The 57,671-nt window shown below is 29.7% G+C and carries 54 protein-coding genes, 1 tRNA gene and 1 riboswitch (2 of these 56 cut by a window edge); of the genes, 43 read left to right on the top strand and 12 right to left on the bottom strand.

The annotated features are described in order from the left end of the window. Nucleotides 1-24, top strand: the 3' end of a protein-coding gene (locus tag OC526_RS04195) for an ATP-dependent RecD-like DNA helicase (protein ID WP_262122335.1). The gene continues 2,133 nt to the left of window position 1, outside the view; the window shows 24 of its 2,157 coding nt (coding positions 2,134-2,157); the start codon falls outside the window, past its left edge; its stop codon occupies nucleotides 22-24. Beyond that, nucleotides 17-643, top strand: a complete 627-nt coding sequence (locus OC526_RS04190) for a ComF family protein (protein ID WP_262122334.1) — start codon at nucleotides 17-19, stop codon at nucleotides 641-643. The genes OC526_RS04195 and OC526_RS04190 overlap by 8 nt, the downstream gene beginning before the upstream one ends. Here the strand turns inward: OC526_RS04190 and OC526_RS04185 are convergent. The 4 genes from OC526_RS04185 to OC526_RS04170 all read right to left on the bottom strand — a co-directional run bounded on the left by OC526_RS04185 (nucleotide 640) and on the right by OC526_RS04170 (nucleotide 4,278). Beyond that, on the bottom strand, nucleotides 640-1,173 hold the full coding sequence (locus OC526_RS04185; protein WP_262122333.1) for a hypothetical protein: 534 nt from the start codon (nucleotides 1,171-1,173) through the stop codon (nucleotides 640-642). The genes OC526_RS04190 and OC526_RS04185 overlap by 4 nt on opposite strands. A 100-nt stretch (nucleotides 1,174-1,273) precedes the next feature. After that, nucleotides 1,274-2,659, bottom strand: coding sequence for a thioether cross-link-forming SCIFF peptide maturase (gene scfB / locus OC526_RS04180; protein ID WP_262122332.1), 1,386 nt, complete (start codon nucleotides 2,657-2,659; stop codon nucleotides 1,274-1,276). Between the two features lie 79 nt (nucleotides 2,660-2,738). Then, nucleotides 2,739-2,888, bottom strand: a complete 150-nt coding sequence (gene scfA, locus OC526_RS04175; protein ID WP_203126650.1) for a six-cysteine ranthipeptide SCIFF — start codon at nucleotides 2,886-2,888, stop codon at nucleotides 2,739-2,741. A 61-nt stretch (nucleotides 2,889-2,949) separates the two neighbouring features. Beyond that, nucleotides 2,950-4,278 (bottom strand): aminotransferase class I/II-fold pyridoxal phosphate-dependent enzyme, encoded by a 1,329-nt coding sequence (locus OC526_RS04170; RefSeq protein WP_262122331.1) that lies wholly within the window; start codon nucleotides 4,276-4,278, stop codon nucleotides 2,950-2,952. Between the two features lie 77 nt (nucleotides 4,279-4,355). Here OC526_RS04170 and OC526_RS04165 point away from each other — a divergent pair, with 77 nt between their 5' ends. The 8 genes from OC526_RS04165 to OC526_RS04130 all read left to right on the top strand — a co-directional run bounded on the left by OC526_RS04165 (nucleotide 4,356) and on the right by OC526_RS04130 (nucleotide 13,330). Next, a complete protein-coding gene (locus OC526_RS04165) occupies nucleotides 4,356-4,874 on the top strand; it encodes an adenine phosphoribosyltransferase (protein WP_262122330.1) in 519 nt (172 codons plus the stop codon). Nucleotides 4,875-5,033: 159 nt separating this feature from the next. Next, nucleotides 5,034-5,951 (top strand): DnaJ domain-containing protein, encoded by a 918-nt coding sequence (locus OC526_RS04160; protein ID WP_262122329.1) that lies wholly within the window; start codon nucleotides 5,034-5,036, stop codon nucleotides 5,949-5,951. A gap of 3 nt (nucleotides 5,952-5,954) precedes the next feature. Continuing rightward, entirely contained in the window at nucleotides 5,955-8,540 is a 2,586-nt protein-coding gene (clpB, locus tag OC526_RS04155; RefSeq protein ID WP_262122328.1) for an ATP-dependent chaperone ClpB, read from the top strand. A 147-nt stretch (nucleotides 8,541-8,687) separates the two neighbouring features. Next, on the top strand, nucleotides 8,688-10,808 hold the full coding sequence (gene nrdD / locus OC526_RS04150; protein ID WP_262122327.1) for an anaerobic ribonucleoside-triphosphate reductase: 2,121 nt from the start codon (nucleotides 8,688-8,690) through the stop codon (nucleotides 10,806-10,808). Then, nucleotides 10,805-11,302, top strand: coding sequence for an anaerobic ribonucleoside-triphosphate reductase activating protein (gene nrdG, locus OC526_RS04145; protein ID WP_262122326.1), 498 nt, complete (start codon nucleotides 10,805-10,807; stop codon nucleotides 11,300-11,302). The genes nrdD and nrdG overlap by 4 nt, the downstream gene beginning before the upstream one ends. A gap of 28 nt (nucleotides 11,303-11,330) precedes the next feature. Further along, complete coding sequence (locus tag OC526_RS04140; protein ID WP_262122325.1) at nucleotides 11,331-11,927, top strand: LemA family protein; 597 nt, start codon at nucleotides 11,331-11,333, stop codon at nucleotides 11,925-11,927. Between the two features lie 8 nt (nucleotides 11,928-11,935). After that, on the top strand, nucleotides 11,936-12,814 hold the full coding sequence (locus OC526_RS04135; RefSeq protein WP_262122324.1) for a TPM domain-containing protein: 879 nt from the start codon (nucleotides 11,936-11,938) through the stop codon (nucleotides 12,812-12,814). Between the two features lie 9 nt (nucleotides 12,815-12,823). Continuing rightward, nucleotides 12,824-13,330 carry a nucleoside 2-deoxyribosyltransferase gene (locus OC526_RS04130; RefSeq protein WP_262122323.1) on the top strand — a complete coding sequence of 169 codons (507 nt, stop codon included), beginning with the start codon at nucleotides 12,824-12,826 and terminating at the stop codon, nucleotides 13,328-13,330. Between the two features lie 14 nt (nucleotides 13,331-13,344). On the opposite strand, the gene OC526_RS04125 is transcribed toward OC526_RS04130, so the two are convergent. After that, nucleotides 13,345-13,875 carry a folate family ECF transporter S component gene (locus OC526_RS04125; RefSeq protein ID WP_262122322.1) on the bottom strand — a complete coding sequence of 177 codons (531 nt, stop codon included), beginning with the start codon at nucleotides 13,873-13,875 and terminating at the stop codon, nucleotides 13,345-13,347. Nucleotides 13,876-13,895: 20 nt separating this feature from the next. After that, a riboswitch (THF riboswitch) is annotated at nucleotides 13,896-13,987 on the bottom strand. Between the two features lie 46 nt (nucleotides 13,988-14,033). Between OC526_RS04125 and OC526_RS04120 the strand changes: the two genes are divergently transcribed. Continuing rightward, complete coding sequence (locus OC526_RS04120) at nucleotides 14,034-14,642, top strand: DNA-3-methyladenine glycosylase (protein ID WP_262122321.1); 609 nt, start codon at nucleotides 14,034-14,036, stop codon at nucleotides 14,640-14,642. A gap of 18 nt (nucleotides 14,643-14,660) precedes the next feature. Here the strand turns inward: OC526_RS04120 and OC526_RS04115 are convergent, their stop codons facing one another. After that, nucleotides 14,661-15,413 carry a nitroreductase family protein gene (locus OC526_RS04115; protein ID WP_262122320.1) on the bottom strand — a complete coding sequence of 251 codons (753 nt, stop codon included), beginning with the start codon at nucleotides 15,411-15,413 and terminating at the stop codon, nucleotides 14,661-14,663. Between the two features lie 65 nt (nucleotides 15,414-15,478). Between OC526_RS04115 and OC526_RS04110 the strand changes: the two genes are divergently transcribed. From OC526_RS04110 to OC526_RS04095, 4 genes are read left to right on the top strand one after another with little or no spacing between them, the layout of a single operon-like run. Next, a complete protein-coding gene (locus OC526_RS04110; protein ID WP_262122319.1) occupies nucleotides 15,479-17,839 on the top strand; it encodes an ATP-dependent DNA helicase in 2,361 nt (786 codons plus the stop codon). Further along, the gene (rlmD, locus tag OC526_RS04105; protein ID WP_262122318.1) at nucleotides 17,811-19,178 is read left to right on the top strand and encodes a 23S rRNA (uracil(1939)-C(5))-methyltransferase RlmD; all 1,368 of its coding nucleotides are present in this window, start codon (nucleotides 17,811-17,813) and stop codon (nucleotides 19,176-19,178) included. The genes OC526_RS04110 and rlmD overlap by 29 nt, the downstream gene beginning before the upstream one ends. Nucleotides 19,179-19,182: 4 nt before the next feature. After that, nucleotides 19,183-20,124 carry a serine hydrolase domain-containing protein gene (locus OC526_RS04100; protein ID WP_262122317.1) on the top strand — a complete coding sequence of 314 codons (942 nt, stop codon included), beginning with the start codon at nucleotides 19,183-19,185 and terminating at the stop codon, nucleotides 20,122-20,124. Beyond that, entirely contained in the window at nucleotides 20,114-20,422 is a 309-nt protein-coding gene (locus OC526_RS04095; RefSeq protein WP_262122316.1) for a DUF4298 domain-containing protein, read from the top strand. Before OC526_RS04100 ends, OC526_RS04095 begins: the two co-directional genes overlap by 11 nt. 68 nt (nucleotides 20,423-20,490) lie before the next feature. Here OC526_RS04095 and OC526_RS04090 read toward each other — a convergent pair. After that, nucleotides 20,491-20,566: transfer RNA gene (locus tag OC526_RS04090), tRNA-Lys, on the bottom strand. 48 nt (nucleotides 20,567-20,614) lie between these two features. After that, nucleotides 20,615-21,526, bottom strand: a complete 912-nt coding sequence (locus tag OC526_RS04085; RefSeq protein WP_262122315.1) for a C39 family peptidase — start codon at nucleotides 21,524-21,526, stop codon at nucleotides 20,615-20,617. Between the two features lie 120 nt (nucleotides 21,527-21,646). On the opposite strand from OC526_RS04085, the gene OC526_RS04080 reads away from it, so the two are divergent. Then, the gene (locus tag OC526_RS04080; protein ID WP_262122314.1) at nucleotides 21,647-22,147 is read left to right on the top strand and encodes a QueT transporter family protein; all 501 of its coding nucleotides are present in this window, start codon (nucleotides 21,647-21,649) and stop codon (nucleotides 22,145-22,147) included. 31 nt (nucleotides 22,148-22,178) lie between these two features. On the opposite strand, the gene OC526_RS04075 is transcribed toward OC526_RS04080, so the two are convergent. Continuing rightward, on the bottom strand, nucleotides 22,179-22,454 hold the full coding sequence (locus OC526_RS04075) for a metal-sensing transcriptional repressor (protein WP_262122313.1): 276 nt from the start codon (nucleotides 22,452-22,454) through the stop codon (nucleotides 22,179-22,181). Then, nucleotides 22,454-25,030 (bottom strand): heavy metal translocating P-type ATPase, encoded by a 2,577-nt coding sequence (locus OC526_RS04070; protein ID WP_262122312.1) that lies wholly within the window; start codon nucleotides 25,028-25,030, stop codon nucleotides 22,454-22,456. Before OC526_RS04070 ends, OC526_RS04075 begins: the two co-directional genes overlap by 1 nt. Nucleotides 25,031-25,127: 97 nt before the next feature. On the opposite strand from OC526_RS04070, the gene OC526_RS04065 reads away from it, so the two are divergent. The 13 genes from OC526_RS04065 (at nucleotide 25,128) to OC526_RS04005 (ending at nucleotide 39,221) form a co-directional block, all read left to right on the top strand. Further along, complete coding sequence (locus OC526_RS04065; RefSeq protein ID WP_262122311.1) at nucleotides 25,128-25,397, top strand: acylphosphatase; 270 nt, start codon at nucleotides 25,128-25,130, stop codon at nucleotides 25,395-25,397. Nucleotides 25,398-25,434: 37 nt separating this feature from the next. After that, nucleotides 25,435-26,763, top strand: a complete 1,329-nt coding sequence (locus OC526_RS04060) for a Mur ligase family protein (RefSeq protein ID WP_262122310.1) — start codon at nucleotides 25,435-25,437, stop codon at nucleotides 26,761-26,763. Continuing rightward, nucleotides 26,760-27,419 (top strand): type 1 glutamine amidotransferase, encoded by a 660-nt coding sequence (locus OC526_RS04055; protein ID WP_262122309.1) that lies wholly within the window; start codon nucleotides 26,760-26,762, stop codon nucleotides 27,417-27,419. The genes OC526_RS04060 and OC526_RS04055 overlap by 4 nt, the downstream gene beginning before the upstream one ends. A 133-nt stretch (nucleotides 27,420-27,552) precedes the next feature. Further along, the gene (locus tag OC526_RS04050) at nucleotides 27,553-27,879 is read left to right on the top strand and encodes a YerC/YecD family TrpR-related protein (RefSeq protein WP_262122308.1); all 327 of its coding nucleotides are present in this window, start codon (nucleotides 27,553-27,555) and stop codon (nucleotides 27,877-27,879) included. An 85-nt stretch (nucleotides 27,880-27,964) separates the two neighbouring features. Next, a complete protein-coding gene (locus OC526_RS04045) occupies nucleotides 27,965-30,160 on the top strand; it encodes an ATP-dependent helicase (protein WP_262122307.1) in 2,196 nt (731 codons plus the stop codon). A gap of 1 nt (nucleotide 30,161) precedes the next feature. Beyond that, a complete protein-coding gene (gene ligA, locus OC526_RS04040; RefSeq protein ID WP_262122306.1) occupies nucleotides 30,162-32,162 on the top strand; it encodes an NAD-dependent DNA ligase LigA in 2,001 nt (666 codons plus the stop codon). A gap of 1 nt (nucleotide 32,163) precedes the next feature. After that, on the top strand, nucleotides 32,164-32,442 hold the full coding sequence (gatC, locus tag OC526_RS04035) for an Asp-tRNA(Asn)/Glu-tRNA(Gln) amidotransferase subunit GatC (protein ID WP_262122305.1): 279 nt from the start codon (nucleotides 32,164-32,166) through the stop codon (nucleotides 32,440-32,442). Between the two features lie 8 nt (nucleotides 32,443-32,450). Then, the gene (locus OC526_RS04030; RefSeq protein ID WP_262122304.1) at nucleotides 32,451-33,860 is read left to right on the top strand and encodes an aspartyl/glutamyl-tRNA amidotransferase subunit A; all 1,410 of its coding nucleotides are present in this window, start codon (nucleotides 32,451-32,453) and stop codon (nucleotides 33,858-33,860) included. Next, the gene (gene gatB, locus OC526_RS04025; protein ID WP_262122303.1) at nucleotides 33,857-35,275 is read left to right on the top strand and encodes an Asp-tRNA(Asn)/Glu-tRNA(Gln) amidotransferase subunit GatB; all 1,419 of its coding nucleotides are present in this window, start codon (nucleotides 33,857-33,859) and stop codon (nucleotides 35,273-35,275) included. The genes OC526_RS04030 and gatB overlap by 4 nt, the downstream gene beginning before the upstream one ends. A gap of 65 nt (nucleotides 35,276-35,340) precedes the next feature. Then, nucleotides 35,341-36,567: an amidohydrolase gene (locus OC526_RS04020; protein WP_316043769.1), complete on the top strand. Its 1,227-nt coding sequence runs from the start codon at nucleotides 35,341-35,343 to the stop codon at nucleotides 36,565-36,567. Further along, a complete protein-coding gene (locus OC526_RS04015; RefSeq protein WP_262122301.1) occupies nucleotides 36,564-37,754 on the top strand; it encodes an NAD(P)H-hydrate dehydratase in 1,191 nt (396 codons plus the stop codon). Before OC526_RS04020 ends, OC526_RS04015 begins: the two co-directional genes overlap by 4 nt. Before the next feature lie 2 nt (nucleotides 37,755-37,756). Next, nucleotides 37,757-38,878 carry an alanine racemase gene (gene alr, locus OC526_RS04010; protein ID WP_262122300.1) on the top strand — a complete coding sequence of 374 codons (1,122 nt, stop codon included), beginning with the start codon at nucleotides 37,757-37,759 and terminating at the stop codon, nucleotides 38,876-38,878. Continuing rightward, the gene (locus tag OC526_RS04005) at nucleotides 38,868-39,221 is read left to right on the top strand and encodes a type II toxin-antitoxin system PemK/MazF family toxin (RefSeq protein ID WP_262122299.1); all 354 of its coding nucleotides are present in this window, start codon (nucleotides 38,868-38,870) and stop codon (nucleotides 39,219-39,221) included. The genes alr and OC526_RS04005 overlap by 11 nt, the downstream gene beginning before the upstream one ends. A gap of 47 nt (nucleotides 39,222-39,268) precedes the next feature. On the opposite strand, the gene murC is transcribed toward OC526_RS04005, so the two are convergent. Then, entirely contained in the window at nucleotides 39,269-40,672 is a 1,404-nt protein-coding gene (gene murC / locus OC526_RS04000; protein WP_262122298.1) for a UDP-N-acetylmuramate--L-alanine ligase, read from the bottom strand. Between the two features lie 119 nt (nucleotides 40,673-40,791). Here murC and rpiB point away from each other — a divergent pair, with 119 nt between their 5' ends. From rpiB to OC526_RS03955, 9 genes are all read left to right on the top strand, one after another. Further along, nucleotides 40,792-41,232: a ribose 5-phosphate isomerase B gene (rpiB, locus tag OC526_RS03995; protein ID WP_262122297.1), complete on the top strand. Its 441-nt coding sequence runs from the start codon at nucleotides 40,792-40,794 to the stop codon at nucleotides 41,230-41,232. Nucleotides 41,233-41,316: 84 nt separating this feature from the next. After that, nucleotides 41,317-42,036, top strand: a complete 720-nt coding sequence (gene deoD, locus OC526_RS03990; protein WP_262122296.1) for a purine-nucleoside phosphorylase — start codon at nucleotides 41,317-41,319, stop codon at nucleotides 42,034-42,036. A 5-nt stretch (nucleotides 42,037-42,041) separates the two neighbouring features. Then, a complete protein-coding gene (gene glmU, locus OC526_RS03985; protein WP_262122295.1) occupies nucleotides 42,042-43,436 on the top strand; it encodes a bifunctional UDP-N-acetylglucosamine diphosphorylase/glucosamine-1-phosphate N-acetyltransferase GlmU in 1,395 nt (464 codons plus the stop codon). Then, nucleotides 43,433-44,419, top strand: a complete 987-nt coding sequence (locus OC526_RS03980; RefSeq protein ID WP_262122294.1) for a ribose-phosphate diphosphokinase — start codon at nucleotides 43,433-43,435, stop codon at nucleotides 44,417-44,419. The genes glmU and OC526_RS03980 overlap by 4 nt, the downstream gene beginning before the upstream one ends. Continuing rightward, entirely contained in the window at nucleotides 44,420-44,998 is a 579-nt protein-coding gene (pth, locus tag OC526_RS03975; RefSeq protein ID WP_262122293.1) for an aminoacyl-tRNA hydrolase, read from the top strand. A gap of 3 nt (nucleotides 44,999-45,001) precedes the next feature. Continuing rightward, entirely contained in the window at nucleotides 45,002-48,496 is a 3,495-nt protein-coding gene (mfd, locus tag OC526_RS03970; RefSeq protein ID WP_262122292.1) for a transcription-repair coupling factor, read from the top strand. After that, nucleotides 48,480-49,565, top strand: coding sequence for a peptidylprolyl isomerase (locus OC526_RS03965; protein WP_262122291.1), 1,086 nt, complete (start codon nucleotides 48,480-48,482; stop codon nucleotides 49,563-49,565). Before mfd ends, OC526_RS03965 begins: the two co-directional genes overlap by 17 nt. After that, nucleotides 49,546-50,445: a SurA N-terminal domain-containing protein gene (locus OC526_RS03960; RefSeq protein WP_262122290.1), complete on the top strand. Its 900-nt coding sequence runs from the start codon at nucleotides 49,546-49,548 to the stop codon at nucleotides 50,443-50,445. The genes OC526_RS03965 and OC526_RS03960 overlap by 20 nt, the downstream gene beginning before the upstream one ends. Before the next feature lie 83 nt (nucleotides 50,446-50,528). Further along, entirely contained in the window at nucleotides 50,529-50,807 is a 279-nt protein-coding gene (locus OC526_RS03955) for an HU family DNA-binding protein (protein ID WP_203126579.1), read from the top strand. A 46-nt stretch (nucleotides 50,808-50,853) separates the two neighbouring features. On the opposite strand, the gene OC526_RS03950 is transcribed toward OC526_RS03955, so the two are convergent. After that, nucleotides 50,854-52,596 (bottom strand): NFACT family protein, encoded by a 1,743-nt coding sequence (locus tag OC526_RS03950; protein WP_262122289.1) that lies wholly within the window; start codon nucleotides 52,594-52,596, stop codon nucleotides 50,854-50,856. Nucleotides 52,597-52,682: 86 nt separating this feature from the next. On the opposite strand from OC526_RS03950, the gene gmk reads away from it, so the two are divergent. The 5 genes in view from gmk to ftsY are tightly spaced (at most 9 nt apart) and all read left to right on the top strand, a layout consistent with a single transcriptional unit that may run on beyond the window. Next, nucleotides 52,683-53,291 (top strand): guanylate kinase, encoded by a 609-nt coding sequence (gene gmk, locus OC526_RS03945; protein WP_262122288.1) that lies wholly within the window; start codon nucleotides 52,683-52,685, stop codon nucleotides 53,289-53,291. After that, on the top strand, nucleotides 53,284-53,469 hold the full coding sequence (gene rpoZ, locus OC526_RS03940; protein WP_262122287.1) for a DNA-directed RNA polymerase subunit omega: 186 nt from the start codon (nucleotides 53,284-53,286) through the stop codon (nucleotides 53,467-53,469). Before gmk ends, rpoZ begins: the two co-directional genes overlap by 8 nt. Further along, nucleotides 53,466-54,638: a bifunctional phosphopantothenoylcysteine decarboxylase/phosphopantothenate--cysteine ligase CoaBC gene (gene coaBC / locus OC526_RS03935; protein WP_262122286.1), complete on the top strand. Its 1,173-nt coding sequence runs from the start codon at nucleotides 53,466-53,468 to the stop codon at nucleotides 54,636-54,638. Before rpoZ ends, coaBC begins: the two co-directional genes overlap by 4 nt. A gap of 1 nt (nucleotide 54,639) precedes the next feature. Beyond that, complete coding sequence (gene priA, locus OC526_RS03930; protein ID WP_316043772.1) at nucleotides 54,640-57,009, top strand: primosomal protein N'; 2,370 nt, start codon at nucleotides 54,640-54,642, stop codon at nucleotides 57,007-57,009. Nucleotides 57,010-57,018: 9 nt separating this feature from the next. Further along, nucleotides 57,019-57,671, top strand: partial view of a signal recognition particle-docking protein FtsY gene (gene ftsY, locus OC526_RS03925; RefSeq protein WP_262122285.1) — the beginning only. The gene runs 688 nt beyond the window's last position; only the first 653 of its 1,341 coding nucleotides appear in the window; the start codon lies at nucleotides 57,019-57,021; its stop codon lies beyond the right edge, outside the window.

The following is a 57,671-nucleotide window of genomic DNA, read 5'->3' as shown; positions in this document are numbered from 1 at the left end:
ATGGAGAATGTAGAAAGTGATTGATCTTCTATTTTTAGATAAAAATCTATGTTATTCCTGCAAGGAAAATGAAATTATAGCTCATTTCTTATGTAAAGACTGTCTAAAAAAATTAGATTATGTTGCAAATAATTTTTTAATCGATGAATACAATGCTCATGCTGTTTATTTTTATAATGAATCTATGAAAAATTTAATTGCAGATTATAAATTCAACCGCAATACTTCCTTATCAAAAGTTTTTGCTAGTATAATTTTTGATTATGCTAGGATAAATAATCTTTTTGATTGCAATTATATATTGCCTTCTCCAAGTTCAATAGCAACATTAAATAATAGGGGATTTGATCATATAAAGATGATTACTGATCATTTTATAAATAAAGTTCCTTGTGAATACCTTTATGACTTTAAAAAAATAAAAAATACCCAAGCACAACATAATCTAGGAAAAGAAGATAGAGCATATAATCTGATTGATGCATTTTCTTTTAACCAGGATTTAACAGGTAAAAGTGTACTTCTAATTGATGATTTAATTACTACGGGCAATACTGCAATGGAAATAATTAAAGTTCTAGAAAAAAGCAATATAAAAGAGGTGACAGTCTTATCTATCACCTCTGAACGCAGGATCAATTAAATTGTAGCTGGTGTTCTAAAGAAAAAGTACCAAATTGCCCAAAGAATTATTAATAATAGTACCCAGAACCACCAATTCGCATAGAATGGTTTTTCTTCTTCAACCTTTCTATTTGTTCTTTTTGGATTTCTATTTCTTTCAGTATGTGTGGTAGTTTTTCTTTCTGCTTCTTCACGAGTAGTTGTACCTTCGGTATTTACTCTTGTATAGTCTGTTGTATCAACATTTTCATTATTTACATCGTTAAATTGATTATGTTCATTGAATTTATTATTTTTATTAAATTCATCAAAATCATGCTTAATATTGGTTTTGGCATTATCAAAATCATCTTTTACTTCAGTTTCTACTTTGTGAAAGTCATTTTCTAAATGTGTTTTTGTTGTATCGAAATCTTCTTTTACATTTTCAGCTGTTTTATCAAATGATTCTTTTAGATTTTCACCAGCTTTATCAAATTCATTTTTAATATTATCTTTATTTAAATTATCATTGCCACTAGATTCAAAAGTTCTTTTATCGTCAGTCATAATTTTATCCTCCATTATTTCTTATATTATAAAAATACCCAATAATATATCATTTATTCACATATATTATTAGGTATTTATACTTATATATATAAAAAATTTATGCTAGAACTTCCTCTGAATGAGATTTTTTCATGTATTCGTATATTTTAATAGCTATTGCCATTTCTATTCTTTTTCTAAATAGATTACAAGAATATTCATGAGTTTTATTTATATCCCCATTAGCGTTGTAGTTATTTGCAGCGCATCCTCCTGAACAATACATGTTTGCCCAGCAAGTTTTACATTCTTCTTTAGAATAACAGTTACATGTTTTAAATTGGTCTACTAAATCATTTCTAATTATACCATCATCAAGATTTCCTATTACAAAATCATCATTACCTACAAATTGATGGCATGGATAAAGAGTTCCGGTAGGGGTTACCGCCATATATTCTGTTCCTGATCCACATCCTGATAATCTTTTGTGGGCACAAGGTCCATTTTCTAAATCAATCATATAATGGTAGAAAATAAATTCATCATTATTATCAATAGCTTCCATCATCATGTCGGCAAGTTTTTCGTATTGGTCGTATAAAACTGGTAGGTCTTCATCTTTTAATGCATAGTCAGAATCAGTATTTCCTACTACTGGTTCAAGAGATGTTCTTTTAAATCCTAAATCTAGATATGTTTTTATATCTTCTGTAAAATCTAGATTGCTCGCAGTGTAGGTACCGCGCATGTAATATTCTTTATTACCGCGTTTTTTAACAAAGTATTGGAATTTTGGTACTACTGTATCAAAAGATCCTTTACCACCAATAGTTTTTCTAAACTCATCATGGATTTCTTTTCTACCGTCTAGAGAAAGTACAACATTTTTCATATTTTCATTTAAATAATCTATTTTGTCATCATCTAAAAGCATCCCATTTGTGGTTAAAGTAAAGCTAAAATGCTTATTATGTTTTTCTTCAAGATTTCTTGCATATGCAACAGTTTCAGTTACTACATCCCAGTTCATTAATGGTTCACCACCAAAGAAATCAACATCTAGGTTGTAATGGTTACCTGAATTTTCTATTAAAAAGTCAATTGCATTCTTAGCAGTTTCTACTGTCATTATTGCATCTGGACCGTGGTATTTACCACCTTTTGCAAAGCAGTATTCACAAGATAGGTTACAAGTATGAGCTACATTTAAGCAAATAGCTTTTACATTTGTAGGTCTTTTTGTAACATCTATTGCTAAATCAGAAAAGTTATCATTAGTAAATAGCATTCCTTCTTGCTCTAGCTCTTTTACTTCATTGTAGGCTTCATCAAATTGGTCATCTGAAAGATTATATGTAGATAAGATATTTTTTATTTCTTTCTTAGAATGACCCTCAAATAAAGAAATTATTTCATAAGTTACATCATCAACAGCGTGGACTGCTCCACTATATGTATCTAAAACTATATTAAAGCCCTTGGCCTTATATTGGTGTATCATATATTCTCCTTAAAATGTGATATTAATATTATACTAAATTGATAGGAAATAATAAAGAAAAAAAATAAGGGCAAAACCCTTATTTTTCTTTTTTGCTAACGCATTCTTGGTTAGCTACTCCACAGCTAGTTTTACAAGCTGATTGGCAAGATGTTTGGCATTCACCGCATCCACCATTCTTTTTAGATTTATGGAGATTTCTTGTATTAAGTGTTACAATTCTTTGCATATGTATTCTCCTTTTATGTACTTTATATACAAATTTATAATAACAGTTTTGCAAAAAAATGTCAATTGATTATTGATATATCTTTATCAATATTTAATTCTATACCTTTTTTTTGTATACTTTGAATATTTTTTAGCACTTGTTTATCAATTACTTCTCCTGGTACTATTAAAGGAATTCCTGGAGGATAAGCATATACAAAATCAGCTGAAATTTTATCAATAGCTTGGTCAATATTTATTTTTATTTTATTTTTTGAAAAAATTTCCGCTATATTATATTTTTTTTGAGGTATATCGTATCTAAATATTTGCTTATTAGTTCCAAAACTAATATTTTCATCAATCTTAATTAATGCGTTTTTTAATCTATCAAAGGCATATTTTTTATCAAATATTGTTGATATAAGCAGAGCATAAGATGGGTAGGCCATCTCTATTTCGATTTTTTCTATTTTTAATAATTCTTGTAATTCGGCCCCATTTATATTTGAAGAATTTGTTGAAATTAAGATTTTAGACCTGTCTTTATTTGCTTTATCAATTATTTGTAGATGATTGAGTTTTAAATTATAAATTTCTTCTAAATTATTATTTAACTCTTTATATAAATCATAAAACTTATCAAATTTTTCAACCATTTCATCAATTGATTGCATAAGGATATACGATGGTGATGAACTTTGAAATATTGCCATATTTCTTTTTATTTCATTTATATATGTTTCGTTATTAATTAAAACACAAGCTGAGGGAGTTAGCCCTGATAAATTTTTATGAAAAGATGTAATAGCAATATCAAAATTATCAGACCAAGACTCGTTTAAAATTAAATGAGAACCATGAGCAAGGTCTACCACTAAGGGAGTATTTGCCTTTTTGCACTCATTATATAATTTATCCAAATCTAGGATGTAACCTTCATATGATGGGGAAGTGATAACAACCGCAGCAAATTTGCCTTCATTAATTTTTTTAGAAAAATCGTGGTAATCAATCCCTATAACTGCATTTTCTTCACTTACCTCCACATCTATGTATGATGGATTAAGATTATTGATTTCAATGGAATTATAGACTGCTTTGTGAGATGTACGCTCAATTAAAATATTTTTATTTTTATAAGTCAATGCTCTGATGGTTGATAAAATTCCACATGTTGATCCATTTGTTGATATAATTGCTTTATTAACACTATAAATATCTGCAATCTTATTTTCTAATTCTAATAAAATATCTCTTGGATCATTTAGGTTATCAAATCCTTCTATTTCTGTAAGATCTCTTTGATATGGTAAATCACTTCTTAATATATCCGTTCTTTTTGCCCCTGGCATATGAAATGGATAGTATTCATTTTTTAAATATTCATCTAATTTTTCATTTAACATAATTACTCCTAATGATACTTTACAATAGTATTTATAATTAACTAGAAAATTAGGGTATAATCTATTTGGAGGATAGAATGGATTTAAAATCAACAATTAGAGTTATTGAAGGATACCCAATTGAAGGAGTGTCTTTTAAGGACATTACAACACTGTTAAAGGATAAGGAAGCTTTTAATTATTCTTTGGATTTATTAGAAGAAGCCCTAGAAGGATTAGAGTTCGATTATATCGTAGGAATTGAATCTCGTGGATTTATTTTTGGTGCACCTCTAGCTGATAGGCTAGACAAAGGATTTGTACCCGTAAGAAAACCAGGAAAATTACCAGGTGAAATCGAAAAAATCTCATATGACCTAGAATATGGAAACAATGAATTAGAAATGCATAAGGATGCTATTGGAAAAGGTGATAGAGTTATTATAGTCGATGACCTTATAGCTACAGGGGGATCTGCAAAAGCTGCAGCAAAACTTGTAGAAACTTTGGGAGCAGAAGTAACCGCATTTGAATTTTTAATAGAACTTGAAGATTTAAATGGTAGAGATGTCTTAAAAGATTATAAAGTTATTTCTCTAGTAAAATATGATCATTAAAAATGAGCCTTACTTGAAGGCTCTTTATTTATATATTTAAAATTAGTCTTAATAATCTAAAAAATTCTATAAAAATGCTTGAATTTATATACGTAGACAGTATAGTTTAATTAAGGTCAGAGATGGTCAAATAATTATAGTTTAAATGATGGAGGGAATATGAAATATAGAGATTATTATGAAGTATTAGGGGTTGATAAAAAAGCAAGTGATGCGGATATAAAAAAAGCATATAGGAAGCTTGCCAAAGAGTATCACCCAGACCTTCATCCAGATGATAAAGATGCAGCAGATAAATTTAGCGAAATAAATGAAGCTTATGAAGTATTATCAGACCCTAAAAAGCGTAAAAAATATGATAAGTTTGGCAATAATGCAAACTTCTCAGGAGGTCAAAACTTTGATCCTAGCGATTTTGGTTTTGACTTTGGAAACTTCGGTGGTGGGTCTTACTCATATACCACAGGTTCAGATAGTGGATTTTCAGACTTTTTTGATGGGCTTTTTGGTGGATTTGGAAGAAGTAATTATCAAAGAGCAGGATCTAGTAAGTTTTCAAACACAAAAACCGCCCAAAAGAAAAGTACGATCGAAACCAAGATTGAGCTAAGCATAGATCAAGCCCAAAAGGGTTTAAATAAATCTATTGCAATAAAACACAATAACGAAATTAAAAATATAGAAATTAACGTACCAGCAGGTATTAAAAATAATAATAAAATTAAAGTTGATGGTGCAAAATATGGCATAAACGCCTATGTAGTTGCTAAAATAATCATCAAAGATGAAGAAGATAGAAGGCTTGATGGAATAGATATAATACAAAGAGAAAAAATATATCCATGGCAAGCTTACTTTGGAATTAAAAGAAAAGTAAATACTCCAGATGGTAGCTTGATGGTTACCATACCTGAAAAAGTAAATTCAGGGCAAAAGATAAGGCTTAAAGGTTATGGTTATAAAGATAGAAAAAACAATAAGGGAGATTTAATCCTAGAAATTATCATTGATAACCCTACAGAATTTAATGATCAAATGATAGACTTATATGAAAAACTAAACGAAATAGAGGAATAGATTATGGACTACAATAAATTTACACAAAAATCTTTGGAAGCTATAAATAATGCCAATTCTTACGCCATTAAAAATAGCAATCCAGAAGTAAATGAAATACATTTAAACTACGCATTAATAGAAAATTCTGATTCCATAGTTGCTCAAATTATCAAAACTATGGACGTAGATTTTGAAGCTTACAGAAATGAAATCAGAGATATGATGGATAGATTGCCAAAAGCAAGTGGTGGATCAGATATCTATCCAACTCAAACTCTTTCAAGAATCTTACTAAAAAGTGAAGATGAAGCAGAAAATATGGGTGATAGTTTTGTATCAATGGAACATATTTTCCTTTCACTTTTAAATGAAAAAACTAAGGCAAGTGATATAAATAAAAGGTATGGCCTAAGCTATAGAGAATTTAAAAATTCTATAGATAAGGTCAGGAAAGGTCAAAAAGTGACAACAGAAAATCCAGAAGAAACAAACAACCCATTAGAAAAATTTGGTAGAGACCTTACTAAAGAGGCAAGAGAAGGAAAAATAGATCCAGTTATTGGCCGCGATAGCGAAATAAGAAATGCCCTTAGAATCCTATCTCGTCGTAAGAAAAATAACCCAGTATTAATTGGTAATCCTGGTGTTGGTAAAACTGCTATTGTAGAAGGACTTGCCCAAAGAATTGTAAATAACGATGTGCCAGAGCCATTACAAGGCAGAACAATTTTCTCCCTTGATATGGGTGCCCTAGTAGCAGGAGCAAAATACCGTGGTCAATTTGAAGAAAGGCTTAAAGCAGTTTTAGAAGAAGTGCAAAATTCTGATGGTCAAATAATAATGTTTATTGATGAAATCCATACCCTAGTAGGTGCCGGTAAGACAGAAGGTGCTATGGATGCATCAAATATTATGAAACCAATGCTTGCTCGTGGAGAAATAAAAGTAATTGGTGCTACAACCTTAAACGAATATAGGGAATATATCGAAAAAGATGGAGCGCTTGAAAGACGTTTCCAAAAGGTAATGGTCAATGAACCAACAGTAGAAGATACTATAAGCATTTTAAGAGGTATCAAGGACAAATATGAAATCTTCCACGGTATACGCATCCAAGATAGCGCAGTAATTGCAGCTGCGGAGTTATCTGATAGGTATATTACAGATAGATTTTTACCAGATAAGGCTATAGATCTTATGGATGAAGCATGTGCCACAGTTCGTACAGAAATAGACACTATGCCAACTTACCTTGACGAACAAAAAAGAAAATTATTACAATTACAAATTGAAATAACAGCTCTTAAAAAAGAAGAAGATGAATCATCTAAAGAAAAACTAACCTTACTTGAAAAAGAGTTAGCTGATTTATCTGAAAAATACGATGAAGACTTCTTAAAATGGAAAGAACAAAAATCATCCATTGATGATGTGAAAAATATCAAGGAAGAAATAGATAGAGTAAATAATGAAATTGAACAAGCAGAAAGAAACTATGATTTTGAAAAACTTTCTGAGTTACGTTATGGTACTCTACCAGCTTTAGAAGAAAAGCTTAAAAAAGCAAGTGAGCTTTCTCAAAAAGATAATGAAGATGCTATAAAAGAGCAAGTAACAGATGAAGATGTAGCTGATGTCGTAAGTAACTGGTCAGGTATCCCTGTAAATAAGCTAGTAGAAAGTGAAAGAAGTAAAATTTTATCACTTCCAGAAAAACTTCACGAGAGAGTAATAGGCCAAAATCAAGCTATTACTGCAGTCTCAGATGCTATTATCAGAGCAAGATCTGGTCTTAAAGATGCTTCAAAACCAATAGGTTCCTTTATTTTCCTAGGACCAACCGGAGTTGGTAAAACAGAACTTGCCAAAGCATTATCCGAAGCTATGTTTGATGATGAAAATCATATGATAAGAATTGATATGTCAGAATATATGGAAAAATATTCTGTATCAAGATTAATTGGTGCTGCACCAGGTTATGTAGGCTATGAAGAAGGTGGTCAATTAACAGAAGCAGTGCGCCGTATGCCATATTCCGTAATCTTATTTGATGAAATTGAAAAAGCTCATCCAGATGTATTTAATATTTTATTACAAGTATTAGATGATGGTAGACTTACAGATAGCATGGGTAGGACAGTAGACTTTAAAAACACCATTATAATCATGACATCAAATATAGGAAGCCAATATTTAATCGATGGACTAAAAGATGATGGAACAATAGATGAGGAAAATAAAAATCTAGTGGAAGAATCATTAAGAACATCATTTAAACCAGAATTTTTAAACAGGATTGATGATATAGTTATGTTTAGCCCACTAACAAGTGATCAAGTTTATAACATCATTGACCTACAAGTAAATGAAATTAGAAAAAGACTTAAAGATTTAAATATAGACTTAGAAATCTCACCAGCTGCTAAAGAATATATCCTAGATCATTCTTATGATGTTGAATATGGTGCAAGACCTGTAAAAAGATTTTTACAAACAAATGTAGAAACTAAGCTCGGCCGATTAATCATCGAAGGTAAAATTGGTGCTAAAGATACTGCCTTTTTAGATTTGGATGAAAATAAAGAATTATCATTTATCAAAAAATAAATATACTTTTAATTTAAAGAGATGTTCGGCTTTATTGCAACATCTCTTTTTTTATTCCTAGTTTTATAGTTGTATATACTATATATAGTATATACTTTTATTTGATAACTAGATATGGTATACTATCGAAAGTATAGGAGGGATAATATGTTACAAGTTGTAAAAAGAAATGGTGAAAAAGCTGATTTTAAAGAAGAAAAAATATCTGCTGCTATCCTTAAAGCTATGAATTCTCCAAGCGGAGTATATATAAAAGATCAACCAGAAGAAATAGCATATATAATAAAAGAAAAATATAAAAATGAAGATGAGATTTCTATTTATGATATAGAAGAATCAGTTTATTACGAACTTATAAAAAATAAAAATCCTGCTACTGCAAGAGCCTACGAATCTTATAAATCTATCCAGGCCTACAAAAGAGAACAGAATACATCTGACAATGATATCTTAGGTCTGCTTAATCAAACAAATGTTGATGTTATGGATGAAAATTCTAATAAAAATCCAATTATAGCTTCTACTCAAAGAGATTTAATAGCAGGAGAAGTTGCAAAAGATATAGCTAAGAGAAAATTAATCCCAGCTCACTTAGTGGAAGCACATGATTCAGGGGCCATACATATCCATGATTTAGATTATTTAATCCAACCAATATTTAACTGTTGCCTAGTAGACATGAAAAATATGTTAGATCAAGGAACAGTTGTAAATGGAAAATTAATAGAAAGTCCAAAGTCATTTCAAGTGGCATGTAATGTCATGACACAAATAATTGCACAAATTGCATCTAACCAATACGGTGGTCAATCCATAAACATATCATGCCTAAGTCCATATTTAAAAAAATCTTATGAAAAAAATTTAAATTTAGCTAAAAAAAATTTAAATGATGAAAATTTAGCACTAACAATGGCTGATGCAATGACTCAAAAAGATTTGGAATCGGGAATTCAAACTATTCAGTATCAAATAAATACACTTATGACTAGTAATGGTCAGGCACCATTTGTAACCTTGTTTATGCATACAGATGAAAAAGACCCATACCTATCTGAAACAGTTAAGATAATAGAAGAAATCTTAAAGCAAAGAATTCAAGGCATAAAAAATGAGTCCGGAGTTTATGTTACACCAGCCTTTCCAAAATTAATTTATGTTTTGGATGATAATAACATAAATGATGATAATAAGTATTATGAACTTACAAGATTAGCAGCCAAATGTACTGCAAAGAGAATGTACCCTGATTATATTTCTGCTAAAAAAATGAAGGAAAACTATGAAGGTAATGTTTTTTCTCCTATGGGATGCAGGGCATTTCTTCCTCCATATAAGGATGATAATGGCAATTATAAATTTGATGGAAGATTTAATATGGGAGTGTGTACTATAAATCTCCCTCAAATAGGGATACTAGCACAAAATGATGAAGAAAAATTCTTTGAAATTTTAGAAAAAAGATTAGATCTTGTTAAAGAAGTTGGTCTACTAAGGTATGAACATTTATCAAAAGTAACTAGCGATAGTTCTCCAATACATTTTCAACACGGGGCCATTGCAAGGCTTCCAAAACATACACCTATAAAATACTTACTAGAAAATGGATATGCAACAGTAACTATAGGTTATATAGGAATTTATGAAGCTAGTATGCTTGTAAAGAGAGATTCTCATACAAGTGCTGGTGGAAAAGAATTTGCAGTAAAAATAATGAATCTTTTAAACAAAAAGAAAGAAATATGGAGCAAAAAATATAATATAGCATTCGCAGTATATGGTACTCCAGCGGAAAGTCTAACCCATAGGTTTGCAAGTATTGATAAGGATAGATTTGGTAATATCAAAAATGTAACTGATAAGGGATATTATACAAATTCCTTCCATGTAGATGTTAGAGAAGAGATTTCTGTTTTTGATAAATTTGATTTTGAAGCAGAGTTTCAGGCTTTATCTACGGGAGGTTGCATCTCTTATGCAGAAATACCAAATATGGACCACAATGTAGATGCATTGCTTACCATGGTCAAATATATCTATAACCACATCCAATATGCAGAATTCAATACTAAATCAGATTATTGCAGTAATTGTGGTTTTGATGGAGAAATTTTATTAGACGAAGATAATAATTGGTATTGTCCAAACTGTGGAAATAAAGATAAATCTAGCCTAACAGTTGTTCGTCGTACATGTGGATATTTGGGAGAAAATTTCTGGAATGAGGGTAGGACTAAAGAAATAAAAGCTAGGGTGCTTCACATATGAATTATGGACAAATTAGGAAATACGATATTGCAAACGGACCAGGAATTCGCACAAGTATATTTGTTACAGGATGCAAGCTTAATTGCAAAAACTGTTTTAATAAAGAATACCAAGATCCAAATTTTGGACAAACCTGGACTCAAAAAAATACTAATCAAGTGATAAATTATTTAAAAAGTGATGAAATTTCTGGATTAAGCATTCTTGGCGGGGAACCGTTTGAAAGTGCAAATGATTTAATAAACATATTAAATGATATAAAAAATAAGATTAATAAAAATATATGGATTTACTCAGGATATACATTTGAATATTTAATGAAAAATCCTGTATATAAGCAATTACTAGAGAAAGTTGATGTATTGGTTGATGGACCATTTATAGAATCTAAAAAAGATTTAAAATTAAAATTTCGTGGATCAAGCAATCAAAGAATTATTGATGTTAAATCTAGTTTAATAAATAATAAGGCAATCCTTCTAAATGGGTATTAATACTCTATAAAAAGACTTAGGAGGAGTAATGAATAATAAATATCAAAAAAGAAGTGGTTTTGGAGTTATAGGAGGAATATTAGTAGTTTTAGCATTAATATTAATCCTAACAGTTCCAACCTACAATAGACTTGCAGGTAGCCGTGAAAATGTTAATGAGGCTTACGCTCAAGTACAAAATGTAGTTCAAAGAAGGGCAGATTTGATTCCTAACTTAGTAAATACAGTTAAAGGTTATTCTGATTATGAAGGAGAAACATTAACTAGAATTACAGAGGCTCGTTCTGGAATTACAAATGCAGAATCACCAAAAGAACTTGCAGAAGCAAATGAAGAACTAACCCAAGCAGTTCGTGAGATGAATGTAGTAGTAGAAAATTATCCAGAGCTAAAGGCAAATACTCAATACACCCAGTTAATGGATGAACTAGCAGGATCAGAAAATAGAATTTCTGTAGAGCGTAGTAATTATAACCAAGCCGTAAAAGAATATAACACAGATCTTAAAAGATTTCCTACAAATTTAATTGCAGGTTTTACTGGTTATAAAGAAGCAGAATACTTCCAAGCAAGCGAAGGAGCTCAGGAAGCTCCAAAAGTTGATTTTAATCAAAACAATAAATAGGAGGATTTATGAAAAAGAGGAAGATATTTAGATTTAACTTAATATTTTGCTTATTAATCTTCCTTTTTCCTCTAATCTCTTTTGCAGACCTACCATCTGCCCCAAGCAGCTTTTACTTGGATGAATTAGGCATGTTGGATATGGAAACTAAGGAAAATATAACAAAAACCAACAGAGAATTAGAACAAAAAACTGGTTCGCAGATAATGGTTGTTACAATTAAAAATCCTGATGGTTTGCCTGCTAGCGATTTAGGACCTAAGATATTTAATAAATGGCATGTAGGAGATCAAAATAAAAAAAATGGGATTCTAATGCTAATTACCGAAAATGATTTAACTCAAAAAAGGGAAATATTTATATCGACTGGTTATGGAATCGAAGGTAGATTAAACGATGGTAAGGTTGGAAGAATCATTGACAATTTTATGATTGATGACTTAGAAAAAGGTAATTATTCCAAAGCAATTAATGAAGGATTTAACGCATTAGTTGCTGAAGTAGTGGATGAATACGGAGTATCATTAGATGGAAATTATGATTATTACTTAGATGTAAATAGTAAATCATACTCTGATGGAATCAGTCTAGGCACATTATTTTTCTACTTGATTATATTTATTGTAATATCGAATTTAACTACCAGGATGAACCTATATGGATCAAATAATAAAAGATATTATAGAAATTATCCAGGCTATAGGACTTATCCAAGGTATAGAAGAAGATATTATGATGACCCTTGGAATTCAACTACTTGGACGAGGGGATCTTCATCATACGGAGGAAATTCTTCATTTGGAGGTTCATCCAGCAGTTCATATTCTGGAGGATTTACCGGTGGTGGAGGAAGCACTGGTGGTGGCGGAGCAGGAAGAAGTTTTTAAGGAGTGTAAATGTACGGATATTTAGCCAGTCATTTTTTTAATGATGCTATGTTTAAATGGACTGAAGATTTAGCAAAATTTATAGAGGAGAATACTGATTTAAAATTGTATGTACCTCAAAGAAATGCAGACATAAACGATAAAAAAAATAACGATGACATTATAACAGATATAAAAATTGCCCAAGCAGACACTGCAGAGCTTAAAAAAGCTAATATTTTAATTGCCTGTTTAGATGGCTTAACTATTGATGATGGTGTTGCTGGTGAAATTATGGCACATGGGGTGATGGGAGAGTTTGAAAAAGAAAATAATATAAATTTTCCGAGAATGATTATTGGCATAATCACTGATATGAGGTACCTTGGCACTGGAGAAAATAAACTATATAGAAATCTAATGATAGTAGGAAAAGTAAAAGAACATGGTCATTTAGTAATAGGCTATCCAGGAGATAAAAGTTATCTTGAAGAAACAACTAGATTAATAAATGATTTTATAAATCAAAATAATTAAGCTCTAAGAAATTCTTAGAGCTTTTTATATGCGTATTTTGTTATTTTTGGAATGAGCATTATTAAAACAAGAGCATTAAGTCCTGCTTCAACAGCATCTTTTAGAAAATTGCGTATTATATAAAAAATATATGGATTAGAATATAAATGGGTTAACCATAAGGAATCAAGCAAGAGCCTTACTCCCATAAATACAAATATACAACTTGTAAGGCATATCCAGTCAAGTTTATTTTTAAAATCCCTTTTAAAAATATTATAAGAAATAAATCCTGGAATAGCACCTATTAAAATATTACTTAGCGTAAATCCCGGATGAAATACTCCATCAGGCTTCATCAACATTCCGACAACATCTGCCACGCCTCCAGTTATCCCACCAGCTAAAGGACCATATAAGATTCCTGCCATTATCGTAGGTAAATAACCTAGTCCGATTTTTGTGCTAGAAAAAATAGTTATTGTTAGAAATCTTCTGAAAATAACTGTTAGAGCAGCAAAAATAGACATTTTCGTGATCATATTTACTGTAAGTTTTTTATTCACTTTTTCCCCTTTCTATCAGAGGCAGCGGTTGCGATAGAAAATCATAGCAATATGCTTCGTTTAAGAACAACAACCCATTTCTTAACACTTAACGCTTCCTATCTACTCTGATAATAATATGATATCATATTTATAAATAAAAATCAGTAGAGGAGATTATGTTAAATAAAGAATTTTTTAAAAGAGATACCTTAAGTGTCGCTAAGGACTTGCTAGGTAAAATTATAGTTAAAAACGACAATGGTATTATATATAAAGCAAAAATTGTTGAAACTGAAGCCTATCTTGGAGTAGATGATAGGGCAGCTCATACATTTGGAGATAGAAAAACAGAAAGAAATAAAATAATGTATGCAGATGCAGGTACTGTTTATGTGTATCAAACATATGGTATTCATTTTATGCTAAATTTTGTTACTCAGGATAAAAATATTCCAGAGGCAGTTTTGATTAGAGCAATTGAACCATTAAATCAATTTGACAAAATTAGTTTAAATAGGTTTGGGAAAATATATAATGAATTAACTTCTTACCAAAAGAAAAATATTACTAATGGTCCGGGAAAGCTTACAAAAGCATTAAATATAGATAAAGCTTTAAATGGGAATAATTTATTTAATCAATCTTTTTTTGTTGAAGATGATAATAGTATTTTTGATATAATCATTGACAAAAGAATAGGCATAGATTACGCTCAGGAAGCCATTGATTTTCCATATAGATTTTACATTAAAGATAATTCTTACGTATCTGTACTAAAAAAATAAAGATTACAAATGTAATCTTTATTTTATATCTATTTTAAATCCTTGGTTCAATAAGGTTTCAAACATTTTATTTCGATTTGCAATTGGTGTTCCCTGTTTTTTTGGTATCTGTGCAGAAAAAGAATCTACTCTTCTGTTAGCATCTCTTAGATCATAGTAGGTTGTCATCTCTTTATCATATTCAGCTATTGTTTGGTTATAATTTTCATAAATTTTATATGAGTTTTCAAAAGTTTTTAAGTTAATGTTCATTCTTGGCTTTATTTGAGGTTCTTGATTAGGAATACCAAAGCCCAATCCTACTGCAGGATAAGTTAGTGGTGGTAGATTTAAAAGCTTTATTACATTTTTTGTATCATTATGGATATTTCCAAAATAATTTACCCCTAGTCCCAAACTTTCAGCAGCAACTGTTACATTTTGAGCTGCAATTATACAGTCGGTAATACCTTGAATAAATCTATCAAAGCCTAACATCTCGTCGTTTTCTTGGCCATTTTCTTTTGCAATATTGTAATTTCTAAACAAATCTACTATGAATATCCAAAGATGAGGTGCTCGAGCCATGTATTTTTGTAGACCATTTTTTGCTAATTCATTTTTTAAATTTTGATCTGTGACTTCAATAATCGTACAAAATTGCATTCCATTACTTGTAGGTGCCATATTTGCAACATCTAACAAATTATTTATGACACTTTGATCTAATTTTTCATCTTTAAATTCTCTAATAGTTCTGTGATTCAGTTGATTTTTAATTGTTTCATTCATAATAGCTCCTTATCTTTATATCATTTTATACCCTAAATAATAGTATAATATGAAAAGGTGATTAAATGTTAGTTAAAATTTCAGTTAGAAATCTTATAGAATTTGTAATGCGATCTGGAGATATCGACAATAGATTTCGTGATAATGCTAGAATGATTGAGGGTATTAGAGCCCATCAAGCAATTCAAAAAAAATATGGTAAAAATTATAAAAGTGAATATTCTCTTAAAAATTCAACTATGATTGACGATGTTGAATTTATGGTAGAGGGCAGAGCTGATGGATTAATTCAGGAAAAAAATGGATTTGTAATAGATGAAATTAAATCTACAAGCAGAATGCTTTCAGAAATAGATGGCACAAACAAATTACACTGGGCCCAGGCCAAATGCTATGCATATTTTTATGCTCTAGATAATAATTTAGATAGTATGAGTATTACACTTACCTATGTTAGTGTTGAGGACTATTCATCTATTATTTTTAGAGAATCATTTAAGTTTGATGTTCTTAAAGAATTTTATTATTCTTTATTAAATGAGTATTTAAACTTTTCAAAAATATTAGTAAAAAATATATCTAAGAGGAATCAAACTATAAAAAACTTAGATTTCCCCTATAAAGATTACCGAAAAGGCCAAAGAAAGATGGCTGTTGCAGTTTATAAATCAATTTTAGATGAAAAAAATCTTTTTGTAGACGCACCAACTGGTATAGGAAAAACAATTTCAACTGTATTTCCTTCTGTAAAATCAATGGGGGAAGATTTAACTGATAAAATTTTTTATTTAACTAGCAAGAATACACAAGCAAATGAAGCTTTAAAATCAGTTCATATTCTAAAAAATCAAGGTTTATTTATTAAGGCACTATCGATTACATCAAAGGAAAAAATATGCTTAAATGATGAAGTAAAATGTAATCCAGTAGATTGTCCTTTTGCTAAAGGTCATTTTGATAGGGTAAATGATGCTTTAAAAGACATAATTGGTAATGAAGAAATAATGGACTTTGCAACAGTAACATCTTATGCAGAAAAATATAGGGTATGTCCCTTTGAGTTAGAACTAGATATTTCATCATATGCAGATTTTATAATCTGCGATTATAATTATGTTTTTAATCCAAATACATATCTTAAAAGATTTTTTGATGAAGTGATTGATAGATATGTTTTTTTAATTGATGAATCTCATAACTTGGTAGAGAGATCACGAGATATGTACAGCTTTAGCTTTACTAATGAACGATTTAAAGAGATGACAGAAAAACTTAATGAGAAAAAATATAAAACACTTATCAAATATCTTAAAGAAATATCAAATACTTTTGATGAAATTTATGCAAAATACGGAAAAAAACTTTATTATTACCAGGAAAGTCTAATAGAAGATTTTGATAAAAAATTTGTAAGACTTTTAAAGCCACTTCAAAAATACTTGGTTGAAGAGCATGATGATGAAAATTATGATGATCTATTAAATTTATTTTTTGATATAAATAAGTTTTTAAAAATAGAAGAATACTATACAGAAGGTTTTTATTCTGTTATTTCCTATGATGAAGAATATAATCAAATTTTTTATCAGATAAAGTGTATAGATCCTTCTGAGGTTTTATCAAGTACCTACAAAAAAGCTAGATCGACAATTTTCTTTTCAGCCACACTATCACCGATGATTTATTTTACTAAAATTTTAGGTGCAGAGGATAGTTTAAAACTAAGGCTTGATATGCCCTTTGATGAAAAAAACTTTGAACTTTTTAATCGAGAACTTAGCACACGATATAGGGATAGAAATAATAATATAGTATTTATTAGTGAAACTATAAACGAATTTATAAATTCAAAAAAGGGTAATTATTTCATATTTTTCCCATCCTATTCATATTTAGAAGACGTATATGAAGATTATAAATCACGTTTTGACGATGAAGTAATAATCCAAGATAGGTTTATGAATGAAAAGGAAACTAAGAAATTTTTAAGACAATTTGATAAGGACTCTATTAAAACAGCATTTGTAGTACTAGGAGGAATATTTTCTGAAGGTGTGGATTTGATTGGTGATAGACTAATTGGATCTATGATTATTTCTGTAGGTATGCCTGGTGTTAGTGATGAAAGAAATTTAATCAAAAATCACTTTGATAAATTAGGAGAAAATGGTTTTGATTATTCATATACTTTCCCTGGACTAAACAAGGTATATCAAGCTGCAGGTAGAGTTATTAGAGGTGAGAATGATAAGGGGATTATTTATTTAGTTGATGATAGATTTAATAGTTATAAATATAAAAATATGTATCCTAAGCATTGGAAAAGTAAGGGCTTAAGGATTGTAAATGAGAAAAGTGATTTTAAAAGAGAATCAGAAAAGTTTTGGGAGGGTGTAGTTGAGAAAGAACAAAAATATCAATGTTAAAATAAATGAAGTAAAATATCCAAATATTTCGATTGGGAATGATGAAGATGATAATATAGTTGAGTTTAAGGGTGGAGTTTTGGGACAAACTTGTAAGGTGAAAATTACAAGAAATAGAAAAAACTACAAAAAAGGTAAATATATTGAATTAATAGAACACTCTCCACTTGAAAATAGTAGAAATTTTTGTCCTCAAGCTGATATTTGCGGAGGATGTGCATATCAAAAACTGCCCTATGAAACAGAACTGATGCTAAAGCAAGATATGATAAAAAAATTATTATCTGAAAACAATATTTATTATGAAGGAGATATTCCAATCAATAGGTCTCCAGTAACCCAAGGGTTTAGAAATAAAATGGAGTATACTTTTGGAGATGCTCACAAGGGTGGGGAATTAATTTTAGGTCTGCATAGGCAAAATAGATTTTATGAGATAGTAGACACAATTGATTGTAATGTTATAGATGATGATTTTAATAAAATTAGAACTTCGGTCCAAAATTATTTCAGAGAAAAAAGCACTAGCTTTTATCATAAATCAAAGCGTGAAGGACTTTTACGCCATTTTATCATAAGAAAAGGACATAGAACTAATGAGATTATGTGTGTGTTAGTAACAACAAGTGATGAAAGCTTTGATGATGTTAGAAAAAAATTATTTGTCAACTTTTTAAAAGATTTAGATTTAGATGGTCAAATTGTGTCTATATTCCATGTGGTAAACGACTCTGTAGCTGATGCAGTAATTCCTGAAAAAATTGAACTATTATTTGGAAAAGATCACATAACAGAGGAGATGTTAGGTTTAAAATTTAACATATCACCATTTTCATTTTTCCAACCAAATGTATTTACTGCGGAAAAACTTTATCAAAAAGCCTTTGAATTTGCAAATATTGATAATTCTATGAATGCACTTGACTTATATTCTGGTACTGGGACCATCACACAAGTTATGGCTAATGTGGCTAAAAAAGCAACTGGTATTGAAATAGTACAAGAAGCTGTAGAAAAAGCTTTTGAAAATGCAAAACTCAATGAGATCGACAATATTGATTTTCTTTGTGGAGATGTGTTTGAAGAAATAGAAAAAATTAAGGGAAATTATGATGTGGTAGTGTTGGACCCACCTAGAGCGGGAATTACACCAGAGTCTTTAGAAAAAATATTAAAATTAAATCCTAAAAAATATATTTATATATCCTGCAATCCTAAGACTCAAGTTGAGAATTTAAAAACCTTTATAGAAAATGGTTACAAAATAAAAAAATATGAAATATTTGATCAATTTCCAAATTCAAGACACTTAGAAACTATTGCATTAATTGAAAAGTGAGAAAATGATGGAAGAATTAATGAATTTCACAAATCAAATTATAAAAGAAAATAAATCCATGGACTCATTGGTAATATACAAAAATGGTTCTGGCTATATAGTAAATGAAAAAAGTGATGAAAAAATAAATATTAGATCAATTTCTAAGACTATTTTAGCTTTAACTTGTGGAATAATAATCGATGAAGATATAAATTTTGATGAGGAAAGTAAAATATTTTCAATTTTATATGACAAAATTGATATAACTAACAAAAATAATGAAAAATATTTAAAGGAAATCAAAATTAAACATCTGCTAACCCATACGGTAGGGTATAGGAATGTACTATTGATGAGTAGGAATATAAATAAATATGATAAGGATAATTTGTTAAACTACCTAATTAATTATCCTATACATTACAAACCAGGAACTTATTTTTTGTATTCAAATGCTAGTTATTATTTATTATCAGCTACATTAGAGGAATATCTGGGATATGAACTGTTTGACTATATAAATAAAAGACTATTTAAACCTTTGGAAATAAAAAATGCAAGGGCTGATATGTATGGAAAGTATCTAGCTGGAGCAACTAAATTTTATTTATCAGCAGAAGATTTATTAAAAATTGGAAAATTAATTTTAAATAAGGGTGTTTATAATGGAAAAAGAATAGTAAGTGAATCATGGATTGATAAAATGATTGTACCTTACTTTAAAAATGAATCAGAAGATAAAAATAAAAGCCTGTCTGAGGATTATTATGGCTATAGCCTGTGGTCATCTGAAAGTGGAGAGGTATTTGCATCAGGCACCGGTGGACAATTAATTGTATTACTTCAAAAACTAGGTACCATAATAGTAACGACAAATAATGGATCTGCAAACAAAGCTTACAGAATAAAAAATGATGTGGCTATGATTTTAGATATGTTAAATAGGAGATATTATGGATTATAATCATGTAGTTGAAATGACAAAAATTTATGAAGAGCATAAAAAATTAGTGGACAAAACTTGTAACGCCTTGCAAGAATTTAAAGATCACCAAAAAGAATTAGAAAAGTTAGAAAAATATTATTATAGTGATAAGTTTATGAAAGATTATGATGCATCAAACAAGGGTGAGATTCCTAGCGATATTAACCAAGGTATTTTAACCGAGGATGCAATTTATGATTTACTTGGTGATAATTATTATATGGCTCGCGAAATGCTGGATTTAGCAAACTATATTATACAAGATAAAGAAAAATAGATTGGATTTATCCAGTCTTTTTTTTATGAAATAATACAAAAAAACTGCGGAAAATCCGCAGTTTTAGTTGGTGCACCATCAGAGGTTCGAACTCTGGACACCCTGATTAAGAGTCAGGTGCTCTACCAACTGAGCTAATGGTGCAAAAATAAAATACTAGTTTATTATATGCCTCCATAAGCTTTTTGTCAATTAAGATATTTGCCACATATGTGCTATTTGATTACTTATTTCATCAAATGTCCAAGGTCTCATAGTATTTTTTATACTATTTGGATCATTTACTATAAATTTACCATCCTTATATGAATCTATCACAAAAATATGACCAAACAAGGTAAAGTATCCTCGATTTACTGATACAATTATAGGTCCTTTTTTTAAGGCTTCAATCATTTCTTTTTCATTTAAATTAATTTCTTTAGTGTTTAACTTATATTTTTCTGCTTCATCTTTAAAGAAGTTCCAAGAAATCCCTTCGTTGGTCATATAATTTTTTGCATCCTTGGAGATTTTATCAGGTGTAATGGTTGGATCGTTTTTTATTCTTGATAAAACCATGGCTGTAGAAGTAGGTCCACATCCAGAAATACCTATATTTCTTTGACCTAATTCATCATATGCCCATCTATTATCCCATTGAAGATAGTAAGGGGTTTTTCTTCCAAGCTCTATTGATTCTCCAGGAGTTTTTGGAAAATCTGTAATATTATGATTCATATTATAAACAAACTCTACAGTGTCTGGGTCATTACCAGTTAAATAAGCCTCGACATTTGTTATATTAAAAAAGTTATTATATACCCAATGAGCCTTTGGATCTTGATCAATGTATTTTTCAAGATTTTTTATAATGTCTTCTTTTACATCTGACTTCTCCTTAGGTGTGAAATTCTGATCGATTTTATTTTCATTTTCAATAACAACATCAGATAAAGATTTATTACTATTTTTCAAAAATGTATCTATAGCCAGCTCATTAATTTCAGAGACGATATTCATATTTTCTTGATCAATCAGTCCTTCATTTTTATTTCCAAAACTGCTTGTACAAGAGCTTAATGAAATAAGTAAAACTGGGACTAAAAATAATTGTTTTTTCATACCAATATTTTACTCAATTATAGGATTCATTCAATAAGTTTTGATTTTTATGATAATGTGGTATCATAGCAAGGTAATGTTTCTTGGCACCCATTACGAAAAAAAAATCAAGGAGTAAAAATGAGTCAAAAAAATAGTTTTACAAGCGATACTAACTTCTTAGTTAGATCTGCAGTAGTAGCTGCTCTTTATGCAGTACTTACATTAGTTGTCCCTATGCCACAATACGGTCCGATTCAATTTAGATTTTCAGAAATATTGGTATTATTAGCTTTTTATAATAGAAAATATATACCTGGATTAGTATTAGGATGTGCAATTGCAAATTTATTTAGTCCGATGGCTTGGTTTGATGTTATATTTGGTACCTTATCATCATATATAGCATTTAGACTTATGCAAAAGACAGATAATTTATTTATTGCATCACTATTTCCTGTATTATTAGTATCTGTTCCAGCTTTAGGAACATATTTTTTACTAGATAGTTCAGGTGCTTTCATAACAATGTTATTCTCTTTTATGGCTAGCGAATTTGTTATGGTTAGTATAATAGGGGTTATAATCTTTAAAGTACTTGAAAATAACAAAGCACTTATGAGAAATATAATAGAATTTTAAAAAAGCTCCCACAGGGGAGCCTTTTATTTTGTCAAATTTTATTAAGTTTATTTATTATACCTTCGATTTCATCTAGTTTTTCTTTTGTCTCATCTGCGTTATCATTTTCTAATGCTTGGTATACACAATGATTTAAATGAGCAGAGAGTACATCTTTATTGATATTTTTCAAAATAGAAATCGAGGCCATAATTTGGTTGCTAATATCGATACAGTATCTGTCATCTTCAACCATTTTTATTAAACCATCGATTTGACCTCCGACAGTTTTTAGTTTTCTGATTGTTTTTGCTTTATCAGCATGCATTATTTGTATTCGATACCGTTAAATTCATATCCTGCTTCAGTTATTGCTTCTTTGATTTGATCTTCATCTACACTTCCGAAGTATTCAACTGTAGCATTTTTTTCATCTAGATTTACATTTGCATTTTCTACAAATGCTAATTCATTTAGTGCTTTTTCAACATGATTTTTGCAATGTTCACAAGTCATTCCATTTACATTTACTACTAATTTATTTGTATCTGTCATTTTTTCTTCTCCTTTTATTTCTTTATTATTTGATAGATTTTGATATTCATTGTTTGATGCGTTTTTTTCTACTTCATCTATAGCTTTTTGATTTTTAAACTCTGGTTTAAATCCTCTTAGTCTTAGTGAGTTTAAACATACGAATACAGATGAAATACTCATTGCAAAGGCTGCAAACATTGGATTTAATGTGATTCCTTTAAATGGATATAAAAGCCCTGCTGCTACTGGGATTAGTATTACATTGTAAAAGAAAGCCCAGAATAAATTTTGCTTGATGGTCTTTATAGTTGATTTTGAAAGTTCAATTGCACTTACTATATCTAGTAGTGAATTTCTCATCAATACAACATCTGCAGAGTCTATAGCAACATCAGTACCATTACCAATGGCCATACCTATATCACTTCTTGCAAGAGCAGGCGCGTCATTAATACCATCACCTACCATGGTTACTTTTTTACCCATATCTTGCAATTGTTTTACAACTTTATCTTTATCTTGAGGTAGGACATCAGCAAATTTTTTATCAATACCTAAGTCAGATCTGATTGCTTCTGCTGTTTTTTCGTTATCTCCAGTTACCATAGTTACTTCATAACCTAGATTTTTAAGCTCATCTATGGCAATTTTTGAAGTTGCTTTTGGTAAGTCCTTAGCAGCTATTAGACCAATTAATTGATTTTCATCAGCAAAGTACATAGAAGTCTTACCTTCATTTGCATAAGTATCAGCTATTTCTATATAGTTTTTAAGATCTATATTATTTTCTTTCATTAGCCTTAAATTACCTGCTAGGTATCTTTGACCATTATATGTTGCGCTTATTCCTTTACCAGAAATAGCGTTAAAGTCTGATACATTCTCTGAAGCTATATTATTTTCTTCAGCATAGGTAACTATTGCATTACTTAATGGGTGTTCAGATGAATTTTCTATAGAAGTTGCAAGTTTTATAAACTCATCATGATCTATATCAGTTTTTACATCTGTAACTTGAGGTCTACCTTCAGTAATAGTCCCTGTTTTGTCTAGAAGTATTGTATCAACTTTGCTTAAGTTTTCTAAACTTTCTGCACTTTTAAATAATAAACCTAGTTCTGCGGATTTTCCAGTAGAAACCATTATCCCCATCGGTGTAGCTAGACCTAGGGCACATGGACAGGATATAACTAAAACTGAAATCATTAAATTTAATGCAAATTCAAAACTATAGCCTAGTGCCATCCATATTATGAATGTAACAATAGAAATTAAAATTACAGCTGGTACAAATATAGCTGAAATTTCATCTGCCATTTTAGCAATTGGAGCCTTGGTTTCGTTTGCTTCATTTACTAGATTTATAATTTGGGCAAGAGTTGTATCTTCTCCAACTTTGGTGGCTTTAAATTTAAATGAACCTTCTTTGTTAATAGTTGCAGTTATTACTTCATCTCCAACACCCTTATTAACAGGAATAGATTCACCAGTTAATGCTGCCTCATCAAGTAGGGAAGAGCCTTCTATAATCTCACCATCCACTGGAATAGAATCTCCAGGTCTAATTAAGATTATATCTCCTTTTTCTATCTCAGAAACATCTACGCTTTTTTCCTTACCATCAACAAGAATTGTTGCTTTTTTTGGTGCTAGATTTATTAAATTTTCTAGGGATGCTTTAGTTTGACCCTTTGATCTAGCTTCAAAATATTTACCAAGAGTTATTAAAGTTAGAATCACAGCAGCAGACTCAAAATACAGGTTATGCATATATTGATCTATAATTTCTGGTTGGTTAAATCCGAAACCATAGGCCATTCGCATTATAGCAAAAATACCATAAAATGTTGCTGCACTAGCACCAAGAGCTACTAGGGTATCCATGTTTGGAGCCTTATTAAATAATCCTTTAAATCCATTTATAAAAAACTTTCTATTTACTACTAATACTGGAATAGTTAATATAAATTGTATAAAGGCGTTATTTATAGAGCCTTCTCTTCCTTGTATAAAAGAGGGAACTGGCAAACCGATCATAGGTCCCATAGCTATATACAAAAGTGGGATTAAGAAAACCAATGATACTCTTAACCTAAATCTGGTATTACTTTCTTCTTGGTCTTTTTCTTTAGGTTTGTCAGCAGTAGTTGATTTTTCTTTATCTTTTAAGCTAGCTCCATAACCTATTTTTTCTACAGCATGGATGATGTCATCACCGCTTAGTTTATCTTCATCATAATCAACGCTCATAGATTCGTTAATTAGATTTACATTTACCTCATTAACACCTAATTTTTCAACTGCTCTTGTAACATTAGCCTGACAAGACGCACACGTCATGCCTGTTACATCAAAGCGTTTTTTCATATTACCTCCTTTGACACCCCTAGGGGGTGGTAATATTATTGAACTACTATAAAATAATTTTTCAAGTAATGGGTAAATTAAGGCTAAGGAGACAAAGATGAAAAGATATGAAATATTATTTAAAGGAAGAGTCCAGGGTGTAGGATTTAGATATACTTCAAAATTGATTGCTGATAAACTAAATTTAACTGGCACAGTAGAAAATTTAAATGACGGTAATGTTAAGTGTTTTATACAGGGAAATGATGATAGTATAGATAGATTTTTAAATGAGTTAAATAATAATTTATTTATTATAATTGATTCATGCAAAAAAATTGAAAGAGAAGCTATTGAGGAAGAAAAATATTACAAAATTATTGGCTAGTTATTGATAAGTTAAGTTTTTAAGATATATTAAATTTATGACTATTAAAAATAAATTAACAAAAGAAATAGCAAAAATAGTAAGGTCAGGTTTAAAGCTAACAAATCACAATGCAACATCCTTACCTGGCTATATTGCATACAAATTAGATAAAAATATTCTAGACGAGTTGTCAAAAAATACCAAATTTATATTTGTAACTGGTACAAATGGTAAAACAATGACAACCCATTTTTTAGTAAATATATTAAGACAACGTTACGATAAGGTGTATACAAATGAATCTGGCTCAAATATGGTCCAAGGCATAATTACTACTCTATTAGATAATCCTTCAAAAGAAGAAACTATAGCAGTCCTTGAAGTGGATGAAGCAAACCTGGTTAGAATTGGACAAAATATAAAAGCTGATTATGTAATTTTTACAAATATTTTTAGAGATCAGATGGATAGGTTTGGAGAAATTTATAATATTTTTGCGAAGGTAATGGATGGGATGAAGGTAATGCCAAAAGCAAAAATTATTGCAAATGGTGATTTACCTATATTTAATTACCAGCAAATGGAAGACTATGATAGGTCTTATTTTGGCATTCGTGATTACAAAAATGCAAGTTCAGATTATGATTTAGATGCAGAGATTAATTCGGACGGAATACTTTGTCCAAATTGTAATCACGTATTAAAATATAAAATGAACAATTATTCTTCACTTGGTGATTATTCATGTCCAAATTGTGATTTTAAGACACCATATATTAATTATGCAATAGATGAGATTATACGACTTGAAGCAGATTATTCTGAATTTAAAATAGGTGAAGAAGTTTATAAAGTTAGTGTAGGCGGTCTATACAATGTATATAATGCATTAGCTGCTCTTTCTGCTGCAAAAGAATTAGGCCTATCATACGAAGAAATTTATAGGGGACTTTCTAGCCAAAAAAATGTATTTGGCAGACAGGAAAACATAAATATAGATGGGAAAAACGTCACTATCAATCTTGTTAAAAACCCTACAGGATTAAATCAAATTATAGATTTAATATTACTTGAAGAAGAGCCAATAACTTTAATTTGCTTATTAAATGATAACTATGCAGATGGTACAGATGTAAGCTGGATATATGATTCTTATTATGAAAAACTTAGCAATTTAGATATTAAAGACATTTATGTATCAGGAATGAGAAAAAAAGATATGAAAAGACGCTTAGAAATTGCTGAAATCTATGATGGTAATATTAATGAATTTGACTATGAAAATGAAATCCATAATGTAATCAAAAATTCTAAAACTAATAATATCTACATCCTATCCACATATACAGCTATGCTTAGGTTAAGAGAGGTGCTGGGACTATGAAAAAAATAAAAATCTGCCACCTATATGGAAATTTGTTAAATACTTATGGTGATGTTGGAAATGTAATGGCATATGCACATGAGGCTAGAAAAAATGGATATGAGGTAGAGATAGATACAGTAAGTATTGGTGATTTTTTCGATTGGGAAAAATACAACTTTGTATTTTTTGGAGGTGGCCAAGATTATGAACAAAGAATTGTTCAATCGGATTTGTTAGAAAAAAAAGTTAGTATAAAAAAATACATCGATAACAACGGTGTGTTTCTAGCAATATGTGGTGGCTACCAATTATTAGGACAATATTATTACGATGCATATAATAAAAAAATAAATGGATTAAATATTTTTAATCATTACACTGTTAACCAAGAAAATGGTAAAAGATTTACAGGACCGGTAAAAATAAAAGATTGCAATTCGGGGAAAATATACGAAGGTTTTGAAAATCACGGAGGTGTGACTTATCTGTCAGAAAACCAAAATGCATTTGGAACTGTTATAGACGGAAATGGAAATAATGGAACTGATAAAACTGAAGGATTTAGATATAAAAATACTATTGGAACATACCTTCACGGTCCTTTGCTTGCTAGAAACGAAGAATTATGCAAAGACTTACTCAAACTTTCAATTGAAAATGTAAATGATAATTAGAATCATAAGAAAGTTATTTGCATATATAACAAAACTGGCAAAATATTTTGATAAAAGTATATTTAATTTGTATTTTAGTGTATAATACTAATGTAACTAAAAAAAGATTACTTTTTATATACTCGGGGGAACAATGACAGATTCAAAATTAAAAAATCAACAAACAGATGAATTATTTGAAGCAATCCTGATGCTTAATAGCGTTGAAGATTGCTACGCATTTTTTACAGATATATGTACAGCCAGAGAAATCCAATCTATAGCTCAAAGATTACATGTTGCAAGATTATTAAAAGTTAGAAAAACATACAATGTAATCGAAGAAGAAACAGGGGCATCAACTGCTACTATTTCTAGAGTGAATAGATCATTAAACTACGGTTCAAATGGCTATGACTTAGTTTTAGATAAACTTATAGAAAAAGATTTAAAAAAACAAAGAGAAGATAAAGAAAAATAAATCTTAATTAAATATCTATGATTTAAAGAGGAGACTTATGTCTACTCTTTTTTCATGTGGTATAATAAATAGATAGGGGGATGTGATGATATTAGAAGGTTTAAATGACAAACAAAAAGAAGCAGTACTTCATAAAAACGGACCTCTTTTAGTTCTTGCAGGGGCAGGTAGTGGTAAAACAAGAGTACTTACTACAAGTATTGCAAATTTGATAAAAAATGAGGGAGTTGACCCTAGAAATATATTAGCAATCACATTTACCAACAAAGCAGCAAATGAGATGAAAGATAGGATTGCAAGTCTATTAGGCATGGACGTTGGTCATCTATGGATTGGTACATTTCACTCTATCTGTGCTAGAATTCTACGAATGAATATTGAAAAAATTGGATATAGTTCTAATTTTACAATATATGACACCAATGATCAGAGGACTTTAATTAAAGAAATTATAAATGATTTGGGTTACAAGGATGAAATAAGCCCTAGAGATGCTCAAAATATCATTAGTTCTTTAAAAAATAAATCTATAAGTCCAAATGAGTTTTTAAAAATTGATAGCTTTTATAGAAATCACAATGAATACTATGAAATTTATCGCTTATATGAAAAACGTAAATATGAATATAATTCACTAGATTTTGATGATCTAATAGAAAAAGTTCTAGATATATTTAAAAAAGATCAGCAAGTTTTAGAATACTATCAAAAGAAATTTGAATATGTTTTCGTTGATGAGTACCAAGATACAAATGCATCCCAATATGAACTTATAAAATATTTTGGGGGATATCATAACAATGTTATTGTTGTTGGTGATGCCGATCAATCCATCTATAGTTTTAGAGGTGCAGATATTAGCAATATTTTAAATTTTGAAAAAGACTTTAATGATGCTAGAGTTATCAAACTAGAGCAAAATTATAGGTCTACATCAAATATACTTAATACTGCAAACTCATTAATAATAAATAATATTGAACGTAAAGATAAAAATTTATGGACTGCAAATGATACTGGGGATGAAGTTATTTATAAAAATAACTCAGTTGAAAGTGAAGAAGGTAAATTTGTAGTAGATGAGATAAAAAAATTAGTGAATCTTGGATATGCCTATAGTGATATTGCAGTTTTATATAGAACGAATGCTCAGTCGAGACCATTTGAAGAAATTTTGATGAAAAATCTGATTGATTACAAAGTAATTGGTGGTCTAAAATTCTATGATAGAAAAGAAATTAAAGATTTAGTTTCTTATCTTAAAGTTATTGTAAATCCAAAAGATGATGTGGCTTTAAAACGTATTATAAATGAACCAAAACGTGGAATTGGTGACAAAAGTGTAGAGCAAATGGGAAAGATAGCTTCAGATAATAATATTTCTATTTTAGAATTAATAACCAATCCAACCTATGAACAATTACTTACTGATAGACTTAAAAAATTGGCGTATAAATTTTATAATCCTTTAAAAGAAATTTTTGAAAACGCTTTAAAATATACAATAACTGACTTAATTAATGAGGTTTTAGATAAGTCTGGTTATCTAAAGGTTTTGGAATCTAGCTATTCAGTAGAGGATAGAGCTAGGATAGATAATATCAATGAGTTTATAAGTGCAGCTAGTGAATACGAAGAAAATAATCCTGATGATACTATTTATGATTATTTAGAGAATTTAAGTTTGATTTCTGAACTTGAAAAAACAGAGGATAGGGATAATTCAGTTACACTTATGACAATGCATGCTGCAAAAGGACTTGAATTTCCAATTGTATTCGTTGTTGGAATGGATGAGGGATTATTTCCTGGAAAAAGATCTATTGATGAAGGCAATGTAGAGGAAGAACGTAGATTATTTTATGTTGCAATTACTAGGGCTCGTGAAAAATTATATCTAACCAGTAGTGAAGTTAGAAGATCCTATGGTAAGCCTGTTTACTACAAGACTTCAAGATTCATTGATGAAATAAAATCAAACGTTAAAGAATTACAAAATTCAACTTTTTCTTCATTTAATTCACGAACCTATGAAAGAGCTTCAAATGAAGATTATATGAGAGAAAAAACTCGTCAATCAGTCCTTGATACTAAACTAAAAAAACATGAAAATAGTAATGAAAAATATCAAGTCGGGGATAAAATTATGCATTCAAAATGGGGAGAAGGCATGGTTGTTCAGATAAAGGAAAATGAGGATGGCAATGAATTGGTAGTAGCCTTTGATAAAAAAGGACTAAAAAAACTAAATCAAGACTATGCCCCAATTTATAAGGTGTAATATGGATAAAAAAGAAGAAATTAATGAACTTATAGAAAAAATTGAAGAATTAAATTACCATTACTACACCTTGGATGCTCCTTTGGTTTCTGATGGTGAGTATGATAAATTATATGATAAATTAAAAAAATTAGAAAAAGAAACTGGAATTTCACCTAATAACTCACCAACTCAAAAGGTTGGTGGAGAAATATTAGAAAAATTTCAAAAACACTTTCATATTTCAAGATTATATTCTCAAGACAAAGCTCAATCATACGAAGATTTGAATGATTGGTTAGATAGAGCTAATAGACTTCGTAACTCTTACAATCAAAGTCATGACGATATGCTTCCTGAATTGGAATTTGTACTGGAATACAAATTTGATGGTTTGACTATAAATTTGACATACGAAGATGGTAAATTAAAAAATGCTTCTACAAGGGGTAATGGTATTGTAGGAGAAGAAATTTCTGCCCAAGTTAAAACCATAAAATCTGTTCCATTGGAAATTAGAGAAAAATCTTTATTAGAAATCCAAGGTGAAGCTCTAATGCCCTTATCCGAGCTTGAAAAATACAATAAAGAAAATGAATTTCAGCTTAAAAATGCTAGAAATGCAGCAGCTGGGGCGTTAAGAAATCTTGATACTAAAGAAACACGAAAAAGAAACCTAACGGCATTCTTTTATAATATATCAACTAATAACTTAGATTTTAAGACTGAAGAGGAAATGCTGGATTTTCTCAAAAAAGAAAACTTTAATATCCATCCATACCACAAACTAGTAAAAACTTACGATGAAATAATCGCTGAACTAGAGAAAATTAGTGAAGAAAGAAAAGATCTAGATATACTTACCGATGGTGTGGTTATAAAAATTAATGATATTAGAACTCAAGAAGCCCTTGGATATACAAATAAATTTCCTAGATGGTCGATTGCGTTTAAATTTGAAGCAGAAGAGTATACAACAACTCTTTTAGATGTAGTTTGGAATGTGGGTAGAACTGGTAAAGTTACTCCGTCAGCAATACTTGAACCGGTTGATTTTTCTGGAGTGACTGTATCACGAGCAACACTAAATAATTACGATGATATTGAACGTAAACATGTAAAAATTGGTTCAAAAGTATTTATTAGAAGATCCAATGACGTAATCCCAGAAATATTGGGAGTAGTTGATCAAAATCAGCCAGGAACTATTAAGATTGAAAAACCAAGTCATTGCCCATATTGCAATACCGAATTAATCGAGGGTAATGTTCATATCATATGTCCAAACTCAATTTCATGTACACCGCAGCTTTTAGCACGCATGGAACATTATACATCTAGAAATGCTATGGATATTGAAGGCTTATCAGAAAAAACTATAGCTCAACTTATGGAAGAACTTAATATTGATGATATATATGAGATATATGATTTAGACTATGACGATTTGATTAAATTAGATAGGTTCGGTCCAAAAAAATCTCAAAATTTATTAAACTCAATACAAGAGAGCAAAAGACGTGATTTAAATAGATTTATATATGCAATAGGAATACCAAATGTAGGAGAAAGAACAGCTATAGATTTAGCAAATAAATTTAAAAATTTTGATAATTTAAGACATGCAAACGCTGACCAATTAATTGAAATAGATGACATTGGAGAAATTACTGCTGAGAATATAGTAGAATTTTTTGAGGATGAAAAAATTAGTAATGCTTTAGATATCCTCCTATCAAAGGGTATTATTTTAAATGAAGTTGAGGATGACAATTCTTCCAATGAATTAGAAAATAAAACTTTTGTAATAACTGGGACCATAGAAAACTATAAAAGAGATGATATTAAAGATTTGATTGAAAAAAATGGTGGAAAAGTAAGTGGTTCAGTTTCTAAAAATACTGATATTGTCCTATGCGGGCAAAATGCAGGATCGAAATTAACTAAAGCTAGAGAATTGAATATAGAAGTTTATGAAGATGATAAACTTTTCAATTTTTTAGAGCAATTAGAAGGGAAGTAAGATGGAAGCAAAAGAAGTAGAAAAAATTTATAGACTTGCAAATCTTAGCCTAGATGGAAAAGATGTTGATGATCTGTCTAATAAATTTAATATTGTTATTGATTTTATAGAAGATATTTTTGATGTAGACACTGAAAATGTAAAAATGACTGAAAGTATTGATTCACATAAGGCGGTTTTTAGAGAAGATGAAGTTAAAGAATCATCTAGTCGTGATGAAGCATTAAAAAATGCTCCGGATAAAGAATTTGGTTATTTCAGATTGGATTGGAATTTATAGGGGATTTTATGAATATAGAAAATTTAGTAAGTAAATTAAAATCTGGAGAAATTTCAGTAGTTGAATATACAAAAGAGACACTAGAAAAAATCAAAAAAAATGAACACAATGCTTATATTTCTTTTGATGAAGAAGACTCTTTAAAAAGAGCTGAATATTTAGATAATAAACTTAAAAATGGCGAAGAATTAGGAAAGTTGTTTGGTTTACCAGTTGCTGTTAAGGATAACATCTCATATAAAAATATGAATATGACTTGTGCATCAAAAATGTTAGAAGACTTCAGACCTATATATAATGCAAGTGTGGTAGAAAATTTATTAAATGAAGATGCAGTTATTATAGCGAAAACAAATATGGATGAATTCGCTATGGGTGCAAGCTCTAAAACATCACATTTTGGTGTGGTGAAAAATAATCTTGATACTTCAAAAATCGCAGGTGGTTCTTCATCAGGATCTGCAGTCGCAGTTTCTAATGATGATGTGCTTGTAGCCCTAGGAACTGATACTGGAGGGTCTGTTAGAGGACCAGCTTCATATACAAATATTATTGGTTATAAACCAACTTATTCATTATTTAGCCGTTTCGGAGTAGTTTCTATGGCAAATACTCTAGATCAAGTTGGAGTATTTGCTCAAAATATTGATGATTTAAGATTATTATCAAATATAACTTCATCACCAGATGAAAATGATATGACTGCAATCTTAGATGCATTTGAGTACAAAAAAGAAGATTACGATTTTAATGGCAAAAAAATTGCTGTAATAAGTATAGACAGTGTTCTTTATGAAGGCATAGAGGATGCAGTAAAAGAAGATTATCAACTAGCCTTAAATCGCCTGAAAGATTTAGGCGCGGAACTTCAAGAAGTAAAATTAAATTATGCCATCTACGCAAACCCTGTATATAATATCGTTATGAGTTCTGAAGTTTCTTCAAATATGAGTAGATTTGATGGGGTAAGATTTGGCCACCAAACTGAAGATTATAAAGACATTTCTGAATTATTTGTAAAATCTAGATCAGAAGGACTTGGAGAAGAAGTTCAAAGAAGGATCGCTCTTGGAACTATGTACTTATCAGCAAGCGATGATCAAAAGATTTATAAAAAAGGTCTTAAACTACGTACTTTAATTAAAGAAGAATTAGAAGAATTATTTGAAACATTTGATTTAATAGTAACACCAACTACGACAAATCTACCTCCAGCAATTGATGAAGAAACTGAAAAAGACCCTCTTTCTGACTTTAAAGCAGATGGATTTAATGTTATTGTAAATCTTGCAGGCATGTGCGGACTTTCTGTACCAGTAAGAGAGGGGATATCTGGGTCAATACAATTTATAGGAAACAGATTTGATGATAATAAAATAATTAATGCAGCAGACAAATTTTTAGGGGAGGCAAAATGAATACAAAAACAATAATAGGTCTAGAAATCCACGTGGAGCTAGCTACTAATACAAAAATGTTTTGCTCTTGTAAAAATGAATTTGGAGCTGTTCCAAACACAAATGTTTGTCCTATCTGCTTAGGTCATCCTGGTGCATTGCCAGTAATGAATAAAAAAGCTGTAGAATTAGCCTTAAGAGCAGGACTTGCTTTTAATTGTGATATAGCAAATAATCAAAAAATGGATAGGAAAAAATATTTTTATCCAGATCTTACAAAGGGCTATCAAATAACCCAATATGATAAACCTTACGCGACAAATGGTTATATAGAGCTTTCAAGTGGCAAAAAAATAGGTCTTATAGAAATTCACATGGAAGAAGATACTGGTAAATCAAACCATGATGAAGAAGGTAGAACATTGATGGATTACAATCGTGCTGGAGTTCCGCTTATAGAGATTGTTACAAAACCAGATATTGAGTCTCCTGATGAAGCGCGTGACTTTGTTGAGACACTTGCATCAACATTGAGATTCTTAGAAGTTTCCGATTGTATAATGGCTCAAGGATCTATGCGTGTGGATGTAAATATAAATATGCAAGATACTGATACAGGTAATAAAACTAATATAGCTGAAATTAAGAATATGAACTCAATTAAGGCAATTGAACAGGCTTTGGATTTTGAAGTAAAACGTCATACAGAGCTTCTTGAAAAAGGTGAAATGGGTACAAAAGAAACAAGAAGATGGGATGATGAAAAATTAGAAACCATCCATATGCGTGATAAAGAAGTTGGAAATGATTATAGGTTTTCAGTCGACGGGGATATTCCAGAAATTTATTTAGAAGATGAAGATATTAATAATATAAGAGAAAACCTCCCAGAACTTCCTGCTAAAAAACAAAGTCGTTATATTACCGAATATGAAATGACTGAATATGATGCAGGTTTATTGGCTAATGATAGAGAGCTTGCTGAACTATTTGAACAAACAAATGAAATTGTAAATGAACCAAAAACATCAGCAAATTGGATATTAACAGAATTATCACGTAGATTAAATGAAACAGAGCAAAGTCCATCAACAATGAATCTTTCAGTAGATAACTTTGCAAAATTAATTAATCTTGCTAAAGAAGATAAGATTAACAATAATGTTGCAAAAAAACTACTGCGTGAAATTTACGAATCAAATGAAGATCCGGAAAAACTAGCTGAAGAAAGAAATCTTCTTCAAATTAGTGATAGTGGATTCTTAGAAGAAGTTGTTGATGAAGTTCTATCTGAAAATCCAGAATCTATTGAAGATATTAAAAATGGAAAAGATCGTGCATTTGGTTTCTTAGTTGGGCAGGCTATGAAGAAAACAAAAGGTAAAGGAAATCCAGTAGAGATAACAAACTTATTAAAGGAAAAAATAGGAGAATAAGGAGTGGTAACCACTCCTTTTTTTAAAATATGAATATATTAATAAAAAATACTAATATTTTATCTATGAATGATGATAAATTAAATAATGATGATATTTATATAAAAAATGGAAAAATATCTAGAATAGACAAAATTAAGGATTTAAAAGTAGATAAAGTTATTGATGGCCACAATTTTATAACTATGCCAGGCTTTATCAATACTCATACACATGTTGGCATGAGTTTCTTCAGAAACTATGGTGATGATAATGATTTGATGACTTGGCTTAATAACTACATATTTCCAGCTGAAGACAAACTAAATGAAGAATTGGTTTATTATGCTTCATTATTATCTTTTGCTGAGATGATAAAAACTGGTACTACAACCTTTGCTGATATGTATTTTTATCAAGAAGAAACTATAAAAGCATTAGATAAAGCAAAGCTTAGAGCTCAAATAGCTAGAGGCCTATCAAGTCCAGATGAAAATGACTATAGAATTAAAGAATGTATCGAACTATATGAAAAATATAATGGAAAAGATGGCAAAATTGAGATAGCATTAGGACCACATGCTGTATATACTACCTATAAAGACTATTTGAAAAAAATTGCTGGTATTGCCGCAAAATACAAAATGCCTATTCATATTCACTTATCAGAAACAAAATTTGAAAATGATGAATGTATGAAAAAATACGGTCAAAGCCCTACAGAAGTATTTGATGAGTGTGGTATATTTGAAAACAGAACAATTGCTGCCCATGGTGTTCACTTGTCTGATGGTGATTTGGATATATTGGAATCTAAAAATGTATCAATCTTACATAATCCATCCAGTAACCTAAAACTATCATCTGGAATATGCGATGTAAGTAGATTAATGGATAAGAGAATTAATGTAGCTTTGGGTACTGATTCAGCATCAAGTAATAATAAACAGTCTATGCTAAAAGAAATCGAGGTAGCTGCATTAATATCAAAACTAAAGTCAGCTGATAATCTTAAAGCCTTTGACGTTTTAAAAATGGCTACAATAAATGGTGCTAAGGCTTTAGATCTTGGGGATAAAGTAGGGACAGTGGAAGAAGGAAAGTGTGCAGATTTAATAATGATTAATATTGATAATATAAATCATATTCCCAATAACGATCTAATAGCGTCCATTTGTTATTCAACTTATGAAAATGACATTTCTTATGTATTTATAGATGGTGAATTAGTTTATGAAAATGGGGAGTATACCTACTTAGACATTGAAGATATTAAAGAAAATGTAAAAAGATTAAGTGAAAACTTATTATGATCGGCATAGATATTGTAAATATAGAAAATTTTTCAAAAAAAGCAGATGATAAATTTTTAAATAAAATATTCACTGATGATGAGCTAAAATATGCTTATGGAAAACAAAACTTTATGCAAACTTTTGCTGGAATTTTTGCTGCTAAGGAAGCAGTAATAAAGGCAAAAAACTTAAATATAGCCTCTATTTTAAGAAAAAGAGTTGAAATTAAACACACTGATAGTAAACCTTTAGCCTTTGTTAATGATAGCCTTTTTGAGGGTAATATTTCTATAAGTCACGATGGTAATTTCGCTGTAGCTGTTTGTAGTTTAAATAATGATTGTAATATTAAAATTAACTCTGATATGAAAAAATTAATGCCAAAAAGAGAATCTGATACTCATAAGGGCAATTATGGCAAAATTGCTTTTTTAGGAGGTAGTCTTGGTATGGCAGGTTCAGTTTATATGGCTAGCCTTTCAGCCATGCGATCAGGTGCAGGTATGACTTTCATATTAGCTCCCAAATCTATATCTGAAATTTTACAAGTAAAAGTCAATGAGCAGATTATAAAAGAAATTGATTGTCAAAATTTCTTTTATAGTGAAAAAATTCTTGGTCAAATATTAGAAAAGATTGAAGATATGGATAGCCTAGTTATAGGTCCTGGTATGGGTAGGGGTGAAGATTTAAATAATCTAATTGGCCAAATTATTGATAAGGTCAATTTGGATATTATTATTGATGCTGATGGTTTAAATGCAGTTAGTAAAGACTTGAGTATATTAAAAGTAGGAGTTAAAAAAAACATAATATTAACACCACATTTGGGAGAATTTTCTAGACTTACTGGCTTAACTATTGATAAAATAAAGGAAGATACAGATCACATTGCCAAAAAATTTGCTGAAGACAATAATGTGGTATTAGTATTAAAATCAAATCATACAATTGTAACAGATGGAAAGAAATTTTACAAAAATAATATAGGAAATCCTGGAATGGCTACAGCTGGAAGTGGAGATGTACTAACCGGAATTATTGGAGCTTTTAGTAATAGATTAGATTCTTTTAATGCTGCTAAACTTGGAGTGTATGTTCATTCTTTAGCTGGAGATATAGCTAGTCTTAGACTGGGTGAAGATTCAACTATGGCAACAGATATTATATCTAGTTTGCCAGAAGCACTAAAGTTATTGAGGTAATTATGATTGAAAGTTATGTAGAAATTGATATTGATAAAATTTTAGAAAATATTCAAAATATTAGGAAAATCAATCCAGAATCTATGTATTGTGCTGTTTTAAAAGCAAATGGTTATGGACTTGGTGCTTATAAAATTGCGGAGTATATCGAGGATAATGTCGACTATTTTGCAGTAGCAAGAGTTACCGAAGCACTAGCATTAAGAGAGGCAGGTATAAAAAAACCAATTTTAATTCTTGGTGCCGTTTATTATGAAGATGTACAAAAGTGTATCGATAATGATATAGATATTCCAATTTTTGACTTAGAATATGCTAAATTAATAAACAAAAATATAGTTGGTAAAGTTAATGCTCATATACTTTTAGATACTGGAATGGGTAGAATTGGATTTCGTGATTTTGAAGAGGAAAAAATACTGGAATTAAAAAAATTAGAAAATATTAATATAATTTCTGTATTTACTCATTTTTCTACAGCTGATGAAGCAGACACTTCATATACAAATATGCAGTATGAAAAATTTATAAAAATAACTAAGTTTATTAATGAAAACTTTAAGTTAGACTTTGTTCATTTAGCAAATAGCGCAGGTGCTATAAAACACAATATAACAAAAGATATGATGCGTGTCGGTATTTCAACATATGGTTTGTATCCTTCTGATGTTGTAAAGGAAGAAAAAAATATAGAATTAAAGCAATGTTTTTCCTTTAGATCGAGAGTAATATTTGTAAAAGAAGTAGATCCTGGCACATCAATTTCCTATGGCAGAACATTTGTTAGTGATAAAAAAATGAAAATCGCCACCCTAAGTATTGGATATGCTGATGGTTATATAAGAGCATTTTCAAATATTGGTGAAGTTTTAATAAATGGTCACTTGTGTAAAGTTATCGGAAGAGTCTGCATGGATCAAATGATGGTTGATGTTAGTGATGTAGATGTAAAAGTTGATGATGAAGTGATAATTTATCCTGATATTTACAAAGAAGCAGCTAAAATAAATACAATACCATATGAATTAATGACTTCAATTAATCTTCGTGTACCTAGAATTTATAAAAAAAGTGGTAAAATAATTAGTATGGATAATTATTTAGGAGAAATCTATGAAGATTAAAAGAGGAGATTTGTTCTATGCAGATTTATCTCCAGTTGTTGGTAGCGAACAGGGGGGAGTTAGACCTGTTATAGTAGTGCAAAATGATGTTGGTAATAAATATTCACCAACAATCATTGTTGCACCAATAACCAGCCAATTAAATAAGGCAAAACTTCCCACTCATGTAAAGATAAAAGGAAATGAATTTGGTCTTCCAAAAAATAGTGTTGCACTTTTGGAGCAATTAAGAACTATAGATAAGAGAAGACTTAGGGAAAAAATTGGAACGTTTGATAATACAGTTATGATTAAAATTAACGAAGCAATGGCTATATCACTCGATTTATCTACTGATTTTTAAAATTGTACATATAAAAAATTGACCTCCATAAGGGGGTCAATTTTAATTTAAGCACTTACTTTTACTTGATCATCCACAATCATATGAGCTAGCTCATCTGGATTTCCACAACCTGTTGTTATAATTAAATCAGATGGTTGGGCGATTTCGTATACATAATCACGAGCTTGTTCAAAAGTTCCTAAATACTTAGCATTTATTCCTTTTTCAATTAGAGCCTCTACTACATCTTTAGAGTGAATAGATGGGTCATATTTTTCACGGGCAGCATATATATCTGTTATTACAACTTCATCAGCTCCATCAAAACAGTTTAAAAAGTCATCAAATAATGTTTTTGTTCTACTGTAGGTGTGAGGTTGCCAAATACAGACTAGTTTTCCTTCAGTATGTTCTTTTAATGCATTAAGTGTTACTTCAATTTCAGAAGGGTGGTGACCATAATCCGTCATAATTGTAGCATCATTTACATGACCGATTATTTCCATCCTGCGTTTAAGCCCAGAATAAGCTCTTAGATTCTCTTTTATAGTTGGAATATCTATTCCATTTTCATAAGTAGCTATTATTGATGCCATAGCATTATTTATATTATGTCTTCCAATAACACCTAATTCAAAGTGTTCTATCAATCCATTTTTCATTTTTAAATCAAAATTTGGTCTACCAATATCATCAAAAGCAATGTTGTGTGCCACATAGTCAGCTGCATAATTTTCTTGGGCGTAAGTTATTAGATCACCCTGCACTGAATCAAGAACTAGCTTGTTGTTTTCTTCATTAAGGTTTAATATGGTTTTTGAATTTTCATCTTGATTTCTTAAATAAGCTTTGAATGTATCTACAATATCATTTAAATCCTTGTAATAATCTAAGTGATCTTCGTCAATATTTAAAATTATTACAGTTTGTGGATAATAATATCTAATGTTTCCTTTGTACTCACAGGCTTCAGTTACAAGATATTTATCATCTCCCACATGGACATTTCCATGCATATCATCAAGCTCTCCGCCTAAAAGTATACTGGCATCTTCACTTGAGTTAAGCAATATTTTTGAAATCATACTAGTAGCAGTAGATTTTCCATGTGAACCTGATACAGCAATAGAGTGCTTGTAATTTTTCATTAAAGCTCCAAGAAAAACACCACGTGTTACTACTGGAACACCTAAATTACGAGCAGCTATTAATTCTTCATTGTCATCTAAAATGGCGTCTGTATATACAACAAGGTTAGGATTTGTTATGTTTTCTTTCCTTTGACCTATAAATATTTTTGCACCATTATCTTCTAAATTTTTAGTAATATCTGTAAGTGTTCTATCAGAACCAGATATTTTATATCCTTTATTCAACAGTAAGGCAGCTATACCACTCATTGATATACCACCTATACCTATAAAATGAACATAATTAAAATCATGTCCATTCAAATTAAATTCAAACATCTTCTCTCCTAGTTTCGTCTTACTTTATTACATTATATCATATGCTTTTTATTACAACTTGTAAAGTTAATATGCCTATGATAACATTTATGTATAGTTAAAAGTATGGAGGATAAGGGATGAAATATGTTATAGGAAATGATCACGGTGGTATTGATTTATACACACCTATTAAAGAAAAACTAGAAGAACTTGGTCATGAAGTAATCCATGTAGGAACAGATGGAAAAGATAGCGTTGATTACTCAGATTTTGCTCAAAAAGCATGTGATAAAGTATTAGAAGGTGAAGCTAATTTTTCAATTTTAGTTTGTGGGACAGGACTAGGTATGAGTATTTCTGCAAATAAAATTGATGGAATAAGAGCAGCATGTGTATCAGAAGCATTTTCTGCAAGAATGAGTCGTGCTCACAATAACGCAAATTGCTTATGCCTTGGAGCTAGGGTAATAGGAAGTGAAACTGCAAAAATGATTGTAGAAGAATTTGCAAAAACTGACTTTGAAGGTGGTCGTCACCAAAGAAGAGTGGATAAAATAACTGAAATTGAGAAAAGATAGAAAATTATTGTCTATCTTTTTTTAAGTTTAAAAAAGTTTTTAAAAATGTTATTATAGAATAAGAAATTAATAATAGGAGATTATATGAACATACCTACACCACATATATCAGCAACAAGTGCTGATCAAATTGCAAAAACAGTTTTAATGCCGGGAGATCCATTAAGAGCAAAATTTATTGCTGAAAATTTCCTTGATGATGTAACACAATTTACAGAAACAAGAGGAATGCTAGGTTTTACAGGATATTACAAAGGCAAAAGAGTTTCAGTTATGGGATCTGGAATGGGAATTCCATCATCTATGATTTATTATAATGAGCTTTTTGGAGGATATGACGTAGATACAATAATTAGAGTAGGAACTGCAGGATCTATGCAAGAAGATATAAAGCTTCATGACATCGTTATAGCTACAAGTGCATGTTCGGAAAGTTCAATAAATGATAATCTTTTTGCCAATATCAATTTCTCACCAACTCCTGATTTTGATCTAATGTTAGAAACATATAATAAGTCTATAGAGCTAGGCTATACAACTCATTGCGGACAAGTTCATAGTTCAGATCAATTTTACAATGAATTACCTGAAGGTGTTTTTGAAAATATGAAAAAATACGGAGTTCTATGCGTAGAGATGGAAAGCTATGGTTTATTTATGGCTGCAAGGAAATATGGAAAAAAAGGCTTAGGTATTTTTACAATAAGTGATTCTCTTGTTGAAAATGTAGCTGATAGTGCTGAAAATCGTGAAAAATCATACACAAATATGATGACCTTGGCCTTAGAAGTAGCTCACGAGTAAAACTTATGTTAAAAACGATTATTATGGCTGCAGGTGAAGGAACAAGGATGAAATCCAGAACCTCAAAGGTCTTACACAAATTACTAAATAGAGAAATAATAAAGTATGTAGCAGATGCTTCAAGATTCGAAAATTCACAAACGATTTTTATAGCTGGTAAAAATATCGAAAATTTAAAAGAACTTTTTCCAAACGATAAGATTATAGAACAGAAAATAGGTGAAGGTTACCCATATGGAACTGGTTATGCTGCATCCTTGGCTTTATATGAAATATCAGATGATGATCAGGTATTAGTTTTAAATGGCGATATTCCACTGATTACAAAATCTTCACTTGAAGAATTTATATCAAATCATATTAAAAGTAATAATAGTGCCTCTGTTCTATCAACAAAAGTAGTTAATCCAGCAAGCTATGGAAGAATAATTAGAGATGACAAAGGTGAATTCATTGGTATCGTCGAACATAAAGATTTAAAAATTAATCAAGATATAATAAATGAAATTAATACTGGAATATATATATTTAAAGGATCTGACTTAAAAGAATCTATATCCAAACTTGATACTGATAATGAGCAAAGTGAACTCTATCTTACAGACTGTATCGAGATTTTATATAATGATGGTAAAAAAGTTATGGCATTTACTGCTAACGATCCAGATGAATTCTATGGCATAAATAATAAAAAAGAATTAGTACAAGCAAAAAAGATTCTTCAAAGACGTGTCAATGAAAATCATATGCTAAATGGAGTTACAATCGAAGATCCAGAAATGACTGTAATAGACCCAGAAGCAAAAATTGGAATGGATACAATAATATCTGGACCTGTTAAAATATTGGGAAACACAGAAATTGGTGAAAATTGTATTATTGAAGGATCATCAAGAATTGAAGATTCTATTTTAAGAGATGGTGTAAAAATTGATAATTCTGTAATTGAAAAATCATTTGTTGATCAAGGATCAGATGTAGGACCTTATGCTCACCTAAGACCAAAAGCTAAGCTAGGTAAGAATGTTCATATTGGTAATTTTGTTGAGGTTAAAAATTCAACTTTAGGTGATGGAACCAAATCTGGACATCTAGCTTATATTGGAGATTCTGATTTAGGAAGTAAAATAAATGTTGGATGTGGGGTAATATTTGTAAATTACGATGGTAAATTTAAACATAGATCTATAGTTGAAGATGAAGCTTTTATAGGTTCAAATTCCAATATAGTTGCCCCAGTTAAGATAGAAAAAGAAGCATATATAGCAGCTGGATCTACAATAACATCTAATGTAGAAGCCGGTTACTTGTCTATAGAACGTGCTGAACAAAAAAATATTGCAGGATATGCAGAAAAAAAACGTAAAAGAGATTTAGAGAAAGAAAAGGAGCAAAAATGACAACTGATAAATCGCAACAATATATTCAAAGAGGCGAATTAAAATTAATTACAGGCAATGCAAATACAAAATTAGCAGAATCTATAGCTAAAAGTTTAAATACCAGTCTTGGTGAAGCTGAGATAGAAAAATTTAGCGATGGAGAAATTAAAATCAAAATAAATGAATCAATTAGGGGAAAAGATGTTTATATAGTACAACCTACATCATCTCCTACCAATGATAATTTAATGGAACTTTTAATTATGATTGATGCTTGTAGACGTGCTTCTGCAGGATATATAAATGCAATTGTTCCTTACTATGGATATGCTCGTCAAGATAGAAAGACTCGTGGACGTGAACCTATTACTGCAAAACTAGTAGCAAATCTAATTACAGAAGCAGGTGCGGATAGAGTTATTACTATGGATCTTCACGCTGGGCAGATTCAAGGATATTTTGATATTCCAGTAGACCACTTTACAGCAATCAGACTTTTATCTGAATATTTCCAAGATATGGCTTATGATAAAGCTGATGAGTTTGTTGTTGTAAGTCCTGATTTAGGTGGTGTAAGACGTGCTCGTGAATTCTCTGATTATCTAAAATTACCAATTGCCATCATCGAAAAAAGAAGACCAATGCCAAATGTATCTGAAGTAATGAGCGTTATAGGTGATTTCAAAGGAAAATCTGCAATATTAGTAGACGATATGGTAGATACTGCTGGAACAATCACAAATGCAGCTAATTATCTAATTGAAAATGGAGCTAAGGATGTATATATAGCAGCAACACATGGAGTTTTATCTGGACCGGCTGTTGATAGACTTGAAAATTCAAAAGTAAAAGAAATTGTAATTACAAACACAATCGAGCTTCCAGAAGATAAAAAAATTGATAAAATTACTCAATTAGAAATAGGACCACTATTAGCAGAAGCAATCCATAGAATTAACACTTACGAATCAATCAGTGGACTGTTTGAGGATGTGAATTAGATGTATTTTATAGTAGGACTTGGAAATCCTGGCTTACAATACGAAAATACTAGACATAATGTTGGTTTTTTAACTATAGATTATCTATCTGAAAAGCATAACATTCCAGTAAAAAAATTAAAACATAAGGCTCTTTATGGTCAGGGAGAAATCTCTGGCCAAAAAGTTATGCTCATAAAACCTCAAACATATATGAATAATTCTGGTGAATCTGTAAGAGACTTTAAAAACTTCTATAAGTTTAACGATGATGAACTTATTGTAATCCAGGATGATATAGATATTGATTTTGGAAAAATTCGTATTAAGAAAAAAGGATCTGCTGGAACCCATAATGGTATGAAGTCCATAATTTATCAAACACAAACTGATAAATTTCCTAGAATTAAAATATCAGTAGGCCAAAAACCAGAATACATGGACTTAGCAAGCTTTGTTTTAAGTGGTTTTCATGGAGAGGATTTAGATATAGTAAGAGAAGAAATTATTATGGCTGCAGATGCTATAGAAATGATGCTAGAAACTAATATTGATAAGGCTATGAATAAGTATAATTCAATAGACTTATTGGAAAAATAATAAATGAATCAGATAATAAAATTATTAGAAAACACAGAACAATTAAATAAAATTAGAGAAAATTATTTAAAAGATTCTCCAATATATTTGTATGGACTTACAGAAGGGATAAAATCACATTTAATTTTATCCCTTTTTGATACTTTAGATAAAAATATACTTGTAATAACTGAAAATGAGAAAAAAGCTAAAGACATCCAAAGAAATATAAATAATTTATTTGATATAGCAAGCTATTATCCATCTAGAGAAATAAATTTTTACAATATTAAAACTGTAGATGAAGATACAAATACATCCAGAATGGAAAACTTAATTAGTCAAGCCAAAAATGAACGACTAATAACTGTTACAACTATGGATGCTATTTTAAATAAATTAACACCTTTAACTAAATTTAACAATAGTTTTGTTAAGATAAGTGGTGAGGATTTTGTAGATATAGATAAATTTATAAAATCACTTGTAAATTTAAATTACAATCCTACAAGCCTTGTTGAAAATAAAGGAGAATATGCTAAGCGTGGGTCTATTATTGATTTCTGGCCTATAGATTATGCGCACCCAGTAAGGCTAGAACTCTTTGATGATGAGATTGATTCCATAAGGATATTTGATCAAAAAAGTCAACGAACAATTGATAAAATAGATGAAGTTACCATCTCACCTTTAAATGAGCTTATATATGATGAATCTGATTTTGAACATTTATTAAAGAATATAGAAGAAGATGTTTCAATATTAGAAAATAATATAAAAGACTCAAATGATCAGAAGTTGGTTGATAAGTATAAGCAAATAAAATCCTACATAAAAGATACCATGTATGTAGCTAATTGGGATTTAATAAATCCTTATAGAGATGAAAATTATGAAAGTTATTTAGACTATTTATCCAAAGATACAATTATTATAGTTGATGATGTATCTAGGATATATGATAATCAAAAAGATTTTGAAAAAAACTTTTTAGAAGACGTGACTATTCAAAGAGATAGGGGAGAGGTATTTAATAACTTTAATAAACTATTAGTAAATGCTGATGATATTTATAAGAAAATTGAAAATCATCCAATTATAAACCTCACATCAATTTTAAAAAGGTCAAAACTTTTTAATCCAAAACTATTATTAGAATTAAAAACTATAGAGGCAGAACATTTTAATAGAAAAATTAGTTCATTTGCTGATGCCTTAAAAAATCAAAAACAGGAAGCTAAAACATTAATTTTTACAGGAAGTGAGGATAATAAAAATAACCTTTTAAATGCCTTACGTGAAAATGATATTTTAGATATTTCTGATGAGGATACGTCTAGAATTACAGTCACAAATGATTCTGCAAATGAAGGATATTATCTACCAGAATTAAATTTTTACCTTTTCACTGAAAAAGAAATTTACGGTACAAGTAAAAGGAAAGTTAAAAAAAAGATAAAAAATAAAATGTCTTCAACAGACATTATAAATTATTCTGATTTGGATATTGGGGATTATGTTGTCCATGAAAATAATGGTATAGGTGTTTATAATGGCCTTGAACAAATAGAAGTAAATAACATTCAAAAAGACTTTATAGTTATAAATTATAAGGGAAATGATAAAGTTTATGTACCTATAGATCAGATGAACCTGGTTAGCAAATATATAGGTAACAAGGGTGAAAAGCCTAGACTTTCTACATTAGGATCTCCTACATGGTCTAAGGCTAAGGCTCGTGCCAAAAAAGCTGTAGATGAAATTGCCGATGATTTAGTAAAATTATATTCACAAAGAAGCAAGGAAGTAGGCCATGCCTTTTCAGCAGATACAACCTGGCAAAAGGAATTTGAAGAATCCTTTCCATACGAAGAAACCTATAGTCAGTTAAGAAGTATATCCGAGATAAAAGAAGATATGGAAAAAGATAAGCCTATGGATCGTCTTTTAACTGGTGATGTCGGTTATGGTAAGACTGAAGTAGCACTTAGGGCTGCATTTAAGGCAATAGTTGATGGATACCAAGTGGCATTTTTGGTGCCAACTACTATACTAGCAAGCCAGCACTATGAAACTATGAAAGAAAGATTTAAAGATTTCCCAATAGAAGCTAGACTTTTATCACGCTTTAATTCAAAAAAAGAACAAGATCAAACAATTAAAGATCTAAAAACTGGCAAAGTTGATATAGTAATTGGAACTCATAGGGTTTTATCAAGTGATATTAAGTTTAAAAATCTTGGACTTTTAATAATAGATGAAGAACAGAGATTTGGAGTTAAACATAAGGAAAAATTAAAACAACTGAAAACTAGTCTTGATGTTCTAACTCTTTCAGCAACTCCAATTCCAAGAACTTTACAAATGTCTTTAGCTGGTATAAGAGACTTATCGACGCTAGATGAACCACCTGAAGAGAGATTGCCAGTTAATACATACGTTCTAGAATTTGATGATAATATTATCAAGGCAGCTATGGATCGAGAGCTTGCTAGAAATGGGCAAGTATATTTTGTTTATAATCGTGTTCATAATATAGATTTACTTTATAATCATATAAAAGAATTGATACCAGATGCAAGCCTTGAAATAATACATGGAAAACTTACCCCAAAACAAATTGAAACAATAATGAACGATTTTATAAGTGGGGAGATTGATATACTTTTATCAACTACAATCATAGAAACAGGAATGGATATACCAAATGTAAATACAATAATCATCTATGATGCTGATATGATGGGTCTATCTCAACTTTATCAGTTAAAAGGTAGAATTGGTAGGGGAAATAGATCCTCTTATGCATACTTTACTTATAGACGCGGGAAGGTTTTATCAGAAATAAGCGAAAAAAGATTAAAATCCATAAGAGACTTCTCCGATTTTGGTAGTGGATATAAAATAGCTATGAAAGATTTGGAACTTAGAGGGGCAGGTAATCTCTTAGGTGAAAGTCAAAGTGGTCATGTTGAAGCAGTAGGTTATGATTTGTACGTAAAATACCTGCAAGAAGCAGTCGAAAAAGCGTCAGGTAAAGAAGTTGAAGTTAAGAAAAAATCCGATGTTTTTATAGATATAAAAGTGAATGCCTATATCCCAAGTAGTTATATTTCAGACCAGTCTCAAAAAATTGAAATATATACTAGAATTGCAAATATTGAAAATATCGAAGATTACAATATACTAGTAGAAGATTTGATTGACATATATGGCGATTTACCTGTAATGGTGGATAATATAATGTATGTATCTTTAATAAAATCATTAGCAGAAGACTTAGGATTTAAGGAAATTCGTGAGCAAAATGCTTATATCAATTTAAGATTTACTAATCGAGATGAATTCACATTAAATGAGTTAAAAGAAATAAGTGAATCTTATAATGGAGAAATGAAGTTAGATTTATCAAATAATCCATCATTCAGAATCCCAGCAACAAATACAAAATTAATAGATACTTATGATTTACTAGAGATTATAAGTAATATAAGGAGTAGAAATGAAAAAGACAAATAAAATTTTAGCAATAATGCTAGCTAGTTCAATGTTTCTAGCAGCATGTGATAATCAAGCAGCAAATAATGACACAAATACAAATAAAACAGAAACAGCTGAATCAAAAACCGATGATGCAAAAAAAGACGAGAATACAACTGAAAAACTTCCAGATAATGCAGTTGCCTTAGTAAATGGAGAAACTTTATCTAAAGACCAATATAAAGATGAAATGGCTTTTTATGCTTCATATCTAGCTAGCAGCCAAGGTGCTAAAAACCAAGTTGTTGGAATGATGATTAAGGATAAATTAGTTTTTGATGATGCAGCAAAAAACAATATAAAAGTGTCTGATAAAGAAGTATCTGACCAATTTATGCAAACAGTTGATAACATCGAAAAACAAAATGGTAAGGGTGCATTTGATGAAATGCTTGAAGATTACAACCTAACAGCAGAACAGTTTAAAGAAGTAATCAAAAAAGATATTCTATATACAAAACATCAAGAATGGTTCTTAAAAAATAACCCAGTATCTGATGAAGACGTAGAAAAATCTTACGAAGAAAACAAAGACCAGTTTAAAAAAGTAGATGCAGACCATATCCTAGTGGAAGATGAAGAAACAGCAAAAGAAGTAAAAGAAAAATTAGATAATGGAGCAGATTTTGCAGAACTTGCAAAAGAATATTCTAAAGATACAGGAAATGCTGATAAAGGCGGAGCATTAGGTGAGTTCAAAAAAGCTGACATGGTTCCACAATTTTCAGAAAAAGCTTTCTCTATGAAAGAGGGAGAAATCAGTGATCCAGTAGAAACTCAATTTGGTTGGCATATCATCAAATTAAATAAAATAAATGAATCTTTAACTGATGAAGACAAACAAGTTTTAAGAAAAACTCTTGAAGACCAAAAATATGAAGAATACAAAAATGAACTGTTTGAAAATGCAGACATTGTAACAAAAGAAACTCAAGCAGCTGAAGAAGCTAAAGAAAATAATGAATCTGGAGAATCTAAAGATGAAAATAAAAAAGAAGAAACAGTAGAAGAAGAAAATAAAAATTCAGATGAAAAGAAAAATAATTAAGGCTGTTTTAACAGCAGTTTTAATAATAAATTTAACAGCTTGTGGCAATGCAGCTGAAAATAAAGATGCCTTAGCAATTGTTGATGGTGAAAGAATATCTAACGATGAGTATTTAAAAGAACTAGACTTTTACCAAAAGTATTATACAAAAAAATACGGGGAAGAATACTTAGACCACGAAGTAGAAAGAAATAAAACAAATAATGATGTTCTTGAAAAAGAATTAATTGATTCTATGATTAAAGATCAAGTTATGAAAAATGATTTAAAAGCTAATGGTGTAAAATTAGATGATAATACTGCGACATCCATAAGAAATAATCTTGAAGACCAATTAGGTAGTCAAGATTCTCTAAAGGCAAATATTAAGGCCATAGGACTTGATGAAAATAAATTTAATCAAGTTATTTACAATGACTCGATAAGAAAACAACATTATAATTATTTTCTGGGTCATAGTGGTATTAAGGATAGTGAAATTCTTGAATTTTATAAGGCAAATGAAAAGTATCATAAGCAATACAAATACAATGTACTTGCGTTTGATGATAAAAATGAAGCTGAGAAAGCATTTGATAAGATAAATTCCCCAGCAGAATTTAAATCTTATTTAGATAACCCTATCAAGAACTACGAAGTAATAAATTCAGAATTTGTCTATAAGGATGATCCGATATTAGAAAAATCCGAAATATCAGAAAAAGATAAGGTAAGTGAGATTTTCGAATATGATGGTAAATATATGATTTTGATGGTTAATTCATATAATGAAAACGAGAATGAATTATTAATAAATGTCAAAGATTTATATTTAAGAGAAAAATATGAGGAATATCTTAACAAATTAACGAAAAAGTCTAAAATTAGGCTTTTTGCCTAATAAAAGCTTGAAATATCATAAATAATTTTGTATAATCAAAATTAGAGTTAAACAGAATTATTTATTGATTTATAGGAGGAAATATGAATAAATCAGAATTATTAGTAAGCATTTCAGAAAAAAGTGGTCTTAAAAAAAGCGAATCTGAAAAAGCACTAAACGCTATGATAGAAACAATTACTGAAGCACTAACAGAAGGTGAAAAAGTTCAATTAGTTGGATTTGGAACATTTGAAACTAGAGATAGAAAAGCTCGTGAAGGTAGAAACCCAAGAAAACCTGATGAAGTAATCAAAATTCCAGCATCTAAAGCTCCAGTATTTAAAGCTGGTAAAACTTTAAAAGAAGCAGTTAATAAATAATTATTAAATAAAACAAAACCGGAACTTGAAATAAAGGACCGGTTTTTTAAATTTCATTATATTTTTTGCTTAAATCTTCATTCGTGTTAATGGTAATGGTATTAAAATTTTCATAATAAACCATACCTGGTTTTGCTCCCTTAGCTTTGTTAACATTTTTCTTCTCAGTATAATCTACATCGATTTTTTCTTCGCTACTGATAGATGAATTCATAGCTGCAAGGTATGCTGCAATTAAAATGTCATCTTCATTTAAGTTTTCAGATCTTAAAATCACATGACTTCCTGGTACATCTTTAACATGGAACCACAAATCATCTTTATTGGCTAACTTCAATGTTATATAATCATTTTGCTTACTATTTTTACCTACATAGATATCTGCATTATTGACTGTAACAAAATGATATGGTTTAGATTTTTTATTTCTAACCTTATGTTTGGAGCTTTTTTTAATAATATGATTTTCGACCATTTCATCACGTATATCATTTAAATCATCTATACTATTTGACCTATTTATAAAGTCAATAAGCTGATTTAAATAGTCTAAGTATTCTATTTGTTTTGGCAAGTCTTTTTTTGCATAGTCAACAGAGTTTTTTATCTTCTTAGCTCTATTATAAAAGCTCTCTGCATTTTCCCATGGTGTTTTTAAAGGATCTAAATCTATTTTTAATTCTTTATTCTCATCATAAAAATCATTTAGAATAATTTCTTTATCCCCCTTGTTTATCCTATGAACATTTGCAGATAATAAATCTCCATTCTTTCGTAAACCCTCTATCTTTGATTCATTTAATATATTATCATTTAAAATATTTATTTTCTTTTGAGTAGTTTTTATATTAGAATTTATTTTTTTGATATAGTCAGTCTTTATTTGATTTAGTCTATCATGGGTTTTATTTATATCAAAAAACTCATCAATGGCATCGCTCATTAGTCTATATTTTATACTTTCATAATCTAAATGACTTAATTCTAAGGTATGAAACTCTTTTATTTTTTTATCACTTTTATAAGAATATGCTTCTAGATTTTGATTTAAAATATCATTGCGTATTTGAAGTAAAATATCATTCAATTTTTCTTTTTCAGCTTCACTGACTAAACCCCAAGTAATTCTAGGGTCAATACCTGCTCTATATGCAATCTCTTTTCCCACGACTGGAGAAAAACCAGTATATGTTTTATGAAAAATTTTATCTGGTTTTGCATTATCGGGTAGTTTTTGATTTAGTTTTTTTATATCATAGGAAAAGTTTGGATTTGTAATATCAAATTTGTCATCTTCTACAAATTCATAAGTTAGGCCAGGCAATAACTGTCTTACAGATGACATAGTCTCACTTACTCTTTTTATAGAATCAATGATTTTATAATTTTCATCTGTTAGAATTATATTTGAGTATTTTCCCATGATTTCTACTATAAGTTTTTTGCTAGTATCAAAACCCATTTCATCAATAGAACTTATAGAAAAAATAACAACCCTATCTAATCCCTTTTGTGAAATATCAATTATTTTTCCTTGATTAATATGCTTTCTTAAAACCATGGTGAAGTTTGGTGGTACATCCGGATTTTCAAATTTTTTATTTGTTAAGTTTATCCTAGCTTCATTATTATTTGCACTTAGAAGCAATTTGTAGCTAGTTCCCATTGAGTAAACATTAAAAACTATATCATTTTTAGAAGGTTGGGTGATTTTTTGAATTTTCCCCCCTAAAAGTTTTTTATTTAGTTCGTTTACAATTTTTCTTGTTACTATTCCATCATATGTCATAATTATTCACCTCATGATTATTATACTTTTTTTATCACTTGTAATAAGGGGTCTAAAAAGTAAAATATTTATAATAAGGAGGCGTAATGAAGAAAGGTTTTTTATTAGTCATATCTGGTCCATCGGGAGTTGGTAAGGGTACTGTCCTTCATGATCTTATGAATACACAAAAAAACCTCGTATATTCTGTTTCTGCAACCACTCGTGGCAAAAGAGATGGGGAAATAGAAGGGGTTTCTTATTTTTATAAAACTCATGAAGAATTCAAACAAATGATTGATGATGGCAAGTTTTTGGAATATGCCCATGTACATAATAATTATTATGGTACACCGAAAGATTTTATTGATAAGAAAATCAATGAAGGAAAAATAGTAGTTTTAGAAATAGATGTTCAAGGTGCGGTAAATGTTAAGCAAAATACTGACAATGCTGTCTTCATATTTTTAGCGCCCCCAAGTTTATCAGAGCTTAAAAATCGCATTGTTGGACGTGGAACAGAGACAGAAAATGACATTAATCTTAGAATGAAAAATGCTCGTAAGGAGCTAGAATATATAAGATATTACGACTATTTAGTTATTAATGACCATATAAATTCAGCAATAAATTCTGTAAATGAGATAATAAATGCAGAAAAACATAAAGTATTTAGAGAAGAAGATTTTGACATAAAGGAGATTTTAGATGAATAATCCATCTTTTAAAAAATTATCAGAAATTAGTCCAAGTAGATATGATATTTGTATGATGGTATCAAAAAGAGCTAGAAGAATAGTAAGCGGATCTGCTCCATTAACCAGCCATATTGAAGCAAAACCTGTAACTCAAGCTTTAAATGAAGTTATTGAGGGCAAAGTAACAAAAAAATGATAGAAAATAAAAATATTTTGCTAGGGGTAACTGGCGGTATTGCAAGTTACAAAGTTTTGGAATTATGTTCTAGACTAAAAAAAAAGAATGCTAATTTAAGCATAATTATGACTCCGGCAGCTACCGAATTTATATCACCACTTTCATTTGAGACTATGGGTAGATGCAAGGTTTATACGGATATGTGGGAAGGTCATCATGAAAATGTACACCACATAGATTTACCAAAGTGGTCTGATGTAATGTTAATTGCTCCAGCTACTGCAAGTACAATTGGTAAAATGGCAAATGGAATCTCAGATAATTTTCTTACAGCTTCATACTTAGCATGTGAAAAAGATGTAATCATCGCACCATCAATGAATACACAAATGCTATTAAATCCAGCAACTCAAAAAAATATTGAAACCTTAAAATCATACGGAGTTAAGGTTATAGCTCCAGAGTCAGGAGTCTTAGCTTGTAATACAATAGGTGACGGTAGGATGGAAGAACCTGAAAATATTGTGCAATTCCTTGAAGATTACTTTACGGAAAAAGACTTAGCAGGCAAAAAAATCATCGTATCAGCGGGACCTACTATAGAACCAATTGATTTTGTAAGGTATATCACAAACCACTCAAGTGGAAAAATGGGATACAATATTGCAAATGAAGCTAAAAAACGCGGTGCAGAAGTTGTTTTAGTTTCAGGACCAGTAGATCCTTTTAAAATAAAAGGAATCAACCGTATTGAAGTTAGAACTAATGAAGATATGAAAAATGCTATTGAAGAAAATTTCGACGATGCGGATGCACTTATAATGGCAGCTGCTCCAGTAGATTATAAATCTAGTGTTGTTAGCGATAAAAAAATTAAAAAATCTGGTCAAAACTTACAAATGGATTTTATTGAAAACATTGATATTTTAAAATATTTTGGCAATAAAAAGACAAATCAAACTGTAATTGGTTTTGCAGCTGAAACAGATGATTTAATAGCAAATGCAAATAAAAAGTTAAAGAAAAAGAATGCTGACTATATTATAGCAAACGACCTAACCAAAGCGGGAGCTGGTTTTAACACTGACACAAACATTGCAAGTATAATCTCACATAACGAAGTTAAAGATTTAGAGAAAATGACTAAGACAGAACTTGCAAACCATATTTTAGATTTAATTAGGTGATATTATTTACGCAAAAGTAATAATTGATAGCAAAAGTAGATTTTTAAATAGTAGCTTTACCTATCACATACCAGAAAAATTTAATAACAAAATAGACATAGCAATGAGAGTTGTAGTTCCTTTTGGTAGGGGAAATAAGAATAGCGTTGCTTTTGTTTATGAGATGATTGATAAAATTGATGTAGATTATGAAATAAAAGATATTTTGGAAATCATTGATAATAAGAGGCTAATTTCAGATGAACTTATGGATTTAGCTTTTTTTATGAGCAAAACTTATATGTCTCCAATCCAAGCATCTTTAAAACAAGTTATGCCGCCTACTAATATTAAAAATATAAAAACCTTTTTCTATTCAAAATCTAAAGAAGATTCAGAAATTTTGAATTTCTTAAGCAATAGTAAGACCATGGAGGAGATAACTAATAGATTTGGTGAAATTAATGAAGAAATATTTAATCTAGTTGATGAAGGCAAAATTGGCATTTCATACGATATAAAAAATACTCAAAATATTCGATATGATGAATTTGTTTTTTTAACTGGCAAAAATATTTTCTTAAATACCAATGCAATTAAGCAAATGGCGATAATTGATTATCTAAAAAAACATGGTGAAACTAAGTTACTTCAAGTTTTAAAGGAAACACAAGCAGCGAAATCTAGCTTAAATGCTTTGGTAAAAAAAGGAATAGTAGGAGTTATAAAACGCGAATCCAAAAAAGAAATTACCAACAATTATAATAAATATAATAAGCTAAGCCTGAATGATGAGCAGCTATCAGCTTTTGAAAAAATAAAATCAAATCCTGCTGGTCATTTTTTACTATTTGGTGTTACAGGATCAGGAAAGACTGAAATTTTTTTACAAATGGTAGAAGAGGTTATAAATCAAGGTAAAGAAGCAATTATACTTGTACCTGAAATTTCATTAACTCCTCAAACCATTGAGAGATTTAAAGGAAGATTTGATGAAAAAATTGCGATAATTCATTCAAGGCTTACACCAAGTGAAAGATTTGACCAATGGAGAATGATAAATAATGGAGAAGTAAAAATTGCAATCGGAGCTCGTTCTGCAATATTTGCACCATTTAAAAATTTAGGAATAATTATTATTGATGAAGAGCATGATAATTCCTATATTTCATCTCAAGATCCTAAATACCATACAAATGAAATTGCAAAATTTAGAGCCAATTACAATAATTGTAACCTAATTTTAGCATCAGCTACTCCATCGATAAACACCATGAGTAAAACTCAAAATGATGAATATGAGCTAATTCACTTAACAAAAAGAATAAATAATAATTTACCGGATATTGAAATTGTTGACCTGAAAGAAGAATTAAAAAACTCCAACTATTCAATAATCAGTTATAGATTGCAAGAAGAAATAAGAAATAATATAGGAAAAAAGGAACAAACTATATTATTTTTAAACAAGATTGGTCACAATTCTTATACTTTTTGTAGGACTTGCGGTTATGTTATAAAATGCGAGGCATGTGATGTAGCAATGACCTACCATAAAAACATTGACAAATTGATTTGCCATTATTGTGGGAGGACTCAAAATCAACCAAAGGTATGCCCTAATTGCCATTCGAAAAAAATAAAAGAATTTGGAGCTGGAACAGAAAAACTTGAGGAAGAAGTAAGATATTTATTTCCTGATGCAAATATAATGCGCATGGATAGTATGAAGGCAACAAATAAATCTAGCTATCATAAAATGTATTTAGGAATGAAAAATAACGATATTGATATTTTGTTGGGTACCCAAATGATTGCAAAGGGTTTAGATTTTAAAAATGTCACACTTGTTGGAATTATTTCTGCTGATTTAAGTCTAAATGTAGGAGATTTTAGGGCCCAAGAAAATACATTTGAACTTTTAACTCAAGTATCTGGTAGGAGTGGTAGGGATAAGAAAAAGGGAAAAGTAATTATACAAACATATAGACCAGATAATTTTGTTATCCAAGCAGTCAAAAACAATGATTATCCTAACTATTATAAAAATGAATTGATAGAAAGAAGTGCATTTTCATATCCGCCATACAAAAATATTATTAGTATAAAAATAATTGATACAGACAGGATAAAAACAATTGATATTTCAAGAGAGTTTACAACTGCACTAAGAAATAATTTAAATAATTTAGATAAAGTCGAAATTATAGGGCCTAATCCTTGTAAAATATCAAGAATAAACAACAAACATAGGTATAATATTATTATAAAAGCAGAGGATGATGATTTAGATTTTGTAAGAGATACTATAAATAAATTGCGTAATGAATTTATAAATAAGTACAAACAAACAAGTTTTATCCCAGCTCTAAATCCTACTAATATAAACTAAGGAGAAATGATGTTTGATTTTTTTAAAAGAAAGAAAAAAGATGATGAAGTTAAAGACGATTTATTAGATGAGAATATTGAAGAATCTAATGATAATAGTAATAACTTATATGAAGATGATAGCTATGAAATAACTAATGATGAAATTTCGAAAGATGATAATAAAGATGAGAAATTAGTATTTGAACCACAATCTAGTAATTTTGCTGAAGATAATAATTATAGTGAAGAAGAAAACACAGAAGAAGTTAGCTTTGAAGATAGGCCGATATCTGATCAACCTATTTACTTTGATAATCTTGATTCAGAATATGATGAAAATTTAGAATATTCTTATGAAAAGGATGATTATTCTAAAGATTTATCATATAATCAAAATGATAACGCAGATGTTTATGTTGACAATGAATATACTGAAAACCCTGAAGAAGAAAAACTTGGCTTCTTTGATAGGATAAAAGAAGGTCTTATTAAAACTAGAGACCAATTTTCTTCACAAATTAAAAATCTATTTACAGCAAATGTAAAAATTGATGATGATTTGTATGAAGAACTTGAAGAGATTTTGATTTCTGCAGATATAGGTATGGATTCTACCTTAGATATCGTTGATAGTTTGCGTGATGAAATCAAAAGAAAAAGCATAAAAGATTCTGATCAAAT

It is taken from the genome of Anaerococcus sp. Marseille-Q5996, from assembly GCF_946893725.1.
GTDB classification, from domain to species: domain Bacteria; phylum Bacillota; class Clostridia; order Tissierellales; family Peptoniphilaceae; genus Anaerococcus; species Anaerococcus martiniensis.
The sequence above is the reverse complement of the archived record's forward strand: the minus strand, read 5'-3'. Positions and strand labels throughout refer to the sequence as shown.

Excerpts from the sequence above, each read along its gene's own strand:
- OC526_RS04185 (WP_262122333.1), bottom strand. The coding sequence starts at position 1,173 with ATGACTGACGATAAAAGAACTTTTGAATCTAGTGGCAATGATAATTTA.
- scfB (WP_262122332.1), bottom strand. The coding sequence starts at position 2,659 with ATGATACACCAATATAAGGCCAAGGGCTTTAATATAGTTTTAGATACA.
- scfA (WP_203126650.1), bottom strand. The coding sequence starts at position 2,888 with ATGCAAAGAATTGTAACACTTAATACAAGAAATCTCCATAAATCTAAA.
- OC526_RS04170 (WP_262122331.1), bottom strand. The coding sequence starts at position 4,278 with ATGTTAAATGAAAAATTAGATGAATATTTAAAAAATGAATACTATCCA.
- OC526_RS04165 (WP_262122330.1), top strand. The coding sequence starts at position 4,356 with ATGGATTTAAAATCAACAATTAGAGTTATTGAAGGATACCCAATTGAA.
- OC526_RS04160 (WP_262122329.1), top strand. The coding sequence starts at position 5,034 with ATGAAATATAGAGATTATTATGAAGTATTAGGGGTTGATAAAAAAGCA.
- clpB (WP_262122328.1), top strand. The coding sequence starts at position 5,955 with ATGGACTACAATAAATTTACACAAAAATCTTTGGAAGCTATAAATAAT.
- nrdD (WP_262122327.1), top strand. The coding sequence starts at position 8,688 with ATGTTACAAGTTGTAAAAAGAAATGGTGAAAAAGCTGATTTTAAAGAA.
- nrdG (WP_262122326.1), top strand. The coding sequence starts at position 10,805 with ATGAATTATGGACAAATTAGGAAATACGATATTGCAAACGGACCAGGA.
- OC526_RS04140 (WP_262122325.1), top strand. The coding sequence starts at position 11,331 with ATGAATAATAAATATCAAAAAAGAAGTGGTTTTGGAGTTATAGGAGGA.
- OC526_RS04135 (WP_262122324.1), top strand. The coding sequence starts at position 11,936 with ATGAAAAAGAGGAAGATATTTAGATTTAACTTAATATTTTGCTTATTA.
- OC526_RS04130 (WP_262122323.1), top strand. The coding sequence starts at position 12,824 with ATGTACGGATATTTAGCCAGTCATTTTTTTAATGATGCTATGTTTAAA.
- OC526_RS04120 (WP_262122321.1), top strand. The coding sequence starts at position 14,034 with ATGTTAAATAAAGAATTTTTTAAAAGAGATACCTTAAGTGTCGCTAAG.
- OC526_RS04115 (WP_262122320.1), bottom strand. The coding sequence starts at position 15,413 with ATGAATGAAACAATTAAAAATCAACTGAATCACAGAACTATTAGAGAA.
- OC526_RS04110 (WP_262122319.1), top strand. The coding sequence starts at position 15,479 with ATGTTAGTTAAAATTTCAGTTAGAAATCTTATAGAATTTGTAATGCGA.
- OC526_RS04100 (WP_262122317.1), top strand. The coding sequence starts at position 19,183 with ATGATGGAAGAATTAATGAATTTCACAAATCAAATTATAAAAGAAAAT.
- OC526_RS04095 (WP_262122316.1), top strand. The coding sequence starts at position 20,114 with ATGGATTATAATCATGTAGTTGAAATGACAAAAATTTATGAAGAGCAT.
- OC526_RS04085 (WP_262122315.1), bottom strand. The coding sequence starts at position 21,526 with ATGAAAAAACAATTATTTTTAGTCCCAGTTTTACTTATTTCATTAAGC.
- OC526_RS04080 (WP_262122314.1), top strand. The coding sequence starts at position 21,647 with ATGAGTCAAAAAAATAGTTTTACAAGCGATACTAACTTCTTAGTTAGA.
- OC526_RS04075 (WP_262122313.1), bottom strand. The coding sequence starts at position 22,454 with ATGCATGCTGATAAAGCAAAAACAATCAGAAAACTAAAAACTGTCGGA.
- OC526_RS04070 (WP_262122312.1), bottom strand. The coding sequence starts at position 25,030 with ATGAAAAAACGCTTTGATGTAACAGGCATGACGTGTGCGTCTTGTCAG.
- OC526_RS04065 (WP_262122311.1), top strand. The coding sequence starts at position 25,128 with ATGAAAAGATATGAAATATTATTTAAAGGAAGAGTCCAGGGTGTAGGA.
- OC526_RS04060 (WP_262122310.1), top strand. The coding sequence starts at position 25,435 with ATGACTATTAAAAATAAATTAACAAAAGAAATAGCAAAAATAGTAAGG.
- OC526_RS04055 (WP_262122309.1), top strand. The coding sequence starts at position 26,760 with ATGAAAAAAATAAAAATCTGCCACCTATATGGAAATTTGTTAAATACT.
- OC526_RS04050 (WP_262122308.1), top strand. The coding sequence starts at position 27,553 with ATGACAGATTCAAAATTAAAAAATCAACAAACAGATGAATTATTTGAA.
- OC526_RS04045 (WP_262122307.1), top strand. The coding sequence starts at position 27,965 with ATGATATTAGAAGGTTTAAATGACAAACAAAAAGAAGCAGTACTTCAT.
- ligA (WP_262122306.1), top strand. The coding sequence starts at position 30,162 with ATGGATAAAAAAGAAGAAATTAATGAACTTATAGAAAAAATTGAAGAA.
- gatC (WP_262122305.1), top strand. The coding sequence starts at position 32,164 with ATGGAAGCAAAAGAAGTAGAAAAAATTTATAGACTTGCAAATCTTAGC.
- OC526_RS04030 (WP_262122304.1), top strand. The coding sequence starts at position 32,451 with ATGAATATAGAAAATTTAGTAAGTAAATTAAAATCTGGAGAAATTTCA.
- gatB (WP_262122303.1), top strand. The coding sequence starts at position 33,857 with ATGAATACAAAAACAATAATAGGTCTAGAAATCCACGTGGAGCTAGCT.
- OC526_RS04020 (WP_316043769.1), top strand. The coding sequence starts at position 35,341 with ATGAATGATGATAAATTAAATAATGATGATATTTATATAAAAAATGGA.
- OC526_RS04015 (WP_262122301.1), top strand. The coding sequence starts at position 36,564 with ATGATCGGCATAGATATTGTAAATATAGAAAATTTTTCAAAAAAAGCA.
- alr (WP_262122300.1), top strand. The coding sequence starts at position 37,757 with ATGATTGAAAGTTATGTAGAAATTGATATTGATAAAATTTTAGAAAAT.
- OC526_RS04005 (WP_262122299.1), top strand. The coding sequence starts at position 38,868 with ATGAAGATTAAAAGAGGAGATTTGTTCTATGCAGATTTATCTCCAGTT.
- murC (WP_262122298.1), bottom strand. The coding sequence starts at position 40,672 with ATGTTTGAATTTAATTTGAATGGACATGATTTTAATTATGTTCATTTT.
- rpiB (WP_262122297.1), top strand. The coding sequence starts at position 40,792 with ATGAAATATGTTATAGGAAATGATCACGGTGGTATTGATTTATACACA.
- deoD (WP_262122296.1), top strand. The coding sequence starts at position 41,317 with ATGAACATACCTACACCACATATATCAGCAACAAGTGCTGATCAAATT.
- glmU (WP_262122295.1), top strand. The coding sequence starts at position 42,042 with ATGTTAAAAACGATTATTATGGCTGCAGGTGAAGGAACAAGGATGAAA.
- OC526_RS03980 (WP_262122294.1), top strand. The coding sequence starts at position 43,433 with ATGACAACTGATAAATCGCAACAATATATTCAAAGAGGCGAATTAAAA.
- pth (WP_262122293.1), top strand. The coding sequence starts at position 44,420 with ATGTATTTTATAGTAGGACTTGGAAATCCTGGCTTACAATACGAAAAT.
- mfd (WP_262122292.1), top strand. The coding sequence starts at position 45,002 with ATGAATCAGATAATAAAATTATTAGAAAACACAGAACAATTAAATAAA.
- OC526_RS03965 (WP_262122291.1), top strand. The coding sequence starts at position 48,480 with ATGAAAAAGACAAATAAAATTTTAGCAATAATGCTAGCTAGTTCAATG.
- OC526_RS03960 (WP_262122290.1), top strand. The coding sequence starts at position 49,546 with ATGAAAAGAAAAATAATTAAGGCTGTTTTAACAGCAGTTTTAATAATA.
- OC526_RS03955 (WP_203126579.1), top strand. The coding sequence starts at position 50,529 with ATGAATAAATCAGAATTATTAGTAAGCATTTCAGAAAAAAGTGGTCTT.
- OC526_RS03950 (WP_262122289.1), bottom strand. The coding sequence starts at position 52,596 with ATGACATATGATGGAATAGTAACAAGAAAAATTGTAAACGAACTAAAT.
- gmk (WP_262122288.1), top strand. The coding sequence starts at position 52,683 with ATGAAGAAAGGTTTTTTATTAGTCATATCTGGTCCATCGGGAGTTGGT.
- rpoZ (WP_262122287.1), top strand. The coding sequence starts at position 53,284 with ATGAATAATCCATCTTTTAAAAAATTATCAGAAATTAGTCCAAGTAGA.
- coaBC (WP_262122286.1), top strand. The coding sequence starts at position 53,466 with ATGATAGAAAATAAAAATATTTTGCTAGGGGTAACTGGCGGTATTGCA.